We start from the raw sequence: 50112 nt of genomic DNA, 5'->3' as shown, positions 1-50112 counted from the left end.
TTAAAATGAATAACTACAGCGTTATAAAATTTATAAGGTGAATAACTACTGACTAAATTTTATGCCTTGTATTTATCCATTTTTCCTCATGAAAAAGGTGATCACTTAATTAATCAAATTGGTATAATAGGTAATGAAACTTTTAAGTGATGCCTATAAATTACCTGAGCGACCGTTTTGGTAAAGTGGATCATTTATTAGGAGAGACTCATGTCCAAATTAGGTCAGCTAAGGGGGGCATTAGTTAGCATTTACAACACAACCAAAAGTTATCAGAATGTCCTCTGCCTTTAGTGTAATTGGATTTTCATCTTCACGCCTACTTATAAAAATCTTGTTCATTCATTATCTATTGTGCGAGTTAAAATACTGCAAGGCCACTTATTATCGGTAATACAGCACCTTGCTGGATTAAATTTCAAAATAAACTGGAACCCACACACTTCACTTGAATAAATATAACCTTAACTACAATTTGTATACACCGACAGTAACTACCCATAAAGCTAGTGTGTATATAGTTTCAAGTACTTTAAAACTCAGACAGGTATTAAAATTTCAAAAACAAAGAAAAATTCCCACACACATAATGAATTTGTACAAGTCACCTTAGAAAACTTATGCGAGATGTAGGTATCTTTCTTAGATATCGTAGTGATAAAATTCTAAGGTTGCCCCAAATTCTCGATGTAAGTGGCGCTAGCCAAATTTATTATCAATTCTATTGCGCTTGTGTCAATTGGATGTTCTGGTACAATCTGTTCCAATTACAGTCAACTTTAAGTGATGTGGAGCCACATGGTTATAAAAGCGCACAGCCCAGCAGGATTTGCCGAGCAGTATATTGTAGAATCTATTTGGAATGGTGGATTTCCACCGGGTACTATTTTACCCGCTGAACGTGAATTATCAGAACTTATCGGCGTCACAAGAACGACATTAAGAGAAGTGTTACAACGTTTAGCACGCGATGGTTGGTTAACTATTAAACATGGTAAGCCAACCAAAGTTAATAACTTTTGGGAAACATCTAGCCTTAACATTCTTGAAACGTTAGCGCAGCTTGATCAAGAAGGTATTCCTGATTTAGTGGATAATTTAATGTCGGCGCGTACCAATATTAGTGCGATATATGTTCGTGGCGCAATTAAAAATAATCCAGAAAAAACCATTGAATTATTGTCAGCCATTGAAGATGTTGAAGATACTGGCGAAGCGTTTGCAGAGTTTGATTACAAGCTTAATAAAGACTTGGTTGTTGCCTCAGGAAACTCTATTTATTTATTGATTCTAAATGGCTTTAGAGGTTTGTATTCGCGCTTAGGTAGTTTGTATTATTCTCATCCGCGCGGCCGTGAAATATCACGAACCTATTATAAAAAGCTGATTGAACTAGCTAAAGCAGGCCAATGTGACGAAGCGGTATTTGCAGTTAGAAAATACGGTATTGAGTCAGGTAAACTTTGGATTGAACTAAAAGACGAAGTGTTAAAAGAGCTTGCTGAATAACTAATAATCAAGAAGCAACTGCTAAAAAATAATAACACTAAGTTAACGCTATTATATAAAGTCAACGAGGCAACTAGAGAGTTGCCTTTTTTTTTGCCAATTCATCTGGCTTTGGGCATTGTGCAATGATTTCGTCAACCCCGTGTTTATTTTCTTGTAGCAGTTTTACATCAAATTTCCACAGGTAATATAAGTGCTTTAACACTTCATCTTTAGAGTCGGCAAGTGATACTTTTTGATGCGGTATATAGCGTAAAGTTAATGAGCGATCGCCACTGACATCAGCATTAATAATTTGGATGTTGGCTTCTAGGTTACTTAAATTGTATTGGTCAGATAACATCGTGCGAATTTTTTGATAGCCACCTTGATTATGAATAGCACCCACTTCAATGTAGTTTTTATCACTGTCATCATGTAAATGAAAGAGTTTAAAATCTCGCATTAATTTTGGTGATAAAAATTGGCTTATAAAGCTTTCATCTTTAAAGTTTTCCATAGCAAAGTGTACGGTATCGAGCCAATTACTCCCCGCTATGTCAGGAAACCAAAGTTTGTCCTCTTCGCTTGGGTTTTCACATATCCGTCTGATGTCTATAAACATATTAAAACCCAAGGCGTAGGGGTTTATACCTGAATAATAACGGCTGTTATAGTCAACTTGTGCGACAACATTAGTATGGCTATGTAAAAATTCCAACATAAATTTATCAGTGACTAAGCCTTCATCGTAGAGATGATTTAGAATGGTATAGTGCCAAAAACAAGCCCAGCCTTCGTTCATCACTTGTGTTTGTTTTTGTGGATAAAAGTATTGTGAAATTTTTCGGACAATACGAACTAATTCTCGTTGCCAAGGCTTTAATAGTGGGGCATTTTTCTCGATAAAATAGAGAATATTCTCCTGCGGCTCTGTTGGAAATGTTGCCTTGGGTTTTGTGCCTTCTTTTTCATTATCGGCACCGACTCGCCAAAGCATATTAACTTGTGATTGTAAATAAGACTCACGTTCTTTTTGACGTTTTATTTCGGCTTCCATTGATATTTTTTGTGGTCGTTTATAACGGTCAACACCATGATTCATTAGGGCGTGACAGGCATCAAGACAAGCTTCAACCTCATCAATACCCTGTTTATTTTCACAATCAGCAATATATTTCTTGGCAAAGAGTAAGTAGTCAATAATCGAACTTGCGTCTGTCCATGATTTAAATAAATAGTTACCTTTGAAAAATGAGTTATGCCCATAACAAGCATGCGCCATAACAAGGGCTTGCACCGCCATAGAATTTTCTTCCATTAAATACGCAATACAGGGGTCCGAGTTAATAACAATTTCATAAGCTAAGCCCATTTGTCCGCGCTTATAGGTTTGCTCGGTTTGAATAAACTTCTTACCAAAGGTCCAATGATTATAGCCAATAGGCATGCCAACGCCTGCGTAGGCATCCATCATTTGTTCGGCGGTGATCACTTCAATTTGGTTAGTGTAGGTATCCAAACGGTAATGTTGTGCAACACGCTCAATTTCACTTTGGTATTGTTCAAGCTTAGCAAATGTCCAATCACTGCTATCGTCAAGTCGTTCACGTTTAGTCATAAAAGCTCCAATGTATTAAATTGTTAGGCTGCTTGTACTTTTTTTCTCTTGAATAAGGCTCTAAAAACAGGATAAATATCTGCCACTGTTTTAATATGCTCAATTGAAAAAGTATTGTCGGTATCAGCAATTTGGGCATATTGTTGCCATAGGCTTTGATGAGCACGCTGGGTTATTTCGATATAACTAAAGTATCGGGTTTTTGGCAGTATACTGTCGTGCATTAATTGCTGGCAGTGCGGAGAGTCATCGGCCCAATTATCACCGTCAGATGCTTGAGCGCCATAAATATTCCATTCTTTTTCGTTATAACGCTGCGTCATTATCTCAATCATTAGCTCTAAAGCACTAGATGCGATAGTACCGCCAGTTTCTTGCGAATAAAAAAACTCATGTTCGTCAACTTCTTTTGCTTGGGTATGGTGGCGAATATAAATCACGTCGATGGTTTCATAAGTACGCGTTAAAAATAGGTATAAAAGAATGTAAAAACGTTTAGCAATATCTTTAGTGGCTTGATCCATTGAACCTGAGACATCCATTATACAAAACATCACCGCTTTTGATGTTGGCACTGCTTGTTTAGCGTAATGTCGATAACGCAAATCAAAGGAGTCAATAAAAGGCACTTTACTGATTTTATCTTTAAGACTGCCAATGGCGGTAATAAGCTTATTTTTAGCTAGAGTGTTTTCGTGTCGGTCTTGTGCTAGCAAGGTTAACTCTGCTTCAAGTATCTTAAGTTTGCGTCGCTTATCCGCGGTCATGGCAATTCTGCGCGCTATTGAGCCCTGCAATGATTTTACAATATCGATATTGGAAGCTGCGCCCTCAGCGCAATAACCTGAACGCACAGTTTTATAATTAGTTATTTTGTCTAACTGATTTTTCTCCAAGTTAGGTAACTCTAAATCTTCAAAAAGTAACTGTAGATATTCATCTTTGGAAATAGTAAAGACAAAGTCATCATCGCCTTCGCCAGAATCACTAGCATTACCTTGGCCGCCTTGTCCTTGCTGTTGTGGTGGCCGCACAATGTGGTCGCCAGTAGTAAACTGGTCGTTACCTGGGTGTATACGGTCTTTAATACCACCACTACCTTGATGAAAAACTGGTTCGTTTAAGTCTTTCTTAGTAATGGTAATATTTTCACCACTGGTGATATCGGTAACGCCACGTTTATTGACTGCCTCAGAAACAGCTTGTTTAATTTGGCTTTTATAACGTCTAATAAAGCGCTGTCGGTTGACCGTACTTTTGTTTTTACTATTTAATCGCCTATCGATAAAGTTTGTCATATATGCTCCTAACTTAGTCATTGTGGAGGCACTAAGTACAAGCTAAGAAGATTTTCTTACGCGTAAATACCATTCAGAAAGTAATCTGACTTGTTTTTTGGTATAGCCCTTAGTCATCATGCGCTCAACGAAGTCATCATGTTTTTGTTGATCATCGTTGGAAGTTTTATTGTTAAATGAAATAACAGGTAATAAGTCTTCGGTATTTGAAAACATTTTTTTCTCAATAACTACGCGCAATTTTTCGTAGCTGGTCCATAAAGGATTTTTACCATTGTTGTTGGCTTTAGCACGTAGCACAAAGTTGACAATTTCATTTCTGAAATCTTTTGGATTACTGATACCCGCGGGTTTTTCTATTTTTTCCAATTCATTATTGAGCGCTTCTCGGTCAAATAGTTGCCCCGTTTCAGCATCACGGTATTCTTGGTCTTGAATCCAAAAATCAGCGTAAGTCACATAACGATCAAAAATATTTTGGCCATATTCAGAATAAGACTCCAAATAAGCAGTCTGAATTTCTTTGCCGATAAACTCAATATACTGTGGTGATAAGTAACCTTTGATAAAGGCTAGATAGCGCTCACTAATCTCTTTAGGCAGTTGTTCTCGTTCTATTTGCTGTTCAAGTACGTAAAATAAATGCACCGGATTTGCTGCCACTTCTAAATGATCAAAGTTGAAAACACGGGATAATATTTTAAAAGCAAAGCGCGTTGAAAGCCCTGACATACCTTCGTCAATACCTGCATAGTCTCGATACTCTTGATATGACTTTGCTTTTGGATCGGTATCTTTTAAGCTTTCACCGTCGTACACACGCATTTTAGAATAGATACTTGAATTTTCAGGATCTTTTAGGCGTGACAGTACCGAGAATTGTGCTAAGGTTTCTAAGGTGTCTGGTGCGCATTGGGCATTATTTAATTCACTGTTTTCTAGAAGTTTTTGATAAATTTTCACTTCTTCAGAAACCCGCATGCAGTAAGGCACTTTAACAATATAAACTCGGTCTAAAAAGGCCTCATTATTTTTATTATTTCTAAAGGTTGTCCATTCAGACTCATTGGAATGAGCCAGTAAAATGCCATTAAATGGCAGGGCAGAAAGGCCTTCTGTTGGATTGTAGTTACCTTCCTGTGTTGCCGTTAAAAGTGGATGTAGCACCTTAATGGGTGCCTTAAACATTTCAACAAACTCCATTAATCCTTGGTTGGCACGACATAAAGCGCCTGAGTAGCTATAAGCATCAGGATCGTTTTGGGCAAAATGCTCTAATTGGCGAATATCTACCTTACCGACCAGAGCAGAAATATCTTGGTTGTTGTCATCTCCTGGCTCGGTTTTAGCCACAGCAATTTGGTCAAGAATAGAAGGATAAATTTTTATTACTTCAAACTTTGCTATATCGCCTTTGAACTCATGCAAACGTTTTGCAATCCAAGGCGACATGATGGTACCGAGGTAACGTTCAGGAATATTATATTCTTGTTGCAATATTTTGCCGTCGGCATTGGCATCAAATAAACAAAAAGGGTGATCATTTACTGGACTGCGTTTGCCGTTTGCACTCAGCACATAAATCGGCTCTTGTTGTATTAACGCTTTTAACTTTTCAGCCAATGACGACTTACCGCCACCAACAGGGCCAAGTAAATAGAGAATTTGTTTCTGCTCCTCTAAGCCTTGTGAGGCGTGAGTTAAATAAGCCACAATTTGTTCTATGGCTTCCTCCATACCATAAAAATCTTTAAAAGCGGGATAACGGGCAATAACCCGATTGGAGAAAATTCGGCTTAAACAAGGCTCATTTGAGGTATCTATCATGTCTGGTTTGCCAATAGCTTTTAACAGCCGCTGCGCTGCACTAGCATAGGCCATAGGGTCATGACGACATAGACTAAGGAAGTCTTGAATTGAATAGCACTCTTCTTGTGCTTCGTCGTAGCGTGATTGGAAATGTTGAAATATACTCATAATCGCCTCCAGAAGATAAATCGTTCAGATTGGGCTGATAATTCGACTATTTGAGCTTCGACTATTTGAACAATGTTACTTATCAAACCCGATATAATTATTAGATTATTTTTCTACCATGACTATTTTACTTAATATAAGCATAAGTCTAGGTGCTAATTATGAAAGCGGTTAAATATTAGCGAAAAGAATTGTAACCACATGATGTTAATGAGCAGGCTATGTGGTTGAATAGATAACAAGGTATGTTAGTTAAATTTGTAGCAAATAAAAAGGCCAGCAATTAATGCTGACCTTTTAAGTTGAAATTAATCTACTTTAGCGATTACGCGAAGTTTGCTGAGGCAAAATCCCAGTTCGCTAACGCCCAGAAAGCTTCCATGTAGCTAGGACGAAGATTACGGTAATCAATGTAGTAAGCATGTTCCCATAAATCTACTGTGATAAGCGGTGTAACACCTTCATCAGTCAGTGGCGTCGCAGCGTTTGATGTATTAACAATAGCAAGGCTGCCATCGGCATTTTTAACTAACCATGTCCAACTTGAACCAAAGTTATTAATAGCACTGGCAGTGAATTTTTCTTTAAACTCTGCAAATGAACCAAAGTTTGCATCAATAGCGGTTGCTAACGCGCCTGTTGGCTCGCCGCCGCCGTTAGGGCTTAAGCTATTCCAGTAAAACGTATGGTTCCAAATTTGTGCCGCATTATTGAAAACACCAGCTGTTGATGATTTAACGATGTCTTCTAAAGATTTTCCTTCAAAATCAGTACCTTCAATAAGACCGTTTAACTTTACAACATAAGTATTGTGGTGCTTACCATAGTGAAACTCTAAGGTTTCTTGTGAAATATGTGGTGCTAGTGCATCCATGGCATATGGTAGTGCTGGTAATTCGATAGTCATTATATTCTCCAGATAGTGATTATAAAAAATTATTCTTATGCTAATTTAAAGAGGTAGTTTGTTTTTCTAAAACCTAGTAAACTACTCAAGTATTAAAGCTTACATAGTTTACTCAAGTATATAGGTATTACCATAGGTTTTATCAAGGCTATTATGTTTTAATATATAAGTTTTTTGCTTTAGTATTTATTGTTCTGTTTATTTTCATCAGTTTTACTTTAAGTACTGAGCACAATAAGTATTAATTTTTGAGGTTATTATGGATACAATCGAACGCATTAAAGAACAAATCAGTGAAAACAGCATCCTTCTTTACATGAAGGGCTCACCAAAATTACCAAATTGTGGGTTCTCTTCACAGGCTTCTCAAGCATTGATGGGCTGTGGTGAAAAGTTCGCCTATGTTGATATCTTACTAAACCCTGATATCCGTGCTGAATTGCCAAAATATGCTGATTGGCCAACATTTCCACAACTATGGGTTGATGGCGAACTTGTTGGCGGTTGTGACATCATTATGGAAATGTATCAGCAAGGTGAATTACAAACCTTGATCACTGAATCTGCCGCTAAGCATAGTGCAGTAGAAAGTTCAGAGTAACGAGCTAATTATTACTTAATACCGCCACATTCAAGTGGCGTTAAGATTAAATAATTCGTATGGTAATGCTTTACAATTTTACCAAGAACACGGTGAAGTATGTTCTGGAGGTAAAAAAAGACGATAAAAGCACGGTGGCGGCAACAGAAGGTGCTGCTGCATAATTTATAGCTAATGCTGATAAATTTTACGCTTAAGTTAATTTACCCGTTAAAAAGCCGCTTCTAGCGGCTTTTTTTGTGACTGAAATTTAAAAATGATTGAAAAATAGTGCTTCACAACTAAGCTCATATCAAGAAAACTATATGATTAGTCCGGTTAGATTAAAAAATCACTATTTATTACAAAAACTGGCTAAACAATAAACCCATCAAGGATTGCTGATGTTTTATCCAACATTCATTTATGAAAGTCTGCCGTACGCTTATTTTTTAGTTTGTGCTTATTTAATGGCTTTTTACGACACTTGGCCGGTGTTTGTATCTGTAGGTTTATTCTATGTTGCCGGCTGTGCAACTTTGGTTACTCGCTCAGGATATCGTCGCCTTGATCGTTATAAAGCGACTGAAAAACAGCCAAATAACAAAAACACTTTACCTGAATGGCTGTACGAATACCTGCCTTATAGTTACTTTGGCCTTGCTACGCTCATGCTACTAAAAACTAGTTTACCTGCCTTACAGTTTTTAGCTTTTCTTTTAATGATGGTCGCATTGAAAAATTTGCTTTTCAGAGTCAGTAATCGCCGAAAAGCAAAGTCGTTATTTTAAGTGCAGTAAGCTAATTGTCGCAAATGTGTAATACAGCAATAAATCTACAATTATTCTTCAGCTGAATTTACTTGTATAGCCTCTTCAGGTTGAATTAATGGCCAGCCACCTAGCTGTTGCCATTTATTAACAATATAACAAAATAACTCAGCTGTTTTTTCTGTGTCATATAACGCCGAATGCGCTTCACTGTTATTAAAATCAATTTGCGCTGTCGCACAGGCTTTTGCTAACACCGTTTGCCCTAATGCTAGCCCTGATAACGTCGTGGTATCAAAACTAACAAAAGGATGAAAAGGTGAGCGCTTAATTGAACAACGTTGAGTAACTGCATTCACGAAAGCTAAATCAAAGGCCGCGTTGTGCGCGACGATAATCGCGCGTTGGCAACCTGCAGCTTTCATTTTTTTTCGCACGAATTTGAATATTTCAGTAATTGCCTTCTTTTCGTCTACTGCGCCACGTAACGGGTTAGTGGGATCGATACCGGTAAATTCTAATGCTGCGGGCTCTAGGTTAGCGCCTTCAAAAGGGTCAACATTAAAATGTATGGTCTCATCTAAACTGAATTGGCCGCTAGTTTCACCTAAGGTAAGTGTTGTTGCGGCAATTTCCAGTAAGGCATCGGTTTGTGAATTAAAACCGGCGGTTTCAACATCAATAACGACGGGGAAGTAGCCTCGAAAGCGTTGAGAAAATAGTGATTTTTCAGCATTAGTGTTAGTCGCTGTTTTATTATCAGACATAAAGGCAATGGGTACTGGTTAGCAAAAATATTACTTGAGATTATCGCAGAAATAACCCGTTAAGACACCACCCAAAACTAAAAGCGCCTAATTTTTTTTTGGCTATATTTTAATTAACTGTTAAAGTTATTGATGATTTTGTCGATAGTAAAGATGTCGCTATAAAATTTATCTTAATTGGCAAGAAATTATTTTTATGAAAAAAATTATTACGCTCGTTACATTATCATTATGTATTGCCCAAACTAATGCGGGGGTTAGGCAATATCGTGCAGATATTGCAAAATCTACTTGGCAGTTAACCGATAATTCTCGCTTGCAATGCACCTTATCACATCAAATTCCGCGCTATGGCGAAGCCAAATTTTATAGTTCAGCCAACCGAAAAATGAATATGGAATTTGAACTGGAAATGATGCGCTTACCTGACCGTTACTCTTTAGCTGAGGTGCGTTCTGAAGCGCCTAATTGGCGACCTGGAATTGCTGGTAGAACGTTAGCGAATATGACGTTACATAAGCAATTCTCACCCGGTCTACCGAAAAAAATTGCCTGGAATATGCTTAATGAGCTTGATCAGGGCATGAGCCCAACATTTTATTATAACGATTGGTATAGCGACAACGATAAAATTACGGTCGGCTTATCTACAGCACGTTTTCAGCAAGCCTATCAAGCCTTTGTCAGTTGTGTGAGCAATTTACTCGATTTTAACTTTGATGATATCTCCTATACTGTGCTTAATTATCAGTTTGGCTCTGATAAATTAACCAAAGCATCACAAAAGCGGATGAATATGATTGTTGAGTATTTAGCACTCGATTCTAAATTAGACCTAGTGCTAATTGATGGCTATTCAGATAGTTACGGCGGTAGAAATACTAACATGAAAATGTCACAACGCCGGGCAAGTAAAGTTAGAGAGCTTATTGTCAGCAGCGGCATTGACGCGAGTCGCATTGAGGCGAATGGTTACGGCGAAAAACGCCATGTAGCGTCTAATGAAACCATAATCGGTCGTGGCAAAAACCGTCGCGTTGTTATCCGTATGGAACAGCCATAGTCTTTATATCAGCCAATTAAAAAATAAATAGCGCTTGAAGAGGCCTGTAGATTCACTGTAATCTACAGGCCTTTTTAACTTTGGATGTGATTTATGAAATTTTTAGTTCGCCTTGTTGCCACTACGTTTTGTGTTGTACAGCTTGCGTGGGTTCAATTAGCCTCGGCGCAAGCAGCTGATGCATTAACTTATGCAAATTATAACCAAGTAAAAATTAGCCACCTTTATTTAGACTTGAATGTTGATTTTGAGCAAAAGTCATTAAAGGGCTTTGCTGAACTAAGCCTCAACTGGCTGAACGATGACGCGGCTAATATTTATTTAGATACCCGCGATTTAGACATTCATCGTGTTATGGCAAAAAATGCCAATAATCAGTGGGTAAAATTAAATTACCAGTTGGCTAAGCGCGACGATGTGATGGGCTCAAAGCTAACTATTAACACACCTTTTCAAACGCCAATGATTAGAGTTTATTATAACTCATTGCCGCAAGCCTCTGGCTTACAGTGGCTATCTCCTGAGCAAACCGCCGGTAAAGACAAACCGTTTATGTTTAGTCAAAGCCAAGCCATTCATGCTCGTTCATGGATACCAATACAAGATACCCCCAGCGTGCGCATGACTTACAATGCTCGCATCACCACTCCAGATGATTTGTTAGCGGTCATGAGTGCTAACAATAAACCTGACGCTTTGCGTGATGGCGATTATTCGTTTGCTATGCCGCAAGCTATTCCGGCTTATTTAATTGCTATTGCTGTGGGTGATTTACAGTTTAAAGCCATGAGCAAGCAAACCGGTATCTATGCCGAACAATACATTCTAGATCGCGCCGTTGCTGAGTTTGATGATACACAGCTGATGATTGATGAAACTGAAAAGCTTTTTGGTGCCTATCGTTGGGGTCGATATGACTTATTAGTATTACCGCCAAGTTTCCCTTTTGGTGGTATGGAAAACCCAAGATTGTCATTTATTACCCCGACAGTGATTGCAGGTGATAAAAGTTTAGTCAACTTAATTGCTCACGAACTAGCACATTCTTGGTCAGGCAACTTAGTGACTAATGAAAGCTGGCGCGATTTATGGTTAAACGAAGGTTTTACCAGTTATGTTGAAAACCGTATTATGGAAGCGGTATTTGGCGCCGATAGAGCTTTGATGGAACGCGCATTAGATGCGCAAAATTTAAGTTATGAAATGGCGGAGTTACCGCCAGGCGACACACAATTGTATATCGACCTTAAAGGCCGTGATCCCGATGATGCTTTTTCTGGTGTACCTTACACTAAAGGGCAGTTATTCTTACTGTATTTAGAAGAAAAATTTGGACGTGAAAAATTTGATACTTTCATCATGCAATATTTTGATGATCACGCTTTTCAAAGTTTAGGTACCAAAAGTTTTGTTATTTATCTAAAAGCTAATTTAACTGATAAATACCCTAATATCGTCAGTGATGTCGAACTTAATGAATGGATTTATGAACAAGGTTTACCGAGTTACGCCCCTAAGCCACGCTCAAATGCTTTTATTAAAATTGATGATACTATTTCAAAATGGACCAGTGATCAGCTTGAGTTGGTGCAAATACCGACACAAAATTGGACCTTACATGAATGGTTACATTTTATTAATAATCTGCCTTTGAGCATTTCTAACCAGCGTATGACAAGTTTAGATAAAGCCTTTAACTTAACCAAGAGTACCAACGCTGAAGTTGCTCATGCTTGGTATTTGTTAGCATTGCGCTCTGGTTATGACGTGGTGTATCCAGCTATGGCTAGCTACTTAGAATCAATAGGTCGACGCAAGTTAATTGTGCCTTTGTATGAAGAGCTAGCAAAATCAACCAAAGGTAAGCAATGGGCACAAGCGGTTTATAAAAAGGCACGTCCAGGTTACCACCCACTAGCACAAGGTACTGTTGACGCTATTTTGTTAAATTAATATCAACTTAAGTCCAGTTGTTGCGATCAATGACTGAATTGATGATCGAGTTAGCTAATTAATATTTAAAAGTTAACATAATAAAAAGCAAAAAAAACATCGCTATTTGCGATGTTTTTTTATGTCTAGCAATGTGCTTTGAACTTTTTATACAAATAATTATGGCTCTACTGTGCGTTTATCAACAATGATATCAACCTGGCGTAGCTTATTTTGCTGTGAAATAACCACACGTATTTGCTGTAAATCTTTTTGGTAGTTTAAGGTTAAGCGGCCACGTTTACGTTCGCGTTGAATCGGCTCACCATAATTTTTATTATAAAATGCTATCACGGCATCTTCAGTTACTGAGGTGAAGTAATTGATCACCACAGGTGTTTTATCATTAAATTTGGCAAACACGCGCGCGCCTTCAATGACTGGAATATCAATTTTTTCCATAGTACTTTTTTCTGACTTAATACTTGCGGCGTTAATGCTAAAACTTAACATTAGCAGCAATAAAGTACAGGATAAAAATGAAGTCTTGGGTATACAGCCCAGTGATTGCATTGCCAGTTCCTTTTAAATTTCAATGTAATATTAATAATAAACTTTAAGCCAGTTCACCAACGCTATGATCATTTATATTAATTAAAATCACCAATAATAGGCTTGTTTATTTAATAATTAAAACGACAAACTATTAGATAAACACCATAATGTAGATCATTTAATTAATGAAACGGGTAGGGTATTAAGTGTGCCCGTTGATTTTTTTACTGTCAAATTTTAGTGAAAATGTATGTTAAATCAATTGAACAGCATGTAAACGCGCGTTTAAACAAGCATCAAAATATGCATAATGTTTGCACTCATCGTTTAAAAGTTAGTAACTTATTGATTGTTATTTGATTTATTATGAACGGTCAACAAATTCATCACGATAATGGTCAACCCACAGTGCTGTAGCGCCGCAAATAGCCACGGGCATCACCACTAAGTTTATTATTGGGATCATCGAGAATACGGCAGTTGTTATACCAAAACTATAACTTAACCCTTGGCGTTGCTTCAAGGCTTGACACATGCGGTTAAAACTAACTTTGTGGTTATCAAACGGATAATCTTTATATTGAACTGCCATCATCCAAGCAAGAAATAAAAACCATAGTACTTGGCCGATAACCGGCAATAGCCAATAAAGTAAAAAGAAGCCCAATGCGCGTGGAAAATAGTAGCCCAGTTTGGTTAACTCGCGACTTAGTGTCCTAGGAATGTCTTTAACAACGTCGAAAGCCCCGGCATCATTTAACGGCTGATTGGTCAATAACGCTTCAACTTTCTCTGATAACAAACCATTAAAGGGGGCGGCTAACCAATTGGCAACAGAGCTGAAAATAAATGAAAAAACAATCAACACAAACAACACAGCTAATGGCCAAATAAAATTACTGAGCCAAGAAAACGATTCACCCAGCCAATCGTCTAAGGTCAACATGTAGCCTTTTAACTGTAAGAACATATAATAAAAAGCATAACTGAAAAGGATCAAATTAACTGTTAATGGAATAAAGACAAAACGTCGAATGCCAGGCGTGCGGATCAACTCAAAGCCTTTAATAAAATATCCGGCACCGCCGTTGGCCAAAGGGGGGTTATTACTATTGTTCATTGTTGTTTTATTAACCTAACTAATTGATATTAATGGCTCGATTATAGGATCCTTAGCATGATATGAACAGTATTGTGATGTTACAAAGTACATCAATCTCTGATACAGTAACGCCAGTTACTGATGTTTAATTTTAATTTTATTGGCTGGCAAAAATTTAGCTTTAATTTGTTTTTACTTTAGCCAATATAATACTGTGATTAGGTTTTTCGATTTAATGCGACTCAAGCATATAAAGTTGGCAGGTTTTAAATCCTTTGTCGATCCCACCAAAGTTCACTTTGAACAACAAATGACCGCCATTGTTGGACCAAATGGCTGTGGTAAGTCAAATATTATTGACGCTGTGCGTTGGGTATTAGGCGAAAGCTCTGCGAAAAACTTGCGTGGTGAAGCCATGACTGATGTTATTTTTAATGGTGCAGCCAGTCGAAAACCTATTGGCCAAGCCAGTGTTGAGTTATTTTTTGATAATACTCAGGGCCGTATTCAAGGCAATATGGCGGATAGAAGTGAAGTTTCGGTACGTCGTGTGGTTAACCGCGAGAGTATCAATACTTACTTTTTAAATGGCACAAAATGTCGGCGTCGAGACATTACTGATATTTTTCTTGGTACCGGTTTAGGGCCGCGTAGTTATGCCATTATCGAACAAGGCACTATTTCTCGTTTAATTGAGTCAAAACCACAAGAGTTACGGGTGTTTCTTGAAGAAGCGGCGGGCATATCAAAGTATAAAGAACGCCGTAAAGAAACCGAAACGAGAATACGCCACACCAGAGAAAACTTAGCGCGACTCAGTGATATTCGTCTTGAGCTTGATGTACAAATTGATAAATTGCATCAACAAGCAGAAGCGGCTAAACGCTTTCGTACCTTAAAACAACAAGAACGCAAATATAAAGCAGAGCTAGCAGTTTTACGCTGGCAAAAATTTGATCAGCAACGCCAACAACATCAGACGCGAATTCTAGCGCTTGAAAGTAAAGTTGAAAGCCAGAATGCTGAGCTAAGTCAAAATGATTTAGTCATGATTGAATTAAAAGCTACCATGCAGGCATGCAATGATAATAATCAAACACTGCATCAGCAAAAGCTTAATGTAACGCAAAATATTGCTCGCGCCGAACAGCAAGTTAAATACTTAAAAGCACAATCAGAAAAAAGCCAAACCGACAACGAACTAACTCAACAGCAATTACTCAATGCACAACAGTTAATTTTAACCGAGCAAGAGCAGTTGAAATTGTGTAATAGACAATTAAATGAACAACAACCGCAACTGCAAGCGACAGAGGCAGCGTTGGAAAATTGTCAAACGGTGTTGGCACAACAGCAAGTAGAGCAGAAAGAATTACACAGCCAATGGCAGCAACAACAGCAAAAGCGCGATGCGAATCAACAGAAAAAATTGACCATGCACGCTACCATTACCCAACAGCAAACCATTATCGAACAAGTTAGCCAGCAAACCATTAAGTTGCGTCAGCAAATGGCTTTATTACCGCAACAAGACCCTGCTGCTAAGCAGGAATTAGTGCAGCAAAAAACGCTGGTAATAAGCGCTATTGAGCAGTTGCAAAAGCAACAGAGTCAATTAACCGATAAAGCGGCAAACCTGCAGCAAGCATCTCAAGAATTAAATCAAGCGTTGGCGGTAGCGACTGGCCAGCACACCGTTAAAAGCCAAATGATTGAAGCATTACAGATAAAACTTGCTGATACATCGCCTTGGAGTGAAAAACAAGCCACATGGTTTAGCCAGCAAAGCATTATTGAAGTTGTGTCGTTACAGAGTCAACTTGACGTGGCTTATGGTTGGGAGCTGGCGGTCGAAGTGGTGTTATCACATTGGTTAGCTGGCCATGTTATTGAAACTTTGCCTAAGGCTGATACAGATGGCAACTTAACGGCGGATAACCTATGTTTTGTTTATCGAAATACAATACAAAGCATCACTCAAAACACGGCTCAAAAATTTGTTCAAAGTGATGCCCAAAGCGATGTTCAAAGTACCGATGAAAATAGCAAACATAGCATCGAGCTAAGTATAATTAAAGTTGACACTTTAGCGAGTAAAGTTAGTGGTGTTAGCGCGCTAAATAGCTATTTCAACGCTATTTTTCTGGCTGAAAATTATCGCGAAGCCCAGCAAAAATTATCGAGTTTAGCGAGTCATCAAAGTATTATTTGCCCAGACGGCACTTGGCTGCATCATCACATGCTAACCAAAGGCAAGCTTGAACAAGGGCACGACTATATTAGTTTGCAACGCGAGCTTACCACTGAGCAAACTTTGATTCAGGATTTATTGAGCGGACAACAAAATATTGAGCAGCAGCAAAGTCAAACCAGTGAACAGCTAGCGCGATTAGCAAGTGAAAAAAGTGCCATAAGCCCAAATATTAATTTAAAACAAGCTAAGCTTAATGAGCTTAATAACGTAATCTCATTGAAAGCTCAGGCGAGTGCACAGCAACAAAGTCAGCAGCAGAAACTCACTGAGCAAATAGATGACTTGCTAGACAGTGAGCATATCGCCAAAGAAAAGTTAGCTGATTTTCAAGTGCAATTAGCACAAGTATCTGATGACAACGGCCCTAGTGTAGATAATTTCTCTGCACAACAAGCACTATTGCAAGAGTCAATTGAGCAAATTCAAGCGCGCGGCCAAGTATTGCATCAACAACGACATCAATCGAGCTTAGTGGTTGAACAACTTAAAAGTCAGCGTATGCAAGGTGAACAACGTATTCGCTCTAATCAAGACAACGTTAATTTACTGACCCAAAGGCTGAGCAGTAATAGCCAAGTTTTTACCGATAACAGTCAGCCAATACAAGAGTTTGAGCAGCAATTACCCGAATGGCTTGACAACCTAGTTGCTATTAATGACAAACTGCAATTTAATCAGCAAAGCTTAAATGACAGCCAAACACGTTTAGCGACCTTAGAATTACAGCAAAAAAGCAGCCAAAATAAAATCAGTGCGCTTAATCAGCAATTAGCACGCTTACAATTAGATAGCGAAGGCTTTAAATTAAGAGCTGAAAGTGCCTTGGAGATTTTAGCTGAGTTACAACAAAATATTGATAGTGTTGTTGAAGCCATGCCCAAAAATGCGAAAGAATCGCTTTGGCAAGCGCAGTTAATTAAATTGGCTAAAGACATACAATTATTAGGGGCTATAAATTTAGCAGCGATTGAAGAGTACGAAAGTCAGTTTAAGCGCAAAAGTTACCTTGACCAACAAGATCAAGACCTTAATAATGCCATTAGCACTTTAGAAGCGGCAATGGCAAAAATAGATAAAGAAAGCCGTCATAAGTTTAAACTGACCTTTGATCAGGTTAATAAAGACCTACAGGTGCTATTTCCTAAGGTGTTTGGTGGTGGTCAAGCGTACTTAACGCTAACCGGTGAAGACCTACTCGAAACAGGGGTTACCATTATGGCCAGACCGCCAGGTAAAAAAAATAGCACGATTCATCTATTATCTGGTGGAGAAAAAGCGCTGACCGCATTATCATTAGTGTTCGCGATTTTTAGATTGAACCCGGCACCATTTTGTTTACTTGATGAAGTGGATGCACCTTTAGATGATGCAAATGTTAGTCGTTTTTGTAATCTAGTGCGAGAAATGTCGCAAACAGTGCAATTTATATATATAAGTCATAATAAAATAGCAATGGAGATGGCGTCACATTTAACCGGAGTTACTATGTTTGAACCAGGTGTTTCACGTATGGTAGCGGTTGATATTGACGAAGCAATCGCCATGGCAGAAGTATAAGAATAGGCTAGGTAATGGAAGATAATTTCAGAAACACATTAATTATTATCAGTGCTATCGTGATAATAGCCATTTTTATTCATGGTTATTGGACCATTAGAAAACAAAAAAATCCGTATAAATTAAAAACCAAAGTAGAGCCAGTGACACCTCAGTCACGGGGCTTTGATGGTTCAGGTTTTGATCAGGACGGCGTAAGCAAGCCAAAAGTGGTCAGTGCTAGCGAGCAAGACGATGAGCTTGCAGTTAAGTCTCATCGTGTTGACGGTAGTGCCGATTTTTATAGCGAAGCACCTATGCCAACTGATGTCCCTGCTGCTGCCTTTGACGAACAAAACCAAGATCAAAAAGTAAATTTTGGTGCTTTGCATAATGATACTGAAGCTGTGCCAGAGCACTTAAAACAACAAGCGTTGTCAGATACGCCTGACTATCAAGAAGACGGCTTTGAAGAGTTGGCTGACAATCAGTCAGCCGCCAATAAAACGGCCACCGATGAAGCTAATAGAAAAAAAGCCCTGCAAACTAAGCCGGTTTATCAACAACCTGTAACACAGGCAAAGCCAGACACCTTAGTCAATAAAACCGCTATGCTTAATAAAGATGTGCACAAACCTAAGGTTAAAGGTAAGCAACTAGAAACTAACTTAAGTGATGAAGCGGCAAAAAATATGCCTAATCAGCCAGCAACACCGGCAAGTGAAAAATCTGCGGCTATTAATATTGAGCCACAAGTTATTGTGCTCTCGGTTGTTATGCCAAAAGGAGAAGTCATGTCAGGCGCTGCTTTATTACCAACATTGCTGACTCTAGGGATGAAATACGGCGAAATGAATATATTTCACCGCCATCAAGACAACGCGGGGAATGGAAAAGTAACCTTTAGCCTAGCTAATATGATGAATCCAGGCACCTTTAATCTTGATGACATTGAAAACTTTAGCACCCAAGGTATTACCCTTTTTATGACTCTACCTAATCCTGTTGATGCTTTTTCAGTGTTTGAGCAAATGTTAAATGCGGCTAAACAACTGGCGGTAGAGTTTCGTGCACAATTACTTGATCACAAGCGAAGCGTGATGACCAAACAAACTGAACAGCATTATATTAGCCTTATTCGCGAGTTTGAACGCAAGAGTCGCATCGGCTCAAAGTAAAAACTTTCTTCCTCGATAAATTTCATTGTCAATAATGTAGGTAGGAACAATAGCCGGACATTATTGACAGTAAAACACTCACTTTCAAAGTAAATAAAACTTATGTCTGAACAAACGGTTATTAAACGCATGGCTGAAATATGTCAGTTGCTCAACCACTACGATCATCAATATTACGTGCTTGATGAGCCCAGTGTACCTGACGTTGAATATGACCGATTAATGCAGGAATTAATCGCGTTAGAAACCGCGCATCCAGAACTAAAAACCCTTGATTCACCTAGCCAGAAGGTAGGTGGCGCGGCACTTAAATCCTTTAGTCAAGTGACACATCAATTACCGATGTTGTCGTTAGACAATGTTTTTTCAGCTGATGAGTGGCAAGCTTTTGCTAAACGACTTCTTGATAGGTTAAATCGAGGTGGTGTAAAGTCAACGCTTGATTTTGCCATTTGTGCCGAGCCCAAATTGGACGGTTTAGCGGTAAGTTTACGTTATGAAAACGGTGTTTTTGTTCAAGCCGCTACTCGTGGTGATGGCACCGTGGGTGAAAACATTACCGAAAACGTGCGCACTATAAAATCTATTCCATTACGTTTACAAGGGACAAGTTTTCCTGATATTTTAGAAGTTCGTGGCGAAGTGTTTATGCCAAAAGCGAGCTTTGACGCTTTAAATAAACAGGCGATAAAAAAAGGTGAAAAAGGCTTTGCTAATCCACGCAATGCCGCCGCGGGCAGCTTACGACAGTTGGACTCTAAAATTACCGCCAAACGCAACTTGGGCTTTTATGCTTATGGTATTGGTTTTGTTGGCGCTTTAGCAAACATAGCCAACAATGGCGACAATGTTGAGGAAAGCAAAAGCATTGACGAAAGCTGGTTGGCAAATTCTCATTATCAGCGTTTATGCCAAATAAAAGCACTAGGGCTGCCGATGTGTCCTGAAGTAAAACTACTGGACAACGCCACACAGGTAGAAGCCTTCTATCAAGATATTTTACAACAACGCGCGAGCTTAAGTTATGAAATTGACGGTACCGTGTTTAAAGTCGATGACATTGCCCTACAGCAACAACTCGGCTTTGTTGCTCGTGCACCACGTTGGGCGACCGCTTATAAATTTCCGGCTCAAGAAGAGCTAACCACATTGGAATCGGTTGACTTTCAAGTAGGTCGAACCGGTGCAATAACGCCAGTTGCCCGTCTTAAACCGATATTTGTTGGTGGTGTTACCGTCAGTAATGCCACGTTACATAATCAAGACGAGATTGACCGTTTAAGCATTCAGATAAACGACACCGTTATTATTCGCCGAGCAGGTGATGTTATTCCCCAAATCGTCAGTGTGGTACTTGAGCGTCGCCCTGAAAATGCCCAAGTTATTGCTTTTCCAACCGTGTGCCCGGTATGTCAATCGGCGGTTTTAAAGGCAGAAGGAGAGGCGGTATTACGTTGTACGGGCGGTTTATACTGTCAGGCACAACGCAAAGAAGCCATTAAGCACTTTGCTTCGCGCAAGGCGCTTGATGTTGACGGTTTAGGCGATAAATTAGTTGAGCAGTTAGTGGATGAAGGCTTGATAAAAACCCCGGCAGATCTATTTAAATTAACTGAGCTTGATGTCAGTACCATGGCACGTATGGGGCAAAAGTCAGCCACTAATTTAATTAAAGGTCTTGAGGTTGCCAGAAAGACGACCTTAGCAAAATTTGTTTACGCTTTGGGTATTCGGGAAGTAGGTGAAACTACCGCGGCAAACTTAGCGCAATATTTTCTTAACTTTAGCGCCATTAAATCAGCGAGCGAAGCACAATTACAGCAAGTGCCTGATGTTGGTGTGATAGTAGCGAAAAATATTATTAACTTTTTTGCTCAAGATCATAATGTTGAAGTCGTTGAAGAGCTTGAAAATATGATGTCTTGGCCAGATATTGAAGCTAAAAATGATGATGAATTACCATTAAAAGATCAAACCTTTGTACTAACCGGCACCTTAAGCAAAATGGACCGCAATGAAGCCAAAGCGGCATTACAAGCCTTAGGTGCAAAAGTGTCGGGCAGTGTCTCAGCCAAAACCCATTATTTAGTTGCCGGCGAAAAGTCAGGCTCTAAATTAGTCAAAGCAACAGCGTTAGGGGTTAGCGTCTTAACCGAAGATGAGATGATAGCGCTACTCAACAAATAAACAGTTAAATAGCTAAGCGCACAAAGGCATAAATAAACAATACTATGGGTAAGGGCAGCAGTATGGCAAATAGTATTGTTTCGCACCACTCAATGGTTCGATAGAATTTAAACCAAGCTCTATTTTCCTCTCGCGTTGAGGGCAGCACCTGAAAGAAAAACATAAACGCTGAAACCACTAAGCTTTCAATCGCAACAAATAAAATAAGTATTGCTAACCAAACCAATACACTAGGGGTGTTGAGCTGAATTTGTGACTGCAAAGCAATATAAAGCACAAAAAAGAATAGGCTCCAGGCTAAAAGTTGCCATTTAAAACGGGCAAAGGTAATAGCAATATAATTAAAGAGTTCTGGGGTGATTGAAAATAGCATGTAGTGAAAAGTAACTCCTGCTCGTTGTTGTTAAATTAATTAAGATAAAGGCTTGAGAAAACCCAAGGGTGTTAATTATTATGGTCGCTGTTGCTATTAGGCAAAACGCTAATGCGGGCTCAGTATATCGATTAACGTGATGAAATGTCAGTGATAGTATGCCAATGAGAGAAAATTTAACTGGTCTGGCTTAGCTGATGTAAACTTTATGCCGCATACTAACTATCGACTTAAGTGTTGCAAAAAAGTGATAGATTTGTGCTAAAAGTGCGGCAAAAAATGATGTAATATTAAACTGAGTGTGCCATGAACGAAAGTAAGCGAATGAACAAAAAAATATATTGGGCTGTGATTATCATGATCACCACTCTAGCTAATTCAGCGATAGCGACACCATTAACAGAGCATCTAGCGGTTATACAAGAAAAAAAACCACTAGTTCAAAGCCTTGAGCAAGTTGCTATTACTACCGAGCTTGCTCATATAAATAATGATAAAAGTACTAATATCAGTACTCATGCAGAAGTAAGCCCTAAACTAGCAGCTAAACCGCAAAAAGCGACGCCATTAGCTAGAGTGCTAGCGCAGTCGGAAAATAAATTGTCAGCAGAGACCTTTAACAAAGATAAAACCTTAAGTTTAGAGATTAGTGAACTTAGAGATAACAGTGGTTTAGTTTATTTAGGCGGTAAAATTTCTCTCGCTGACCTTAGCCTTTACTTAAAACAACTAAAAAGTGCATTAGGTGAAGAGCAATATGCTATTTATCGCCAGTATCAAGCGGCGCGTGATCAGCAAACTTTTCATATTACCTTGGTTAATCCGTATGAATATCAAACTATTAATAAAACACAATTAAAATTACCAAAGCAATTTCGTGTTGTTTTACATGGTTTAGGCCGCGTTGAGAATGATGAGAAGAAGAGCTACTTTGTCGTTGCATCCTCTGCTGATGGACAATTTATTCGTCAAAATTTATTGTTAAAAAATAAAGACTTTCATGTCACCTTAGGTTTTTATCCCGACGACATTTATGGGGTGAGTAAAGGCCAAGACACGCTAATTAAGCAATAAAGTCACTAGTTTAGTTATTAGTTTAATCACGGGTTTAGTCTCTAGGCTAGAGCCATTTATAAAAAGTTAGCTTTAGCTAACAAACCATAGATATTTATATTTTCATTCCTTAGAATAAGCGACTGAAGTATTTATGTTAAAGTAAATTTTTTAAGCTGTATTTTTAGGAAATTAGATGAAATTAACTTTGGCGATATGCCTAGCAATAATCACCTTAACCGGTTGTACAAAGTCTTCAACGGGTCGTTCGCAGTTAATGATGATGTCAGAAAGTGAGCTTAATAAAATGGGTAGCGCATCATTTGAAGAAATGAAAACCAAAGAAAAAATTAGTCAGTCGCCCGAAATCAATCGTTATGTGCAATGTGTTGCTAATGCGATCACCAAGAATGTGCCACAATCTGCTCATAACGGCGCTTGGGAAGTGGTGGTATTTGATTCGGAACAAGTGAATGCTTTTGCACTGCCAGGTGGTAAAATAGGTGTTTATACCGGCATATTAAAAGTGACAGAAAACCAAGACCAATTAGGCGCCATTATCGGTCATGAAGTTGGGCATGTAATCGAACATCATTCTAACGAACGCTTATCGTCCAATCAGGTTAGCCAAATGGGCCTGTCAATTGTTAGCGTGGTACTTGAAAGCCAAAATATTGAAAGTAGAAATACCGTCATGGCAGGTTTAGGGCTAGGTGTGCAGTACGGGGTATTGATGCCATATGGTCGTAGCCACGAAAGCGAAGCAGATATTGTTGGTCAAGACTTAATGGCAAAATCAGGCTTTGACCCAAAAGCGAGTATCAAGCTGTGGCAAAATATGGCGAAATTATCAAAAGCTGCGCCACCTGAGTTTATGTCAACCCATCCGTCAAACGCCACGCGTATTAAACAGTTAACTGCGCATTTGCCTAAATCAACACCAATTTTTAAACAAGCAATAGCGCCTAAATGTCTGCAACCAGCAATTTAATTTAATCTGGTAAGATTATTTTTTTGAGCTTGAAACTAAAACTTAAAATAGGGCCGCTACGCTAATGTCTGTTCATGTTAAATGACGATATTAGCGCAGCGGTTTTTTTGGCTTAAGCAAAGCGCTTATTTTTTTGTGATACGCCAAAAAGCGAAACTAGCCACGAGAAATAAAATCATCGGGTAGTAGGCATTTGCCACCACGTCTAAAGGGGATATTTTTAAGGTAGCGCCCAGCAACAAGGCTTGTGCGCCATAGGGCAATAAACCTTGGTTTATACAAGCGTAAATATCTAATAAACTCGCTGAATGGGCTGGGCTGAGCTCACCGTCAGTGGCTAAGTCTTTTGCCGTTTCACCAGTCACAATAATAGAAACAGTATTATTTGCAGTAAAAAAGTTACAACAAAAAGCTAAAGCGCCAATACCAATACCAGCAGCACGCTTTTGATTGTTTGGGCTAATCTTACGCGTTAAACCTTCAATACTGGCGGTTAAAGCACTTAAGCCCCCTTGGCGTTTAATTAATTCACTTAGACCACCAATAAATAATGACAAAATAAAGATATCTTGCATACTGGCAAAACCTTTATTGATATCACTTACCCAACTAGCCAGTTGATAACCGTTGTTGAGCATACCAATGGCCGCAGCCAAGATAATACCAATAATCAAGACCATAAAAACATTCACACCTGACAGTGCTAATGCCAAAATAACGATATAAGGTATAAAACCAATAACATCTAGGTCTTGGCTTACCTCGTGATTTAAGGCAACGCCATTGGCGGCTAAAATAGCTAAACAAATTAAGGCGGCAGGTACGGCAAACTTAAAATTAACTCGAAACTTATCTTTCATGTGCGCGCCTTGGCTGCGGGTTGACGCTATTGTGGTATCAGAAATTATTGATAAATTATCACCAAAAATAGCCCCAGATATAATGCAGCCAGCAATAAGGCTAGCATCGATATCAGCAGACTCAACAAAGCCTAAGGCAATTGGCGCTATAGCCGCAATGGTACCCATTGAGGTTCCCATGGCGGTAGCAAGAAATGCCGCCACCAAGAAAAGCCCCGGTAGTAAGAAATAATCAGGAAAAAACGATAGCCCGAGCTGCACACTAGCATCAACACTACCCGTTGCTTTAGCCACCGTCGCGAAAGCGCCAGCCAAAAGATAGATAATACACATAGTAATGATATTTTGATGGCCAGCTCCGGCTATAAACTGGCTGATTTGCTCATTTACTGTCTCTCTACCCATATAAATAGCTAATAATATCGCAGGAATAATGGCAATACTGGCGGGTAATTGGTAAAAGGCAAAGTCAACGCCTTGCAGTGTTAAAACGATACCCGTGCCCAGAAATATTGCGAGAAAAGCACCAAAAGGTAAGAGGCTTTTTAAACTTGGTTTCGGGTTACTTTTTGGCAATGATGCTGGCGTAGGTTTAGGTGAAATATTATGGCTCATGAATAGGGTCTTTTTAGTTATTATTTTATTCAAAGTAAACAATAACTGTATTTTGTGGAATGTCTATGTTGGATTGTATTATATGGTGTTAATGTCATTTGTCAATCTAGACGTCTAGAAGTTCATTTTATTTTTCAACCCTTACTACTATCAACTGCTGCTAGTAGCATAAAAAGACTACTTGTGGCGCTAATGTTATTGAACTTATGTTTAATACCAATCTTGCTAATTATCTGATCATTTTACTGGTTACACAAAGTTTAATAAAAGCTGGCTAACAATAAAAAACTATATAAAAAAGAGTTAGAACTATGAACATGAGCTGAATTACTTAATAGTTTCATAAGCTAAATAATCTCTACAGGTTTTTGCCAGTAGAGATTATTCAATATAGGTCAAGCCTTGATATTATTTTTTCGCTTGTTAAAACCAGTCACACACCAGCTAATTCTTTATTTTGGCAATTCAGATGTTAGTACCCAGTAGTAATTTAACTCTTTCATTTTATTAGAAAAGTCATCAAACTGTAAAGGCTTAGTAATATAGCCACTAGCACCCAAACGATAACACTCTTTTATTTCTGGTGCAGTTTTTGAAGTGCTGATCATTACAACAGGAATACCACACAGGTCATCATCGGCTTTAATTATTTTTAGCGTCGCAATGCCGCCTTGTCTGGGCATTCTAATATCCAAAAAAATAATATCTGGACGGGTAAACTTAAGCTTGTCTTCATAAGGTGTTTCGTTTCTTAGATAAGCAATTGCCTGCTCACCGTCCATGACATGTGCTATGGTATTTTTAATATTAAAATCGTTGAAAGCATCCATCATTAGCTCTGCATGATCGATATTGTCTTCCACCATTAATGCCGAAATCGGTTTAAGATTTTCCACCGTCTTCTCCTTGTTAGTTTGTCTGCTTTAAAGCTAAGTTAGCCTATAGTTGATATGCGCAATATTAGGTTTTTTATTATTCTTTTCTTACTTCTTTAGGAATTTAAGGGTAAATTTACTGCCTACGCCTAACGCTGAATGTGCTTCGATACTACCATCATGATGTGCAATGATGCGCTTCACAATACTTAAGCCTAAGCCAGAGCCTGAAAATTTCTTACCATTAGCCAGTCGATTAAACGGTGAAAATATTTTTTTGGCGTGTACCGGATCAAATCCAATACCATTGTCCTGCAGAATAATATCAACATAATTGCCATTATCTTGCATCGTTATGTCGATAATTGGCCGGTCATTATTGAATTTTATGCTATTCGCGATAAGGTTTTGGAACAGCAGTTGTAACAAGGCTGTATTGCCTGAGATGGTAGCAAGCTCGTTTGGCATATTAGCTTCAAAGTCAATTTGTAGGGTGCTTTTTAGGGAAGCCACGACCTTGTCAACCACCAACTTCAAATTAACCGTTTCAAAGACTTGGTTTACATAGCCAACAGACAAGTAACTCTGCAAATCAGAAACTAAATTTTGTACTTCTGAGGTGCTTTTTTCTAGATAATCAAACCACTGTAATTCATTTGCGGTACAAGGGGTTCTTTCCATCAAATCTGACTTTAACGCTCCGGATACACCTTTGATACGGTTAATATGACCATTGAAGTCATGCGATAAACTGTCGCAGAATACTTGCATGTCTTGATTGTATCCAGCAATTTCTTGTTGGTGCCTAAAACGTTCAATAGCATACCGACATGTTTTGTAAAGCAATAGTGGTGTTAGTTCATCTTTAGATAAATAGTCCTGCACACCTTTATGGAGCAAGTTTTGGGCGATCTCAATACTGTGTAGTGAGGTTAATGTCACCATAGGTAATGGGTGGGTTTGCGAACTTAACCATTCTACTGTTTGCTCTATTGCTGAGTCAGGAAGCTGTAAGTCACACAAGCAGATATCAAAGTGCTGAGAAAAAAGCATTGATTTTCCAGCGGCTAAAGTGTCAGCTCGAACAACTTGAGCGTGTATTTCAGTAATAGACGCAAACGCATCTTCAATAATCTCAAAATGATCAGGGTTATCTTCTATTACTATCACTTTCATATTAAGTGTTATCCCTTGTTAATAATCTAAATATATTTTGCATGTAATTTGTATATAATTAATACATATTATATTTACAATATATATACAAATTACATGTAAAATATATACAATTAAAGTGATTTATATATAAAATAAGCTTAGACATTATCAACTTAGATTGATAATGTCTATGGATATTACAACGAGTAGTTTATGTGAAATAGACCTTGAACGATCAAGAGTATTACTCGTAGTAGATCAGAATATATTTTTTTGTATCTAGCCAAAACGCTTTTTAACTTTGAAAAATAGGCTTTAATAGCCTCTGATTTTACAAAAAGTTTTAAATAACCTTACTAAAGGTTTTAAATAACCTTACTAAAGGTTTTAAAGCACATAGACATACAGGGATAAGATCAAAAATGAAAATACTTATTGTTGACGATGACGAAATTGATATGGCGATTGTTAAAAGAGCGCTAACTTCGTCTTTGCAAAATAATTATCAAGTGAAATATGCCGACTCTGTTGTCAACGGCCTTGCGATGATGGATGCAGAATCCTTCGACATTATTTTGCTCGATTATCATATGCCTGAAGTTAATGGCATTGAAATGATTATCGAAATACGCTCTCGCCCTAATTTAGGCAATACTGCTATTATTGTTATCAGTGCCGCGCAAGGCTCTTCAATTGCGCTTAATTGCATTGAGGCGGGTGCGCAAGACTTTATCCCCAAAAGTGAGGTTTCATATATTAAACTCCATCAAGCGATTATCCATTCGACCAAACGCTTTGAGATGGAGCAAAGAATGCACCAAAGCTACTTGGCTGTAAAAAATATGGCGGAAAAAGACCAGTTAACTAGCTTGCACAACCGTTACTATTTTGATGAAACGCTTAAGTTTATGATTGCCAATAGCCAACGACTGAAGGTCTCAGTTGGCATGCTGGCGCTGGATTTAGACAATTTTAAGTACGTTAATGATACCTTGGGTCATGATGCAGGAGACCGACTATTAGTTGAATGGGTTGCTCGAGTCCAAAAATATCTACGAGAAAACGATGGTTTTGCACGACTCGGAGGTGATGAATTTGCTATTACTTTGGCGAATATACATTCGGTTGAAGAAGTTAACATGATTGGTAATCGCATCCTAAAATCAGTACAAGAACCTTTCTATATTGACGGTCAACGTATCAACTGCACGGTGAGCATTGGCGCTGCATTGTATCCTAATGATGCAGATAGCCGCCATAAATTGGTAAAATGTGCTGATATCGCGATGTACCGAGCAAAGCAAAACGGTAAAAATTCATTACGCTTTTATCAATCACATTATCAGGACGAGTTTAACCGTCGCTTCTTAATCCAAGGTGAAATTAGCGACATTCTTAGAGAATCATCGTTCCGGTTATTCTATCAACCGGTTTTTTGTGCTCATAGCGAAAAAATACAAGGTGTCGAAGCGCTGATTAGGTGGCCGGATACGCCAAAATTTTATGCACCCGATGAGTTCATTCCTATTGCTGAGGAAACCCGTTTGATTCATGACTTAGGGCAGTGGGTTATCACTGTTGCCCTAACTGACTTGGCCTCATGGCAGAGGCGTTTTGATCGCAACTTTACTATGGCAATTAATATTTCAGCACTGCAATTACAGGACGCACAGTTAACGCAAAAAATTAAAAACAAAACCGAAGAACATGGTGTTTTGCCTCATACCATTACCTTAGAAATTACTGAAACAGCATTATTGGAAGATGATGAGGTAACGCGAAAAACACTGCATTCGCTCTCGTCACTAGGCTTTAAAATAGCCTTGGATGATTTTGGTATGGGTTTTTCCTCCATTGCCCATTTAAACAACTTCCCGATTGACATTGTTAAATTGGACAAATCACTGCAAAAAAATGCCACCGATGCTGATAATAAAAAATGTTTATTAGAAGCAGTAACCCATATGTTGAAATTACTGGATTTTACCGTTGTTGCTGAGGGGGTTGAAACAGACCGCCAGTTGGCTTTATGCCATAAGTTGAAAATTGATAAAATACAAGGTTACTTACTTGGCAGGCCCATGCCAGCCGACTTGTTAGAGGCAAAGTTACTTGAACAAAGTTAATCAGCACAGTGGCGCTTTATTATCTAGACCAATATTTTACATACAAGTCAATGCTAAACTCGGTGGGCTAAAAAGATGAAATCAGCTGCAATACCCGATAATGAATCGGCTCGTTTAACCGCTCTGAATGAGTATAATATCTTAGACACGCTTGCAGAGCAGGCTTATGATCAATTAACTGATCTAGCGTCTAGTGTTTGTGGCACACCCATTGCGTTAATCTCTTTAATTGATGAGAAACGACAATGGTTTAAGTCTCATCATGGGCTCGACGCGCAAGAAACCCCGCGTGATATTGCTTTTTGTGCGCATGCACTTCACCACGATGATGTGTTTGAAATACAAGACAGCCGTCAAGATGAGCGCTTTCATGATAACCCTTTAGTGACCGGCCCCACTCAAATGATTTTTTATGCTGGAGCCCCTTTAATAACACCTAGTGGTCTACGACTAGGAACTTTATGTGTTATTGACCATAAACCGTCACACTTAAGCACACTGCAAAAAAAGCAGTTGGTCATTATTGCCAAGCAAGTGGTAACACAATTGGAACTGAGGAAAGCTGGGCGAATTCAACATGATCTCTTGGCGCAGTCACGGTCATTAGAACAATCGCTGTTATTAACTAAAAGCTTGGAAGCAAAAAACAAAGAGTTAGAGCAGTTTGTTTATACCGTATCTCATGACTTGAAATCGCCTTTGGTCACCATCAACGGTTTTACCAGCATGTTAGCCAAAGAGCTATCAACTCATACCACAGAAAAACAGAAACATCGTTTTCAAAGAATACTTGAAAATATGACCCACATGGGTGATCTGTTAACTAATTTGTTAGAACTTTCAAGAGTCATGAAAGCTGAAATCAGTAAAGAGCCTATTGACCTAACAAGGCTTATTGAGCAAAGTTGGCAAAGATTGATGACAGGGCACAGAGAGATGAAAGTTGACTTGGTTTTAGCCAAGCCGCTGCATTGCATCTGGGCTAATCAGACTTTGTTGTCTCAATGCGTTGATAATCTGTTGAGCAATGCCATTCGGTATCGAAGTGCTGAGCACAATTTAAAATTAAACGTTCACACCGAAGAATCCGATGCATGGGTCTCTTTGTTTATCAATGACAATGGTATCGGCATAGCAAGAAGTGATCAAAAACGGGTATTTCAAGTATTTGAGCAAATTAATGACGGTCAAGGCACCGGTATTGGCTTGAGTCTTATCAAGGCCGCCATGGAAAAACACAATGGTTTGGTAAACTTGGTTTCTGAATTAGGTCAGGGTAGTTGCTTTGAACTGCGCTTTCCTAAAGCATAAAATACTCTCACTCTCACTCTCACTATTAACAACAACAACAACAACAACAATTAATGATCGACTAGATAAGCCATAAAAGGAATGCAGATGAACGAATGGTTGCAACAATTCGCTAACCCCAATTTTATGCCTCATGGACACTGTTACCTGTGGCGCCCCGACATATTATGGACCCATGTAACATCAGATATAACCATTGGTGTCGCGTATTATCTCATCACCCTCATTATTGGTATATTGCTGTATAAGCGCAAAGAAAGCGTGCCGCACAAAGATATATTTGCGCTATTTATGGCGTTTATTTTCTTTTGTGGTACTACGCATTTTGTGGCGATCTATGTCACCTGGTATCCCGCTTATGAATACCAAGGCTGGATAAAAGCATTGACCGCTTTTACCTCTATTTTAACCGCGATTGTTTTGGCGCCTAAGTTACCTCAGCTTATCCGATTACCAGGTGTGGAAGTCAAGTACCATAGTGCTATTGCCGAGCTTGAGGCTATAAAACAAAAAAATAAGCAAATGAACACGGTTTATTCAGCCACACTTGACCGAGAAGAGCGGATACTTGAGCTGAAAAAAGAGGTGAACGCATTGATGAGCGAACTTAAGCGAGCACAAAGCTATGATGTCTAGCGAAAACAAAAAACTTATTTTAAAGCCTTGTACGCTAAATTTTTATTGTCAGGGGCCTTAATGAATACTAAGAATGCTGTACTGACTACCTTGCTATTGTTTTTTATCACACTAGAAGTGTTGATTGCCTTAGATTATCAGTCAAAACAAAAAGAGCTAAATCAAAAGCGTGTTGCGATTTACACACAGATCAGCGAACTGAAAAATCAGATTGGCTACGTCGGTTTAATCGATAACTTTAAAAACGCTATCTTACGAACTGAAGATACTCGCTATGGGGATAAAGCCTCAGAAAATTTACGTGTAGCCACTATTCAATTGTATAATATTGAGTTGCAAGGTGGGATAATCCTTGGTGAGCTGAAAATGCCGGCTACTAGGGATATGCTAACAGCTTATAGAGAACGTTTAATCTTGCTGCCTAGTTTGCTTAATAAAAATACCAACGTTCGTGAGCTTGGCAATTATCTGCGTTACGACGATGAACCCTCTCATTTAGAAATAGAAATGATATATCAGAAAATTTCTACTTTATTTGCAACTCAACTGTCAGATTTACTCGATCGAAGCCTTAAGTTGGGTTTACTTGTGCTGATTGCGTTGTTGCTCACCTTAGTGGCTATCGTCCGTTTTTTCTTTAAAAAGCAACAAGAGGCACTCGAGCTAAGCAACGCATTAAATGTCAACATGGAAAGTCACGAAATTGATATGGCGCGTTCACAAACTATTTTATTGAGCGTAATGCAAGATGTGGAAAAAGAAAAACGTCAGGCCACCGCACTTAACGAGCAGCTAATCAATAAGAACACACAGATGGAGCAGTTCATTTATACCGTGTCTCACGACCTAAAATCACCACTGGTAACCATCGGAGCATTCACCCAAAAATTGCAAGCAGAACTTACGGATACTTTGACAGAAAAACAAACGCACAGGTTGAATCGTATTATTCAAAATGTCGACAACATGGAGTTACTGTTAGCTGATTTACTCGACTTGTCTCGCATTGTACAACAAACCATCACTAGCGCTAATGTTAATGTTAAAAGTGCGGTGGATCAGCAATGCGCGGCCTTAGAAGAAGCCATTAGTGAAGCGAATGCCACCGTTAATATGGCTGAAAATCTACACACGGTCGATGCTAATGAGCGCTTGCTGTCTGAAGGGATATTGAACTTGCTAAGTAACGCACTAGGTTATCGAGAGCTTTCTCGGCCTTTAATTATAGAGATATTTACCACTCAAACCTCGTTATCTACCACTATTCATGTCAAGGACAATGGCATAGGTATCGATCCTAAATATCATAAAATAATTTTTGGCCTATTTGAACGCCTGTCTGCCACAAAAGGCACTGGGGTTGGTTTGAAAATTGTTGAAACCATCATGCAGAAGCACAAGGGAAAGGCGTTAGTTGACTCTAAACTGGGCGAAGGATGTTGTTTTTCTCTTGAGTTTCCCAACGTTGCTCAAAACATAAATACAAATATAATAGCTAGCTGAAAATGTGTCACGAGTTTTGGATCATTAAGCACCAATGAAGGGTTAAATCATAATTTAAATGCCGATTTTGCAGTGATCGGCATAAAATTTACTTAAGCAACTTAAGGGATAGCTCCTAAGTATATATTTTTATTGCTTATTTTATAATAGGCACAGTGTTGTTATCGTGACGTACCTTAATTTTTACTCGATAAAACTTCTAACTCTTAAGATAAAATATATTAATGAGCAGAGCCTTTACCCGATTTTTTAAAGGCTCGCAGTATTTATTTAATGTACTATTATCTTAAATTATGGTGCGTCTTTTTCGACAAATGTCGATCAAGCCTTTAGTTGAACCATCCATATTTAACGGCTCATCAATATTAGCAAGCTTACTAAATACATCATTACCAAGAGCTTTACCTAACTCTACACCCCATTGATCAAATGAGTTTATTTGCCAGATAACGCCTTGAACAAACACTTTATGCTCATACAGGGCAATTAAGCTACCTAAAGCCTTAGGCGTTAACTTAGGCATTAATAGCGTGTTACTGGGTTTATTGCCTTTCATGACTTTATGAGATGATAGTTGATTTATTTCATCGGTACTGCATTTTGCTTTGGTCATTGCGGCAATCACTTGTTCTTCAGTCTGACCATCCATTAACGCTTGGCTTTGCCCCAAACAGTTAGCAATTAACATATCATGATGACTTGATATATCAACATGAGGGTTAAGGGGGAGAATAAAGTCGACCGGTATCGGGGTCTTACTTTGATGAATTAACTGATGAAAAGAATGTTGTCCATTGGTGCCTTCACTACCCCAAATAATAGGCCCAGTATCGTAGTTGGTCTCTTTATTATCTAAATTGACTGATTTACCATTACTTTCCATATCCAGCTGTTGTATATACGCGGGAAGACCACGTAAATAATGGTAGTAGGGTAGCAATACTTGTGACTGTGCCCCGTGAAAATTTCGATACCAAATGCCTAACAGTGCCATAATTACCGGCATGTTCTCTTCAAATGGTGCTTGTCTAAAATGTTCATCCATTTCAAAAGCGCCATGTAAAAACGCTAAGTAATTATCATAGCCAATACCGATAGCAAGCGGTAAGCCAATGGCTGACCAAATAGAGTAACGTCCACCAACCCAATCCCACATGGGGAAAATATTTTTTTCACTAATACCAAAACTTTTAGCCGCTTCAACATTAGCGGATACACAAGCAAAGTTATGTTGAATATCACTGAATGTAGCTTGTCTTAAAAACCATTCTTTCGCCGTTTCAGTATTTCTGAGGGTTTCTTGGGTAGTTAATGTTTTTGATGAGGTGATAACCAAGGTTGTTTCTGGGTCTAAACCTGACAAAACATCATGAATATGACAACCATCAACATTAGCGACATAATGCACATTCAAGTGTTTTTGACGATACGGTTTTAAAGCCTCAGACATGATTTTAGGCCCTAAAAATGAGCCGCCAATGCCGATAGCGACAATATCTTTAAAAGCCTTGCCGCTATAACCTTTAGTAACACCTGATGACACATCATTGACAAAGCTTTTTATTTTTTCTAAGGTGCTTTTAACCAGAGGCATAATATTTTCGCCATCAACATACACGGGTTGATCAGAAAAGTTACGCAAGGCGGTATGTAATACGGGACGGTTTTCAGTGGTATTTATCGGCGCACCAGAAAACATTTTTTCTATTTTTTCATCAACACCGCATTGCTTCGCCAAATCAACCAGTAATTTTTTTGTTTCTGGTACGATATGATTTTTCGAGTAATCTAAGGTTAATCCTGATGCGGTTATGGTAAATTTATCAAAACGCTCAGGGTCAATACGAAATAAAGATTTTAAGTGTATTATTTTACTGTCTAAATAATGAATTTGTAAGTTTTGCCATGCCAGTGAACTCGTTAACATGTTTAATTAGCCTTTATAATAAAATTTAAATTTGTTTCAAAAATGGAATCGTTATCAAAAAATGACTTTTGAAGAACGATAACAGTGCTATCTATTCAATGTTAGTGCTAGTGGCTTTAACCGCCAAAAGCCCTAAGCTAATTTACTGAGCACTGCTTGATGAGTCGGTGGTTGGCAACCGATTTTCGATACGTTAATAGCCGCCGCTAAAGCGCCAAATTTTAAGGCATAAGCTAAATCTTCCTGCTTAGCTGCTGGTGTTAGCGCATTGTCACGCAGTAATTGCGCTAGCAGCGCTGAAAAGAAAGTATCTCCAGCACCCACCGTATCGCCCATAGGCACTGCGCTAAATACCTCCTGCCTAATATTAACCTTTTCGGTAATAAAGTGAGCGCCGTTTTCACCCAAGGTTAGTACCACCATGCTATTTTTCATATACTCAAGCATAGTGCAAGATAAAGTTAAATTTATTTAAGCAAGTTATTTATCATATTCGTGGTGTATATGCTTAGGGAATATTGATTCATGTAAGGTTTTTATTTTAAATTAATAAATACAGCTTAAGCGTGAGTTTGACATTATGCCTTGCATTACAATATTCACTTTAGGGCGTATTATTTAAAGCTCAATTTTACGTGAAAAAATGAATTGAAAAATCTATGTGTAATCATCTATTTTAAATTGAGGATATTAATTTTAGCGAGTTATGTTGAAATAAAGTGTACTTTTCCCACTATTTTAAAGCTTTAGCGCCTGATTATTTTAATTTCGCCGTGCTAAACTTCAGTATAATTTATTGTATAAAAGGAAGAGTAATGCATTTTGTTATTGTGGGTTGTGGTGCTGTGGGTGGATATTTTGGTGGCCGCTTAGCACAGTATGGCGAGAATGTTACTTTTGTTGCGCGTGGCCAGCAATTTCAGAGCATGCAAAGCTCTGGCTTAACCATTAAAAGTATTGAAGGTGATGTACAGCTTGACAAGGTTAATGTGGTTAATGCACAAAATTTAACTGCAGAGACTTTGACAACGCCTGCTGACGTTATTTTTCTCTGTGTAAAGTCGTATCAGTTACCTGCGGTAATTGCCCAAATAAAACCTTTAATTTTAAAGCATACGCGTGTAATACCGTTATTAAACGGTGTTAATGCCGTAGATGTTATGCAAAAGCACGGCATTGCTTTGGAAAATATTATTGGTGGTTTAGCCAAAATTATCGCTGAGAAAACCGCCGATGGCGTGATAAATCATACTGGCGCGAAGCCTCATATCACCATAGGTGCTTTTACTGACTTTACTGATGAAGTATTAGCGGACTCAAGAGTTGAACAAGTTGATGAAGTAAAAGCGGCTCGAGCTAAGGTGCAAGCAACAGAATTGCTTAGTGAAATAGCAAAATGTTTTAAATTAGCTGGTGTTAGCATTGGGGTAACCAGTGATATTAAGTTAGCCTTATGGCGAAAATTTATTCTTGTTGCTGCCTGGGGCGCATTGGCTGGGGCGAGAAAAATGAACTTGGGCGAAATTCGTGCACAAAGTCACATAACATTTTTATTGGAACGCATTGTTAATGAATATGCTGATATTGCGCGCAAAGCAGGGGTAAACCTTGGTGATAAGCATATAAAGGAGACATTGAGCTTTTTATCACGCTTACCTGATAGTAGCGAAACATCAATGCAACGAGATCTGGCTGCTGGGCAGCATTCAGAGTTTGATGTTTTAATCGCTTATCCGATGACCTTAGTGACAGAACTTAATCTCTCAGTCCCAGTGTTAACCCAGTGTTATGAGAAGATAATGGCAAGTTCGCCATAGTGAAGAGAGCTTGCTAGCGATGAGTCGCCTAGCAGCATTAAAGTTAACAATTTATAATAAATAGTAAATTCACCGGCGCTAGCACTACAGAGAAGGTTAAAATTATGCTATTGTATCGGCGAATTTTTATCGTATCAATTAAGTGAAGATTAAATAATGTCTGAGAATAAACTTGAAACAATCGAACAACGCGTAAGTTATGGTGTAGGTCGTCAACTAGGTGACCAACTACGTAACAATCCTTTTAAAGATTTTGACGTATCTGCTGTGCAAGCTGGTTTAGCTGATGCCATTGCTAATACTGCAAGCCAAGTATCTGACGAAGCACTTAATGAAGCATTTGGTGTTGTATCTCAAAAGATGCAAGAGCTAGAGCAAGCAGAAGCTAAAGAAAAGTCAGCTGAAGGCGAAGCTTTCTTAGCAGAAAATGCAAAACGTGAAGAAGTAACAACAACTGAATCAGGTTTACAATACGAAGTAGTTGCTACAGGTGAAGGCGAAAAGCCAACAGCTGCTAGCACAGTTCGTGTGCATTACCACGGTACATTCATCAATGGTGATATCTTTGATAGCTCTGTTGATCGTGGCCAACCTGCTGAATTTCCAGTCGGCGGCGTTATCGCTGGTTGGACTGAAGCGTTACAATCAATGACTGAAGGTTCAAAATGGCGTTTATATGTGCCTTACGGTTTAGCTTACGGTGAGCGTGGCTCTCAAGGTGCAATTCCTCCTTACGCAACCTTGGTATTCGACGTTGAGTTATTAGCGATTATTAGCTAAGTAAACTATTTTTTAAAAGCCCTCAAATGAGGGTTTTTTTATAAGTATAATTTATATAAAGTAAATCAAGTTTGAGTTATATATCACTAATGCATAAATTAGCTATCGAACAATTTTTCCAGCGTTACCTAAGGGCGTTTTATCAGCAAAATATGTCAGCTATGCGACAATGCTATCAGCTGCCTTGTACTTTGCATACGCCCGATAAAGCGGTATTAATTGCTAGTGATAAAGTATTTGAACAAGAATTTTTAGATATATTTACCGTACTAAGTCATGCAGAGATAAAACATTTTTTTGCCTTAAAAGCCAGTTTTAGTCAGTTGAGTGAAGATCTTATACTTGTTTGTGTTGATTGGCAGTTTATTGGTCCTCAAGCCGAAGTTTTTACCGATTTTTCAGCATTCTATCATCTGGCTTTTAGCGCAGGGCAATGGCGAATTTTTAATGTCGTGTCACAAGAACTTAGTCAATCAGTTGATTTAAATAGCGCTTTTGTTGTGGCTTACAATACAGCAGAGAACACCCCCTTATAACATTACTAAGTAGGAATACGTTGTCATGAAAGTGAAAGTAGCCATTTTAGGCTGTAGTGGGCGCATGGGCCGAAATTTAATACAAGCGGCTATCGAGCATAAATCAGTTGAACTTGTCGGTGGTAGTGTTCGTGCTGGCTCATCATTTGAAAATTTTGATTTAGGTGAAATTGCTGGTATTGGTGCGATTGGTCAAAAAACCACGACAGACTATAAAGCATTGTTGGCAGCTGATGTGTTAATCGATTTCACCTCAATTGACGCTACGCTTGAGCATCTTGACTGGTGTCAGCAACATAACAAAGCCTTGGTTATTGGCACCACCGGCTTTTCTGAACAGCAAGTAGCAACGATTAAAGCTGCAGGTAACAACATACCGGTTATTTTAGCACCTAATACGAGTGTTGGTGTGAATTTATTGTTTAAGTTACTTGAAGTGACTGCCAAAGCGATTGGCGAGCATACAGATATAGAAATTTTTGAAGCACATCATAGATTTAAGAAAGACGCACCATCAGGCACTGCAGTAAAAATGGGCCAAGTCATCGCTGATACCTTAGGCCGAGATCTTAATAAAGTGGCGGTGTATGGCCGAGAAGGTATTACCGCAGAGCGTAGCCGAGAAACCATAGGTTTTGCTACCGTAAGGGCGGGCGATATTGTTGGTGAACATACCGCTTACTTTGCTGATATTGGTGAGCGTATTGAGCTGACTCATAAAGCAAGTTCAAGAATGACTTTTGCTTTAGGCGCAATGCGGGCGGCGTTTTGGTTAAGCGAAGCTCACGCGGGATTTTATGACATGCAAGATGTTTTGGGTTTTAAAGATAACTAAAACCCTAAAGTAATTTAGCCAAATATTAGCGGTATAATTTGTGCTATTTGCGGGTTAATTTTATAGAAAAGTATTGTTTTTGGCGTCTTTACATCAATAACGTCAAAAACAGAGAGTTTTTACAATTATTACTAGACGAAAGACCCTTACAAGCGTAATATAAGTGGATTTTGTCAAAAATTTACTGTTCATGATGAACTGGCTTGGATTTTTGACATTTTTTGTGCGTATCGCTTTTTATCATTAATGGTTAAATTCTTAGTTATTTTACCATTAATTTTCTTTCTTCTTAACGGAGGTTACATTGACTAAATCTGCCATTTTAGTGCTTGAAGACGGCACTGTATTTAAGGGCACCGCTATCGGTGCAGAAGGGGCTGCTGTTGGTGAAGTAGTATTCAATACTTCAATGACAGGCTACCAAGAAATTCTGACAGATCCCTCGTATGCAGAGCAAATTGTTACCCTTACATATCCACATATAGGTAACACAGGTACCAATAGCGAAGATGAAGAATCGGACACTATTTGGGCAAAAGGTTTAGTAATTCGTGACTTACCGCTGTTAGCGAGTAATTTTCGCAGTGAACAAAGTTTAGGCGACTACCTAAAAGCAAAAAATATTTTAGGCATTGCCGATATAGATACCCGTAAACTAACCCGTATTCTCCGTGAGAAAGGTGCACAAAACGGTTGCATAATCGCCGGTGACTTAATTGATGACAGCGCAGAAATAAAGGCGCTAGCACAAGCACAAAGCTTTCCTGGCCTTAAAGGTATGGACTTAGCAAAAGTTGTTTCTACCACAGCAGCTTACGAGTGGCATGAAGGGAGTTGGGAATTAGGCAAAGGTCATACTTCTTTTAAAGATAGCCCTGAAAAACTGCCATTTCATGTCGTTGCCTACGATTTCGGTGCTAAACGTAATATTTTACGTATGTTAGTAGACCGCGGTTGTAAACTTACCGTAGTACCAGCACAAACTTCTGCTGAAGCAGTATTAGCCATGAAGCCTGATGGTATTTTCTTATCAAATGGCCCCGGTGACCCAGAGCCTTGTGATTATGCTATTACAGCAATTAAAAAATTTTTAACAACAGATATTCCAGTATTTGGTATCTGTTTAGGCCATCAATTACTGGCGTTAGCCAGTGATGCTAAAACGGTAAAAATGAAGTTTGGTCATCATGGTGCTAATCACCCCGTGAAAGACTTTGCACGAAATATTGTTATGATCACGGCGCAAAACCATGGTTTTGCGGTTGATGAAAATAGCTTACCTGAAAACTTAAAGGTAACGCACACTTCATTATTTGATGGTTCAATTCAAGGTATTCATCGCACAGATAAAGCGGCATTTAGTTTTCAAGGTCATCCTGAAGCTAGCCCTGGCCCTGCCGATGCTGCACCCTTGTTCGATCATTTTATCGACTTAATCGTTGCTGCTAAAAAAGCGTAGACCCTAGACAAGAGAAGAGAGAATATAAAATGGCAAAACGTACTGATTTAAAAAGTATCTTGATCTTAGGCGCTGGCCCAATTGTTATTGGTCAAGCATGTGAATTTGATTATTCAGGTGCACAAGCCTGTAAAGCACTGCGTGAAGAAGGTTATCGGGTTATTTTAGTTAACTCGAACCCCGCAACAATTATGACTGACCCTGAGATGGCTGATGCTACTTATATCGAACCTATTCATTGGGAAGTTGTACGAAAAATCATTGAAAAAGAACGTCCTTGTGCGGTTTTACCGACTATGGGCGGTCAAACGGCTTTAAACTGTGCTTTAGAACTTGAAGCAAAAGGCGTGTTAAAAGAATTCAATGTTGAAATGATTGGCGCAACCGCTGATGCCATTGATAAAGCAGAAGATCGCAGTCGTTTTGACAAAGCCATGAAAGCGATTGGCTTAGACACGCCAAATGCTGAAATTGTACATACGATTGAAGAAGCGCACGCTGCAAGTAAAATCTTAGGTTTTCCTTGTATTATTCGTCCTTCGTTTACTATGGGTGGCACCGGTGGCGGTATCGCTTATAACCGCGAAGAATTTCACGAAATTTGTACCCGTGGTTTAGATCTTTCTCCCACCTCAGAATTATTGATTGATGAATCACTCATCGGTTGGAAAGAATATGAAATGGAAGTGGTTCGCGATAAAAATGATAACTGTATTATTATTTGTGCGATCGAAAACATAGACCCTATGGGTATTCATACGGGTGACTCTATCACGGTTGCTCCAGCGCAAACCTTGACTGACAAAGAATACCAAATTATGCGTAATGCCTCGATTGCGGTATTACGTGAAATTGGTGTTGAAACCGGCGGCTCAAACGTCCAATTTGGTATTTGTCCTGAGACTGGCCGTATGGTGATTATCGAGATGAACCCACGGGTTTCTCGCTCGTCAGCATTAGCCTCAAAAGCAACTGGTTTCCCGATTGCTAAAATAGCGGCAAAATTAGCCGTAGGTTATACCTTAGATGAGTTAACCAACGACATTACTGGCGGCGCAACACCAGCATCTTTTGAGCCCACCATAGATTACGTTGTGACTAAAATCCCACGTTTTAACTTTGAAAAGTTTGCGGGCTGTGAAGACAGATTAACCACCCAAATGAAGTCAGTGGGTGAAGTTATGGCGATTGGCCGTAATCAACAAGAATCATTACAAAAAGCGTTGCGCGGTCTAGAAGTTGGCGTTAACGGTTTTGACTCTATGGTTGATGTGACTCAACCCGGTGCCAAAACTAAAATTATGCACGAGCTGCAAGAAGCTGGCTCGGACCGTATTTGGTATATTGCTGACGCGTTCCGTTTAGGCTTAACTGTTGACGATGTTTACCGCTTAACCATGATTGACCGTTGGTTCTTAATTCAAATTGAAGATATTGTTTTAGAAGAAGCGAAAGTAGCGGAAGGCGGCTTAAAAATATTAACCCCTGAGTATTTACGTAAATTAAAACGTAAAGGTTTTGCTGATTCTCGTCTTGCCGATTTAATTGGTATTGCTGAAGCTGAAGTGCGCAAAAAGCGTCATAAAGCGAATATTTTCCCTGTCTACAAACGTGTTGATACCTGTGCGGCTGAATTTAGTTCAGATACCGCTTATATGTACTCCACTTATGATGAAGAGTGTGAAGCCAACCCAACAGACAATGAAAAAATTATGATCTTAGGCGGCGGTCCAAACCGTATTGGCCAAGGTATTGAGTTTGATTACTGTTGTGTTCATGCGGCATTAGCCTTACGCGAAGACGGTTATGAAACCATCATGGTTAATTGTAACCCTGAAACGGTTTCAACCGATTATGATACCTCTGACCGGTTATATTTTGAGTCAATCACTTTTGAAGATGTGCTTGAAATTGTCCGTATTGAAAAGCCAAAAGGCGTTATTGTGCAATACGGTGGTCAAACACCATTGAAATTAGCCCGTGCTTTAGAAGCGGCTGGCGTACCTATTATTGGTACATCGCCTGATGCTATTGATAGAGCGGAAGACAGAGAACGTTTCCAACAAGCAGTTGACCGTTTAGGTTTATTACAACCAGACAATGCTACGGTGACTTCCATCGACGAAGCCATGGCAAAAGCTGAAGCTATTGGCTTTCCATTAGTGGTTCGTCCCTCTTATGTTTTGGGTGGTCGCGCAATGGAAATTGTTTATGACTTAGATGATTTACGTCGTTATATGACTGAAGCGGTTAATGTCTCGAATGACTCACCTGTGCTGCTTGATCATTTCCTTGATGATGCGATTGAAGTAGATATTGATGTGGTTTGTGATGGCACCGATGTAGTAGTGGGCGGCATTATGCAGCATATAGAGCAAGCCGGTGTGCATTCAGGTGACTCAGCTTGTTCATTACCTGCCTATAGCTTAAACCAAGAAGTACAAGATGTGATGCGCAAGCAAGTCACCGACTTAGCCTTTGAATTAGGCGTTATTGGCCTAATGAACACGCAAATGGCGGTTAAAGACGGTAAAGTTTATATCATTGAGGTTAACCCTCGTGCTGCGCGTACTATTCCGTTTGTATCAAAAGCAACGGCTGTGCCTTTAGCTAAAATAGGCGCACGTGTGATGGCGGGTAAATCACTGAAAGAGCAGGGCATTACGAAAGAAATTATTCCACCGTATTTCTCCGTTAAAGAAGTGGTTATTCCGTTTAACAAATTTCATGGTAGTGACCCATTAGTGGGACCAGAAATGCGTTCAACGGGTGAAGTGATGGGTGTGGGTGAAACATTTGAAGAAGCTTATGCAAAAGCTAATTTAGGTGCTGGCGTATCAGTACCCAAAGATGGTCGTGCATTAATCTCTGTGCGTAATAGTGATAAAAAACGTGTGGTTGAACTCGCAAAACAAATGGTAGCTTTAGGTTATGAAGTTGACGCCACACACGGTACTGCTGTTATGTTGGGTGAAGCTAATATTCCTTGTCGCTTAGTGAATAAAGTACATGAAGGTCGTCCACATATTCTTGATAGAATTAAAAATGGCGAGTACAGCTACATTATTAATACCACAGAAGGGCGTAAGGCGATTGAAGATTCTAAAGTATTACGTGGTGGTGCTTTACGTTACAAAGTCGCATATACTACAACCCTGAACGCTGCATTTGCCGCTTGCCAATCGCATGCTGCCGATGATCGCAATACCGTAACTTCAATACAAGAGTTACATAAACGTTGTAAATAAACAGCTTAAAAAATGAATTTGCTTGCTGTGTAAAAGCGCGGCGGTAGCGCAAATTCATTTTTAAACTTTATTTAAACGACTTATTTTCTAAAGGTGGTTAACCTACTCATCGTAGTTAGGGTAAACCGCCTTTCTTGTTAGAAAAAGAAGAGAGAAATGACAAAATACCCAATGACACTTCTTGGTGCTGAGCAGCTAAAAGAAGAATTAAGAATTTTAAAAACAGAAAGACGTCCACGTATAGTCAAAGATATTGCCACCGCTCGTGAGCATGGTGATTTAAAAGAAAATGCTGAGTACCATGCCGCGAAAGAAGAGCAAGGTTTTTGTGAAGGTCGTATTCAAGATATTGAAGGCAGACTATGTAACGCGCAAGTGATTGACGTGACAAAAATACCCAACACTGGCAAAGTTATTTTTGGCACAACAGTGAAATTACTTAATCTTGATACTGACGTTGAAGTGACCTACAAAATTGTTGGTGACGATGAAGCAGACTTTAAAACTGGGCGTATTTCATTAAATTCCCCTATTGCTCGTGGTCTAATTGGTAAAGTAGTGGATAGTGAAATTGAAATTACCACACCGGGCGGCGTAGTTGAATATGAAATTATTTCGGTAGATCACCTTTAGTATCTACTGTTATTTAACCTTATTTGACGTGGATTAAGCTATGTTAAATTTAAAATAAACCCACTTATGATTTGAATTTAAGTTAGATAAGTGGGTTTAATGTGATTAAAACCAGTGACGTTAATTCATTATATGTTACTGGTTTTTTTGTGCCAGACAAACCTTGTTGTGATCACAACTGATTGCTTTAACATTATTATAGCCAATGCGTTGCAATTGCTCTGCAGCCAATGTGGCGCGACCTCCAGAAGCGCAATGGAGGTAAATCTCCATACCCGCGTCAGTACAATATTCAGCAATGTTCATTTCTAATAGACCACGTGGAATGGTTATTGAATTTGTTACAGGCGAGGCAGCAGTCTCTGCCGGCTCTCGAACATCAATAAATGTGGCATTTTTGTGGGTAAATGCTTGTGCGGCGCTAACACAATCAACAGAATTTTTAGCTTGTGCAACTAATTCAGCTACCGATAAAATCATTTCAAAACCTTTTATAAATTTATGTGACGACTACATTCTATGCCAAGCACAAACCTTTGTATATTAGTTTTTTCTAATGTTTGATTTTGCTATCAGTTTAAGTAGGAGCCGATTAGGAATTTAGTGATAAGTTTGGCTTTAATAAAATATAATGGTCAAGACATTATCACGAGTACATTTGTACTAAATATAAAAAAAGGGCCGAAGCCCTTTTTTATATGACCAAAGTATGTAAATTAATTACATTTTTGGTATACGAATTTTCTTTTCTTCTGATTGGCGAAAGATAACTAAGGTTTTTCCGATCACTTGTACTTTAGTTGAATTTGTTTCACGACAAATGGCTTCAACAATAAGTGCTTTCGTTTCACGGTCTTCCGTAGGGATTTTAATCTTAATTAATTCATGGTGGCTTAATGCGTAGTCGATTTCTGCAACTACCGCTTCGGTAAGGCCGTTATTACCTAGTAATACAACGGGTTTAAGGCTATGTGCCAGACCTTTTAAATACTGAATTTGTTTTTTATTTAAGTTCATTAACAATTTTCGTTACAAGTTAGCTTGAATTTTTGCTATTTTACCTCCATCTAGTTTGTAATACTAATTTTGTTTACAAACTGTCAGCTTTTTACCGTATTTTTATGGTTTATTTTTGGTTAATATAGTTATGTCGTTATTTTAGTGGCAAATAAAATAAACTAGTACTCCAAAATACAAGTAAGCGTTAAACAGCAAAAATATATAAGTGGATTGAATGAGTAAGAATAAAGTCAGTGTCAGTAGTGCCCGATGGCTAAAAGAGCACTTTGATGATGAATATGTAAAAAAAGCACAAAGACTGGGCTTGCGCTCACGTGCTATTTTTAAAATTGAAGAGATAAATAATAAAGATAAATTGATCAAGCCTGGTATGAAGGTGGTCGATTTAGGTGCGGCCCCTGGCGGTTGGTCTGAATACGCCACGAAGGTGGTTGGTGATAATGGGCAAGTTGTTGCATGTGATATTTTAGCGATGGCCCCTATTGCCGGTGTTGATTTTCTGCAAGGTGACTTTCGCGAAGAAGCCGTACTGAATGCTTTATTAACTCGCATTAATGGTAAGAATATCGACGTTGTTATGTCTGATATGGCAGCAAACTTTACCGGTAATGATACTGCAGACGCGGCCCGAAGCATGTATTTAGTGGAATTAGCACTTGATATGTGTAATCAAGTTTTAAAGAAAGATGGCGCTTTTGTAGTGAAAGTGTTTCAAGGAGAGGGTTTTGAGCAATTTATTAAAGATGCTCGAGCCGCATTTAAAACCGTCAGAACTCGCAAGCCTGAATCATCACGTGCCCGTTCACGTGAAGTTTATCTTGTGGCGACGGGCTTTAAATTGTAGTAAATTATAGTATATTGGGTGGAATTATTTCATCGCACCATTTTGAACATTAGCAAGAGGTCATTAAGTTGAGCGATATGGCAAAAAATCTTATTTTATGGTTAGTTATTGCGGTTGTATTGATGTCTGTTTTCCAAAGCTTTACCCCTGGAAGCGGCAAAGAACAACAAGTGGATTACACACAATTTGTCCAAGACGTACGCAAAGGGCAAGTTAGAGAAGTTAGCGTCGATAGAAACGGCGTTATTAATGGTATTAAACGTAGCGGTGAAAATTTCGTTACTGTTATTCCTGGTGGCTATGATCGTGATTTAATCAACGATTTAGTCAAACAAGGTGTTGATGCCTCGGGTGAACTACCGGAAGAAACTAGTTTTTTAACCACTATTTTCGTTTCTTGGTTTCCCATGATATTGCTAATTGGTGTCTGGATTTTCTTCATGCGTCAAATGCAAGGTGGTGGCGGTAAGGGCGCGATGAGTTTCGGTAAATCGAAAGCGCGTTTGTTAGGCGAAGACCAAGTTAAAACTACCTTTGCTGATGTTGCCGGTTGTGACGAAGCAAAAGAAGAAGTTTCTGAACTAGTAGATTACCTAAAAGAGCCATCACGCTTTCAGAAACTAGGTGGGCGTATTCCATCGGGTGTTTTATTGGTTGGACAGCCGGGTACAGGTAAAACCTTGCTAGCGAAAGCTATTGCGGGTGAAGCGAAAGTACCTTTCTTCACCATTTCTGGTTCAGATTTTGTTGAAATGTTTGTCGGTGTTGGTGCCTCTCGTGTACGTGACATGTTCGAACAAGCGAAAAAGTCAGCGCCTTGTATTATCTTTATCGATGAAATTGATGCTGTAGGTCGCCAACGTGGCGCAGGCATGGGTGGCGGTAATGATGAACGTGAGCAAACACTAAACCAAATGTTGGTTGAAATGGATGGCTTTGAAGGTAATGAAGGCGTCATTGTTATTGCCGCCACTAACCGTCCTGACGTATTAGATCCAGCGTTGTTACGTCCTGGCCGTTTTGACCGTCAGGTTACTGTTGGCTTACCCGATATTCGTGGTCGTGAACAAATCCTTAAAGTGCATATGCGTAAAGTGCCATTAGGTGACGATGTTAAAGCATCAGTTATTGCTCGTGGTACCCCTGGCTTTTCAGGTGCAGATTTAGCTAACTTAGTTAATGAAGCCGCTTTATTTGCTGCGCGTTCAGAACGCCGTGTTGTTGGCATGGCTGAGTTTGAGAAAGCAAAAGATAAAATTTTGATGGGCTCTGAGCGTCGCTCTATGGTGATGAGTGAGTCAGAGAAGGAAATGACGGCATACCACGAAGCAGGACACGCTATTGTAGGTCGTTTAGTACCTGATCATGACCCAGTCTATAAAGTCAGTATTATGCCGCGTGGTCGTGCGTTAGGTGTCACTATGTACTTACCTGAACAAGACCGTTTTAGTCACAGTAAGCAGCATTTAGAAAGTAATATTTCATCTTTATATGGTGGTCGTATTGCCGAAGAACTTATTTACGGTTTTGATAACGTATCAACGGGTGCTTCAAATGATATTGAACGTGCAACACAACTTGCCCGTAAAATGGTTACGCAGTGGGGCTTTTCTCAAAAAATGGGTCCTATGCTATTTGCTGAAGAAGAAGGTGAAGTATTCTTAGGTAGATCATCGTCTAAGTCATTGAACATGTCGGATGAAACTGCACGTGCTATCGATGATGAAATTAAAGACTTTATTAATCGTAACTATGATCGTGCGGCAACTATCTTGAAAGAAAATGAAGATATTTTACATGCGATGAAAGATGCTTTAATGGAATATGAAACCATTGATGCATTGCAGGTTGATGATTTAATGAATCGTACTAAAGTTCGCCCACCAGCTGACTTTGAAGCTAAGGACTCTGATGATAAATCAGATAATAGCGCTGGTTCTAGCAAAATATCAATGGAAAAAGATAGAAGTAAAAAACCATCAAATAAGCCTAAAAGCCCAGATGATGCTTCAGATGTTCCTGCTAAATAATTAGCAAAACAATGTTAAGAGCCCCAATAGTTTAAATCATTTGATTTATTAATTATTGGGGCTTTGTATTATGTGAAATTTGATTAGTTAGTCGAATTACTATTTTTTAACTAAAAATTAATAAAGAGAATACGGTGTTAAATCATCTTAATTATTCAAACGCATTAGTAGATTTATCAACACCACAGGTCATGGGTATTCTTAATGTTACGCCGGATTCTTTTTCAGATGGCGGCAAGTATACGCAATTCGATTATGCGCTTGAGCAAGCGGAGCGGATGATTACTGATGGCGCGAGCATTATTGATATTGGCGGCGAGTCAACGCGACCTGGCGCTGAAGCTGTTAGTGAAGAGGATGAACTCGCCCGGGTTATTCCGGTATTAAAAGCGATTAAACAACGATTTAAGATTGTAGTTTCTATTGATACTAGTAAAGCTTCAGTGATGAGCGCTGCGATAGATGCGGGTGCAGACATGATTAATGACGTGCGAGCATTACAAAATGAGGGCTGTTTAGCCGCGGTTGCCAACAGTAACATTCCGCTTTGTTTAATGCATATGCAAGGCCTACCTAGCACCATGCAAAATAGCCCAAGCTACGACAACGTTATTAATGACATTATGGTGTTTTTTCAACAACGCATTGATGTTTGTATTAATGCTGGTATCACACGAGAACGGTTAATAGTAGATCCAGGTTTTGGTTTTGGTAAAACCCTAGAGCAAAATTTATACTTATTGGCAAATTTATCAAAATTTAGCCAATTAGGTTTACCTTTACTTGCCGGTTTATCGCGTAAGTCTATGATTGGTGATTTATTAAATCGCAAGGTTGAGCAACGTCTTGCAGGCAGCTTAAGTGCTGCAATCCTGGCGGTTCAGCAAGGCGCTGATATTATTCGCGTGCACGATGTTCAAGCAACTGTGGACGCATTAAAAGTACTAAAAGCGGTAACTGAGCACCATTAAGCAGTTACGTTAAACAGTGATATATTAAAAAAAGTTAGTGCTAACGTGATTAGTACAAGGGAGAAAGTAATGTCAGAAAGAAGATATTTTGGTACTGATGGAATTCGTGGCTTAGTCGGTCAATACCCAATTACCCCAGAATTTGTGATGAAATTGGGTTACGCCGCAGGCCGTGTTTTAGCGGCACAAGGTACTAAAAAAGTCTTAATTGGTAAGGATACTCGTATTTCAGGCTACATGTTGGAGTCGGCATTAGAAGCGGGCCTTTCTGCCGCAGGTATTGATGTAGGTCTATTAGGGCCAATGCCAACGCCAGGTATTGCTTATTTAACTAAAACTTTTCGTGCTGAAGCTGGCATTGTAATTAGTGCTTCACATAATCCATTTTACGATAATGGTATTAAGTTTTTTTGTCAAAACGGGGAAAAGCTACCCGATGCGGTTGAATTAGCTATTGAAGACGAATTAGATCAAGACATGGGCTGTGTTGAATCAGCGCATTTAGGCAAAGTTACGCGTATTGCTGATGCTGCAGGTCGTTATATCGAATTCTGTAAAAGTAACTTTCCAAGTCAATATTCATTAAAAGGTATGAAAATCGTTGTCGACTGCGCGCATGGTGCGACATACCATATTGCCCCCAGTGTTTTTCGAGAGTTAGGCGCTGAAGTGATTGAAATAGGTACCTCACCTAATGGCACTAACATTAATCATGAATGTGGGGCAACATCGATGGCAGCCATCAGTGCCGCGGTTATTGATCATCAAGCTGATCTAGGCATCGCATTGGATGGTGATGGTGATCGCCTAATGATGGTTGATCACACCGGTTATGTGCTAGATGGCGATGAAAGTGTTTATGTTATCGCTTGTAACGACTTAAAAAATGGCAATATTGATGGTGGTGTTGTTGGCACATTGATGAGTAATATGGGCTTAGAACTTGCGCTTGCTGATTTGGATGTACCATTTGCCCGCAGTAAGGTCGGTGATCGCTATGTTATGGAAATGCTTAAGCTCAAAGGCTGGAAATTAGGCGCAGAGAACTCGGGACATGTGATTAACTTAAATCATACCTCAACGGGTGATGGCATTATTGCGGCATTGAATGTATTAACTGCGGTCTGTAACACCGGTAAAACATTATTTGAATTACGCCAAGGTATGAAAAAATTACCACAAATTTTAGTCAACGTCAGATTTTCAGGTAACACCGACCCTTTAATTAATCATGATGTTGTTGCAGCAGTTAATAAAGTTAATGAAATACTCACCGGTCGTGGTCGCGTATTATTA

The 50112-nt window shown here is 39.0% G+C and carries 40 protein-coding genes (1 of these 40 cut by a window edge); 25 read left to right on the top strand and 15 right to left on the bottom strand.

Going from position 1 to position 50112, the window contains the following annotated elements; translation table 11 throughout:
- Positions 1-798 precede the first annotated feature (798 nt).
- On the top strand, positions 799-1509 hold the full coding sequence (gene fadR, locus ESZ39_RS03330; RefSeq protein WP_146878378.1) for a fatty acid metabolism transcriptional regulator FadR: 711 nt from the start codon (positions 799-801) through the stop codon (positions 1507-1509).
- A 73-nt stretch (positions 1510-1582) separates the two neighbouring features.
- Here the strand turns inward: fadR and ESZ39_RS03325 are convergent, their stop codons facing one another.
- The 4 genes from ESZ39_RS03325 to ESZ39_RS03310 all read right to left on the bottom strand — a co-directional run bounded on the left by ESZ39_RS03325 (position 1583) and on the right by ESZ39_RS03310 (position 7291).
- Positions 1583-3109 carry a SpoVR family protein gene (locus ESZ39_RS03325; protein ID WP_146878377.1) on the bottom strand — a complete coding sequence of 509 codons (1527 nt, stop codon included), beginning with the start codon at positions 3107-3109 and terminating at the stop codon, positions 1583-1585.
- 23 nt (positions 3110-3132) lie between these two features.
- The gene (locus ESZ39_RS03320; protein WP_146878376.1) at positions 3133-4407 is read right to left on the bottom strand and encodes a YeaH/YhbH family protein; all 1275 of its coding nucleotides are present in this window, start codon (positions 4405-4407) and stop codon (positions 3133-3135) included.
- 42 nt (positions 4408-4449) lie between these two features.
- Positions 4450-6384: a PrkA family serine protein kinase gene (locus ESZ39_RS03315; RefSeq protein WP_146878375.1), complete on the bottom strand. Its 1935-nt coding sequence runs from the start codon at positions 6382-6384 to the stop codon at positions 4450-4452.
- A 325-nt stretch (positions 6385-6709) separates the two neighbouring features.
- Positions 6710-7291 (bottom strand): Fe-Mn family superoxide dismutase, encoded by a 582-nt coding sequence (locus tag ESZ39_RS03310; protein WP_146878374.1) that lies wholly within the window; start codon positions 7289-7291, stop codon positions 6710-6712.
- Positions 7292-7550: 259 nt separating this feature from the next.
- Here ESZ39_RS03310 and ESZ39_RS03305 point away from each other — a divergent pair, with 259 nt between their 5' ends.
- Together ESZ39_RS03305 and ESZ39_RS03300 are read left to right on the top strand one after the other, a co-directional pair.
- Positions 7551-7892, top strand: a complete 342-nt coding sequence (locus ESZ39_RS03305) for a Grx4 family monothiol glutaredoxin (protein ID WP_146878373.1) — start codon at positions 7551-7553, stop codon at positions 7890-7892.
- Positions 7893-8275: 383 nt separating this feature from the next.
- Entirely contained in the window at positions 8276-8662 is a 387-nt protein-coding gene (locus tag ESZ39_RS03300) for a hypothetical protein (RefSeq protein WP_146878372.1), read from the top strand.
- Between the two features lie 50 nt (positions 8663-8712).
- On the opposite strand, the gene rnt is transcribed toward ESZ39_RS03300, so the two are convergent.
- Positions 8713-9408, bottom strand: coding sequence for a ribonuclease T (rnt, locus tag ESZ39_RS03295; protein WP_146878371.1), 696 nt, complete (start codon positions 9406-9408; stop codon positions 8713-8715).
- A 196-nt stretch (positions 9409-9604) separates the two neighbouring features.
- On the opposite strand from rnt, the gene ESZ39_RS03290 reads away from it, so the two are divergent.
- Together ESZ39_RS03290 and ESZ39_RS03285 are read left to right on the top strand one after the other, a co-directional pair.
- The gene (locus tag ESZ39_RS03290; RefSeq protein ID WP_146878370.1) at positions 9605-10471 is read left to right on the top strand and encodes an OmpA family protein; all 867 of its coding nucleotides are present in this window, start codon (positions 9605-9607) and stop codon (positions 10469-10471) included.
- A 93-nt stretch (positions 10472-10564) separates the two neighbouring features.
- Positions 10565-12424, top strand: coding sequence for a M1 family metallopeptidase (locus ESZ39_RS03285; RefSeq protein ID WP_146878369.1), 1860 nt, complete (start codon positions 10565-10567; stop codon positions 12422-12424).
- Positions 12425-12583: 159 nt separating this feature from the next.
- Here ESZ39_RS03285 and ESZ39_RS03280 read toward each other — a convergent pair whose 3' ends face one another.
- On the bottom strand, positions 12584-12976 hold the full coding sequence (locus tag ESZ39_RS03280) for a hypothetical protein (protein ID WP_146878368.1): 393 nt from the start codon (positions 12974-12976) through the stop codon (positions 12584-12586).
- A 346-nt stretch (positions 12977-13322) separates the two neighbouring features.
- Positions 13323-14078 carry a sulfate transporter CysZ gene (gene cysZ, locus ESZ39_RS03275; protein WP_146878367.1) on the bottom strand — a complete coding sequence of 252 codons (756 nt, stop codon included), beginning with the start codon at positions 14076-14078 and terminating at the stop codon, positions 13323-13325.
- Between the two features lie 217 nt (positions 14079-14295).
- Here cysZ and smc point away from each other — a divergent pair, with 217 nt between their 5' ends.
- The 3 genes from smc to ligA all read left to right on the top strand — a co-directional run bounded on the left by smc (position 14296) and on the right by ligA (position 21215).
- Positions 14296-17871 carry a chromosome segregation protein SMC gene (gene smc, locus ESZ39_RS03270; protein WP_146878366.1) on the top strand — a complete coding sequence of 1192 codons (3576 nt, stop codon included), beginning with the start codon at positions 14296-14298 and terminating at the stop codon, positions 17869-17871.
- A 14-nt stretch (positions 17872-17885) separates the two neighbouring features.
- Positions 17886-19028: a cell division protein ZipA gene (gene zipA / locus ESZ39_RS03265; protein WP_146878365.1), complete on the top strand. Its 1143-nt coding sequence runs from the start codon at positions 17886-17888 to the stop codon at positions 19026-19028.
- A 102-nt stretch (positions 19029-19130) separates the two neighbouring features.
- Positions 19131-21215, top strand: coding sequence for an NAD-dependent DNA ligase LigA (gene ligA / locus ESZ39_RS03260; RefSeq protein WP_146878364.1), 2085 nt, complete (start codon positions 19131-19133; stop codon positions 21213-21215).
- Between the two features lie 4 nt (positions 21216-21219).
- On the opposite strand, the gene ESZ39_RS03255 is transcribed toward ligA, so the two are convergent.
- Positions 21220-21588, bottom strand: a complete 369-nt coding sequence (locus ESZ39_RS03255) for a hypothetical protein (RefSeq protein WP_146878363.1) — start codon at positions 21586-21588, stop codon at positions 21220-21222.
- A 324-nt stretch (positions 21589-21912) separates the two neighbouring features.
- On the opposite strand from ESZ39_RS03255, the gene ESZ39_RS03250 reads away from it, so the two are divergent.
- A complete protein-coding gene (locus ESZ39_RS03250) occupies positions 21913-22662 on the top strand; it encodes a hypothetical protein (RefSeq protein ID WP_146878362.1) in 750 nt (249 codons plus the stop codon).
- Positions 22663-22837: 175 nt separating this feature from the next.
- Complete coding sequence (locus tag ESZ39_RS03245) at positions 22838-23632, top strand: M48 family metallopeptidase (protein ID WP_146878361.1); 795 nt, start codon at positions 22838-22840, stop codon at positions 23630-23632.
- Between the two features lie 125 nt (positions 23633-23757).
- Here the strand turns inward: ESZ39_RS03245 and ESZ39_RS03240 are convergent, their stop codons facing one another.
- The 3 genes from ESZ39_RS03240 to ESZ39_RS03230 all read right to left on the bottom strand — a co-directional run bounded on the left by ESZ39_RS03240 (position 23758) and on the right by ESZ39_RS03230 (position 27158).
- Entirely contained in the window at positions 23758-25107 is a 1350-nt protein-coding gene (locus ESZ39_RS03240; protein WP_146878360.1) for a Na+/H+ antiporter NhaC family protein, read from the bottom strand.
- A 452-nt stretch (positions 25108-25559) separates the two neighbouring features.
- Entirely contained in the window at positions 25560-26003 is a 444-nt protein-coding gene (locus ESZ39_RS03235; RefSeq protein ID WP_146878359.1) for a response regulator, read from the bottom strand.
- Positions 26004-26090: 87 nt separating this feature from the next.
- Positions 26091-27158, bottom strand: coding sequence for a hybrid sensor histidine kinase/response regulator (locus tag ESZ39_RS03230; RefSeq protein ID WP_146878358.1), 1068 nt, complete (start codon positions 27156-27158; stop codon positions 26091-26093).
- A gap of 404 nt (positions 27159-27562) precedes the next feature.
- On the opposite strand from ESZ39_RS03230, the gene ESZ39_RS03225 reads away from it, so the two are divergent.
- From ESZ39_RS03225 to ESZ39_RS03210, 4 genes are all read left to right on the top strand, one after another.
- Positions 27563-29266 carry a GGDEF domain-containing response regulator gene (locus ESZ39_RS03225; RefSeq protein WP_146878357.1) on the top strand — a complete coding sequence of 568 codons (1704 nt, stop codon included), beginning with the start codon at positions 27563-27565 and terminating at the stop codon, positions 29264-29266.
- 75 nt (positions 29267-29341) lie between these two features.
- Entirely contained in the window at positions 29342-30577 is a 1236-nt protein-coding gene (locus ESZ39_RS03220) for a sensor histidine kinase (protein ID WP_146878356.1), read from the top strand.
- 87 nt (positions 30578-30664) lie between these two features.
- Positions 30665-31213, top strand: a complete 549-nt coding sequence (locus tag ESZ39_RS03215) for a hypothetical protein (protein WP_146878355.1) — start codon at positions 30665-30667, stop codon at positions 31211-31213.
- 60 nt (positions 31214-31273) lie between these two features.
- Positions 31274-32716 carry a sensor histidine kinase gene (locus ESZ39_RS03210; protein WP_146878354.1) on the top strand — a complete coding sequence of 481 codons (1443 nt, stop codon included), beginning with the start codon at positions 31274-31276 and terminating at the stop codon, positions 32714-32716.
- Positions 32717-33002: 286 nt separating this feature from the next.
- Here ESZ39_RS03210 and pgi read toward each other — a convergent pair whose 3' ends face one another.
- Together pgi and ESZ39_RS03200 are read right to left on the bottom strand one after the other, a co-directional pair.
- On the bottom strand, positions 33003-34643 hold the full coding sequence (pgi, locus tag ESZ39_RS03205; protein WP_146878353.1) for a glucose-6-phosphate isomerase: 1641 nt from the start codon (positions 34641-34643) through the stop codon (positions 33003-33005).
- 132 nt (positions 34644-34775) lie between these two features.
- Positions 34776-35078, bottom strand: a complete 303-nt coding sequence (locus ESZ39_RS03200) for a carbohydrate kinase family protein (RefSeq protein WP_191321691.1) — start codon at positions 35076-35078, stop codon at positions 34776-34778.
- A 380-nt stretch (positions 35079-35458) separates the two neighbouring features.
- Here ESZ39_RS03200 and ESZ39_RS03195 point away from each other — a divergent pair, with 380 nt between their 5' ends.
- The 7 genes from ESZ39_RS03195 to greA all read left to right on the top strand — a co-directional run bounded on the left by ESZ39_RS03195 (position 35459) and on the right by greA (position 43951).
- Positions 35459-36460 carry a ketopantoate reductase family protein gene (locus ESZ39_RS03195; protein ID WP_146878351.1) on the top strand — a complete coding sequence of 334 codons (1002 nt, stop codon included), beginning with the start codon at positions 35459-35461 and terminating at the stop codon, positions 36458-36460.
- 156 nt (positions 36461-36616) lie between these two features.
- Positions 36617-37240 (top strand): FKBP-type peptidyl-prolyl cis-trans isomerase, encoded by a 624-nt coding sequence (locus ESZ39_RS03190; RefSeq protein ID WP_146878350.1) that lies wholly within the window; start codon positions 36617-36619, stop codon positions 37238-37240.
- Between the two features lie 71 nt (positions 37241-37311).
- Positions 37312-37776 (top strand): hypothetical protein, encoded by a 465-nt coding sequence (locus ESZ39_RS03185; RefSeq protein ID WP_146878349.1) that lies wholly within the window; start codon positions 37312-37314, stop codon positions 37774-37776.
- Positions 37777-37801: 25 nt separating this feature from the next.
- Complete coding sequence (gene dapB, locus ESZ39_RS03180) at positions 37802-38611, top strand: 4-hydroxy-tetrahydrodipicolinate reductase (RefSeq protein WP_146878348.1); 810 nt, start codon at positions 37802-37804, stop codon at positions 38609-38611.
- A gap of 304 nt (positions 38612-38915) precedes the next feature.
- The gene (gene carA / locus ESZ39_RS03175) at positions 38916-40070 is read left to right on the top strand and encodes a glutamine-hydrolyzing carbamoyl-phosphate synthase small subunit (protein ID WP_146878347.1); all 1155 of its coding nucleotides are present in this window, start codon (positions 38916-38918) and stop codon (positions 40068-40070) included.
- 29 nt (positions 40071-40099) lie between these two features.
- On the top strand, positions 40100-43318 hold the full coding sequence (gene carB / locus ESZ39_RS03170; RefSeq protein WP_146878346.1) for a carbamoyl-phosphate synthase large subunit: 3219 nt from the start codon (positions 40100-40102) through the stop codon (positions 43316-43318).
- Between the two features lie 156 nt (positions 43319-43474).
- Positions 43475-43951, top strand: a complete 477-nt coding sequence (gene greA / locus ESZ39_RS03165; RefSeq protein ID WP_146878345.1) for a transcription elongation factor GreA — start codon at positions 43475-43477, stop codon at positions 43949-43951.
- A 135-nt stretch (positions 43952-44086) separates the two neighbouring features.
- Here the strand turns inward: greA and ESZ39_RS03160 are convergent, their stop codons facing one another.
- Positions 44087-44431: a rhodanese-like domain-containing protein gene (locus tag ESZ39_RS03160; protein WP_146878344.1), complete on the bottom strand. Its 345-nt coding sequence runs from the start codon at positions 44429-44431 to the stop codon at positions 44087-44089.
- Positions 44432-44671: 240 nt separating this feature from the next.
- Positions 44672-44968, bottom strand: coding sequence for a ribosome assembly RNA-binding protein YhbY (gene yhbY, locus ESZ39_RS03155; protein ID WP_146878343.1), 297 nt, complete (start codon positions 44966-44968; stop codon positions 44672-44674).
- Positions 44969-45185: 217 nt separating this feature from the next.
- Here yhbY and rlmE point away from each other — a divergent pair, with 217 nt between their 5' ends.
- The 4 genes from rlmE to glmM all read left to right on the top strand — a co-directional run.
- Entirely contained in the window at positions 45186-45815 is a 630-nt protein-coding gene (rlmE, locus tag ESZ39_RS03150; RefSeq protein WP_146878342.1) for a 23S rRNA (uridine(2552)-2'-O)-methyltransferase RlmE, read from the top strand.
- 77 nt (positions 45816-45892) lie between these two features.
- Positions 45893-47845, top strand: coding sequence for an ATP-dependent zinc metalloprotease FtsH (gene ftsH / locus ESZ39_RS03145; RefSeq protein ID WP_223270215.1), 1953 nt, complete (start codon positions 45893-45895; stop codon positions 47843-47845).
- A 191-nt stretch (positions 47846-48036) separates the two neighbouring features.
- Complete coding sequence (folP, locus tag ESZ39_RS17705; protein ID WP_191321694.1) at positions 48037-48816, top strand: dihydropteroate synthase; 780 nt, start codon at positions 48037-48039, stop codon at positions 48814-48816.
- A gap of 69 nt (positions 48817-48885) precedes the next feature.
- A protein-coding gene (gene glmM, locus ESZ39_RS17700) for a phosphoglucosamine mutase (RefSeq protein WP_191321690.1) crosses the window boundary here: on the top strand, positions 48886-50112 show its 5' portion. Its footprint extends 111 nt past the window's final position; the window shows 1227 of its 1338 coding nt (coding positions 1-1227); its start codon is at positions 48886-48888; its stop codon lies off the right edge, out of view.

This window comes from Colwellia sp. C1TZA3, from assembly GCF_007954265.1.
Classification (GTDB): Bacteria; Pseudomonadota; Gammaproteobacteria; order Enterobacterales; family Alteromonadaceae; genus Cognaticolwellia.
The sequence above is the reverse complement of the archived record's forward strand: the minus strand, read 5'-3'. Positions and strand labels throughout refer to the sequence as shown.

What these genes read in the sequence shown, in the direction of transcription:
- fadR (WP_146878378.1), top strand. Translation starts at nt 799, where the DNA reads ATGGTTATAAAAGCGCACAGCCCAGCAGGATTTGCCGAGCAGTATATT.
- ESZ39_RS03325 (WP_146878377.1), bottom strand. Translation starts at nt 3,109, where the DNA reads ATGACTAAACGTGAACGACTTGACGATAGCAGTGATTGGACATTTGCT.
- ESZ39_RS03320 (WP_146878376.1), bottom strand. Translation starts at nt 4,407, where the DNA reads ATGACAAACTTTATCGATAGGCGATTAAATAGTAAAAACAAAAGTACG.
- ESZ39_RS03315 (WP_146878375.1), bottom strand. Translation starts at nt 6,384, where the DNA reads ATGAGTATATTTCAACATTTCCAATCACGCTACGACGAAGCACAAGAA.
- ESZ39_RS03310 (WP_146878374.1), bottom strand. Translation starts at nt 7,291, where the DNA reads ATGACTATCGAATTACCAGCACTACCATATGCCATGGATGCACTAGCA.
- ESZ39_RS03305 (WP_146878373.1), top strand. Translation starts at nt 7,551, where the DNA reads ATGGATACAATCGAACGCATTAAAGAACAAATCAGTGAAAACAGCATC.
- ESZ39_RS03300 (WP_146878372.1), top strand. Translation starts at nt 8,276, where the DNA reads ATGTTTTATCCAACATTCATTTATGAAAGTCTGCCGTACGCTTATTTT.
- rnt (WP_146878371.1), bottom strand. Translation starts at nt 9,408, where the DNA reads ATGTCTGATAATAAAACAGCGACTAACACTAATGCTGAAAAATCACTA.
- ESZ39_RS03290 (WP_146878370.1), top strand. Translation starts at nt 9,605, where the DNA reads ATGAAAAAAATTATTACGCTCGTTACATTATCATTATGTATTGCCCAA.
- ESZ39_RS03285 (WP_146878369.1), top strand. Translation starts at nt 10,565, where the DNA reads ATGAAATTTTTAGTTCGCCTTGTTGCCACTACGTTTTGTGTTGTACAG.
- ESZ39_RS03280 (WP_146878368.1), bottom strand. Translation starts at nt 12,976, where the DNA reads ATGCAATCACTGGGCTGTATACCCAAGACTTCATTTTTATCCTGTACT.
- cysZ (WP_146878367.1), bottom strand. Translation starts at nt 14,078, where the DNA reads ATGAACAATAGTAATAACCCCCCTTTGGCCAACGGCGGTGCCGGATAT.
- smc (WP_146878366.1), top strand. Translation starts at nt 14,296, where the DNA reads ATGCGACTCAAGCATATAAAGTTGGCAGGTTTTAAATCCTTTGTCGAT.
- zipA (WP_146878365.1), top strand. Translation starts at nt 17,886, where the DNA reads ATGGAAGATAATTTCAGAAACACATTAATTATTATCAGTGCTATCGTG.
- ligA (WP_146878364.1), top strand. Translation starts at nt 19,131, where the DNA reads ATGTCTGAACAAACGGTTATTAAACGCATGGCTGAAATATGTCAGTTG.
- ESZ39_RS03255 (WP_146878363.1), bottom strand. Translation starts at nt 21,588, where the DNA reads ATGCTATTTTCAATCACCCCAGAACTCTTTAATTATATTGCTATTACC.
- ESZ39_RS03250 (WP_146878362.1), top strand. Translation starts at nt 21,913, where the DNA reads ATGAACAAAAAAATATATTGGGCTGTGATTATCATGATCACCACTCTA.
- ESZ39_RS03245 (WP_146878361.1), top strand. Translation starts at nt 22,838, where the DNA reads ATGAAATTAACTTTGGCGATATGCCTAGCAATAATCACCTTAACCGGT.
- ESZ39_RS03240 (WP_146878360.1), bottom strand. Translation starts at nt 25,107, where the DNA reads ATGAGCCATAATATTTCACCTAAACCTACGCCAGCATCATTGCCAAAA.
- ESZ39_RS03230 (WP_146878358.1), bottom strand. Translation starts at nt 27,158, where the DNA reads ATGAAAGTGATAGTAATAGAAGATAACCCTGATCATTTTGAGATTATT.
- ESZ39_RS03225 (WP_146878357.1), top strand. Translation starts at nt 27,563, where the DNA reads ATGAAAATACTTATTGTTGACGATGACGAAATTGATATGGCGATTGTT.
- ESZ39_RS03220 (WP_146878356.1), top strand. Translation starts at nt 29,342, where the DNA reads ATGAAATCAGCTGCAATACCCGATAATGAATCGGCTCGTTTAACCGCT.
- ESZ39_RS03215 (WP_146878355.1), top strand. Translation starts at nt 30,665, where the DNA reads ATGAACGAATGGTTGCAACAATTCGCTAACCCCAATTTTATGCCTCAT.
- ESZ39_RS03210 (WP_146878354.1), top strand. Translation starts at nt 31,274, where the DNA reads ATGAATACTAAGAATGCTGTACTGACTACCTTGCTATTGTTTTTTATC.
- pgi (WP_146878353.1), bottom strand. Translation starts at nt 34,643, where the DNA reads ATGTTAACGAGTTCACTGGCATGGCAAAACTTACAAATTCATTATTTA.
- ESZ39_RS03200 (WP_191321691.1), bottom strand. Translation starts at nt 35,078, where the DNA reads ATGAAAAATAGCATGGTGGTACTAACCTTGGGTGAAAACGGCGCTCAC.
- ESZ39_RS03195 (WP_146878351.1), top strand. Translation starts at nt 35,459, where the DNA reads ATGCATTTTGTTATTGTGGGTTGTGGTGCTGTGGGTGGATATTTTGGT.
- ESZ39_RS03190 (WP_146878350.1), top strand. Translation starts at nt 36,617, where the DNA reads ATGTCTGAGAATAAACTTGAAACAATCGAACAACGCGTAAGTTATGGT.
- dapB (WP_146878348.1), top strand. Translation starts at nt 37,802, where the DNA reads ATGAAAGTGAAAGTAGCCATTTTAGGCTGTAGTGGGCGCATGGGCCGA.
- carB (WP_146878346.1), top strand. Translation starts at nt 40,100, where the DNA reads ATGGCAAAACGTACTGATTTAAAAAGTATCTTGATCTTAGGCGCTGGC.
- greA (WP_146878345.1), top strand. Translation starts at nt 43,475, where the DNA reads ATGACAAAATACCCAATGACACTTCTTGGTGCTGAGCAGCTAAAAGAA.
- ESZ39_RS03160 (WP_146878344.1), bottom strand. Translation starts at nt 44,431, where the DNA reads ATGATTTTATCGGTAGCTGAATTAGTTGCACAAGCTAAAAATTCTGTT.
- yhbY (WP_146878343.1), bottom strand. Translation starts at nt 44,968, where the DNA reads ATGAACTTAAATAAAAAACAAATTCAGTATTTAAAAGGTCTGGCACAT.
- rlmE (WP_146878342.1), top strand. Translation starts at nt 45,186, where the DNA reads ATGAGTAAGAATAAAGTCAGTGTCAGTAGTGCCCGATGGCTAAAAGAG.
- ftsH (WP_223270215.1), top strand. Translation starts at nt 45,893, where the DNA reads ATGGCAAAAAATCTTATTTTATGGTTAGTTATTGCGGTTGTATTGATG.
- folP (WP_191321694.1), top strand. Translation starts at nt 48,037, where the DNA reads ATGGGTATTCTTAATGTTACGCCGGATTCTTTTTCAGATGGCGGCAAG.